The 54909-nt window shown below is 44.6% G+C and carries 63 protein-coding genes, 6 tRNA genes and 3 rRNA genes (1 of these 72 only partly in view); 57 read left to right on the top strand and 15 right to left on the bottom strand.

Features of this window, described 5'->3' with window-relative positions:
- From Xsze_RS03470 to Xsze_RS03295, 36 genes are all read left to right on the top strand, one after another.
- Window positions 1–74: transfer RNA gene (locus Xsze_RS03470), tRNA-Tyr, on the top strand (it extends 11 nt beyond the left edge of the window).
- A 99-nt stretch (window positions 75–173) separates the two neighbouring features.
- Window positions 174–248, top strand: a tRNA-Gly gene (locus tag Xsze_RS03465).
- A 7-nt stretch (window positions 249–255) separates the two neighbouring features.
- Window positions 256–331: transfer RNA gene (locus Xsze_RS03460), tRNA-Thr, on the top strand.
- Between the two features lie 112 nt (window positions 332–443).
- Window positions 444–1628 carry an elongation factor Tu gene (gene tuf, locus Xsze_RS03455; protein WP_099138574.1) on the top strand — a complete coding sequence of 395 codons (1185 nt, stop codon included), beginning with the start codon at window positions 444–446 and terminating at the stop codon, window positions 1626–1628.
- A gap of 256 nt (window positions 1629–1884) precedes the next feature.
- A complete protein-coding gene (gene bfd, locus Xsze_RS03450; RefSeq protein ID WP_071991815.1) occupies window positions 1885–2079 on the top strand; it encodes a bacterioferritin-associated ferredoxin in 195 nt (64 codons plus the stop codon).
- Between the two features lie 76 nt (window positions 2080–2155).
- On the top strand, window positions 2156–2638 hold the full coding sequence (gene bfr, locus Xsze_RS03445; protein ID WP_038240490.1) for a bacterioferritin: 483 nt from the start codon (window positions 2156–2158) through the stop codon (window positions 2636–2638).
- A gap of 331 nt (window positions 2639–2969) precedes the next feature.
- The gene (gene rpsJ / locus Xsze_RS03440) at window positions 2970–3281 is read left to right on the top strand and encodes a 30S ribosomal protein S10 (protein ID WP_001181005.1); all 312 of its coding nucleotides are present in this window, start codon (window positions 2970–2972) and stop codon (window positions 3279–3281) included.
- Between the two features lie 32 nt (window positions 3282–3313).
- Window positions 3314–3946, top strand: coding sequence for a 50S ribosomal protein L3 (gene rplC, locus Xsze_RS03435; RefSeq protein ID WP_038240488.1), 633 nt, complete (start codon window positions 3314–3316; stop codon window positions 3944–3946).
- 16 nt (window positions 3947–3962) lie between these two features.
- Window positions 3963–4568 (top strand): 50S ribosomal protein L4, encoded by a 606-nt coding sequence (gene rplD / locus Xsze_RS03430; protein WP_038240487.1) that lies wholly within the window; start codon window positions 3963–3965, stop codon window positions 4566–4568.
- A complete protein-coding gene (rplW, locus tag Xsze_RS03425; protein WP_010847478.1) occupies window positions 4565–4867 on the top strand; it encodes a 50S ribosomal protein L23 in 303 nt (100 codons plus the stop codon). The genes rplD and rplW overlap by 4 nt, the downstream gene beginning before the upstream one ends.
- 19 nt (window positions 4868–4886) lie before the next feature.
- A complete protein-coding gene (rplB, locus tag Xsze_RS03420) occupies window positions 4887–5711 on the top strand; it encodes a 50S ribosomal protein L2 (protein WP_038240486.1) in 825 nt (274 codons plus the stop codon).
- 14 nt (window positions 5712–5725) lie between these two features.
- Window positions 5726–6004, top strand: coding sequence for a 30S ribosomal protein S19 (rpsS, locus tag Xsze_RS03415; RefSeq protein ID WP_011148791.1), 279 nt, complete (start codon window positions 5726–5728; stop codon window positions 6002–6004).
- A gap of 14 nt (window positions 6005–6018) precedes the next feature.
- Complete coding sequence (gene rplV, locus Xsze_RS03410) at window positions 6019–6351, top strand: 50S ribosomal protein L22 (protein ID WP_038240485.1); 333 nt, start codon at window positions 6019–6021, stop codon at window positions 6349–6351.
- Between the two features lie 17 nt (window positions 6352–6368).
- Entirely contained in the window at window positions 6369–7070 is a 702-nt protein-coding gene (gene rpsC, locus Xsze_RS03405) for a 30S ribosomal protein S3 (protein WP_010847482.1), read from the top strand.
- Window positions 7071–7082: 12 nt separating this feature from the next.
- A complete protein-coding gene (gene rplP / locus Xsze_RS03400) occupies window positions 7083–7493 on the top strand; it encodes a 50S ribosomal protein L16 (RefSeq protein WP_012990491.1) in 411 nt (136 codons plus the stop codon).
- Window positions 7493–7684, top strand: a complete 192-nt coding sequence (gene rpmC / locus Xsze_RS03395) for a 50S ribosomal protein L29 (RefSeq protein ID WP_010847484.1) — start codon at window positions 7493–7495, stop codon at window positions 7682–7684. Before rplP ends, rpmC begins: the two co-directional genes overlap by 1 nt.
- Window positions 7684–7938: a 30S ribosomal protein S17 gene (gene rpsQ / locus Xsze_RS03390; protein WP_038240484.1), complete on the top strand. Its 255-nt coding sequence runs from the start codon at window positions 7684–7686 to the stop codon at window positions 7936–7938. Before rpmC ends, rpsQ begins: the two co-directional genes overlap by 1 nt.
- Window positions 7939–8114: 176 nt before the next feature.
- Complete coding sequence (gene rplN, locus Xsze_RS03385; RefSeq protein WP_010847486.1) at window positions 8115–8486, top strand: 50S ribosomal protein L14; 372 nt, start codon at window positions 8115–8117, stop codon at window positions 8484–8486.
- Between the two features lie 10 nt (window positions 8487–8496).
- Window positions 8497–8811, top strand: coding sequence for a 50S ribosomal protein L24 (rplX, locus tag Xsze_RS03380; protein ID WP_038240483.1), 315 nt, complete (start codon window positions 8497–8499; stop codon window positions 8809–8811).
- Window positions 8812–8824: 13 nt separating this feature from the next.
- Entirely contained in the window at window positions 8825–9364 is a 540-nt protein-coding gene (rplE, locus tag Xsze_RS03375; RefSeq protein ID WP_038240482.1) for a 50S ribosomal protein L5, read from the top strand.
- Between the two features lie 12 nt (window positions 9365–9376).
- Entirely contained in the window at window positions 9377–9682 is a 306-nt protein-coding gene (gene rpsN / locus Xsze_RS03370; protein ID WP_038240481.1) for a 30S ribosomal protein S14, read from the top strand.
- A gap of 33 nt (window positions 9683–9715) precedes the next feature.
- Window positions 9716–10108 carry a 30S ribosomal protein S8 gene (gene rpsH, locus Xsze_RS03365; protein WP_038240479.1) on the top strand — a complete coding sequence of 131 codons (393 nt, stop codon included), beginning with the start codon at window positions 9716–9718 and terminating at the stop codon, window positions 10106–10108.
- Window positions 10109–10122: 14 nt separating this feature from the next.
- Entirely contained in the window at window positions 10123–10656 is a 534-nt protein-coding gene (gene rplF, locus Xsze_RS03360) for a 50S ribosomal protein L6 (protein WP_038240477.1), read from the top strand.
- Between the two features lie 9 nt (window positions 10657–10665).
- On the top strand, window positions 10666–11019 hold the full coding sequence (gene rplR, locus Xsze_RS03355) for a 50S ribosomal protein L18 (RefSeq protein ID WP_038240476.1): 354 nt from the start codon (window positions 10666–10668) through the stop codon (window positions 11017–11019).
- Between the two features lie 14 nt (window positions 11020–11033).
- A complete protein-coding gene (gene rpsE / locus Xsze_RS03350; protein WP_038240475.1) occupies window positions 11034–11534 on the top strand; it encodes a 30S ribosomal protein S5 in 501 nt (166 codons plus the stop codon).
- Between the two features lie 5 nt (window positions 11535–11539).
- A complete protein-coding gene (gene rpmD, locus Xsze_RS03345; protein ID WP_008913894.1) occupies window positions 11540–11719 on the top strand; it encodes a 50S ribosomal protein L30 in 180 nt (59 codons plus the stop codon).
- Window positions 11720–11722: 3 nt separating this feature from the next.
- Window positions 11723–12157 carry a 50S ribosomal protein L15 gene (gene rplO / locus Xsze_RS03340; protein ID WP_038240474.1) on the top strand — a complete coding sequence of 145 codons (435 nt, stop codon included), beginning with the start codon at window positions 11723–11725 and terminating at the stop codon, window positions 12155–12157.
- Window positions 12158–12164: 7 nt separating this feature from the next.
- Window positions 12165–13496: a preprotein translocase subunit SecY gene (gene secY / locus Xsze_RS03335; protein ID WP_038240473.1), complete on the top strand. Its 1332-nt coding sequence runs from the start codon at window positions 12165–12167 to the stop codon at window positions 13494–13496.
- 32 nt (window positions 13497–13528) lie between these two features.
- Window positions 13529–13645: a 50S ribosomal protein L36 gene (gene rpmJ / locus Xsze_RS03330; RefSeq protein WP_012768118.1), complete on the top strand. Its 117-nt coding sequence runs from the start codon at window positions 13529–13531 to the stop codon at window positions 13643–13645.
- A 147-nt stretch (window positions 13646–13792) separates the two neighbouring features.
- On the top strand, window positions 13793–14149 hold the full coding sequence (gene rpsM, locus Xsze_RS03325; RefSeq protein ID WP_038240472.1) for a 30S ribosomal protein S13: 357 nt from the start codon (window positions 13793–13795) through the stop codon (window positions 14147–14149).
- A gap of 16 nt (window positions 14150–14165) precedes the next feature.
- Entirely contained in the window at window positions 14166–14555 is a 390-nt protein-coding gene (gene rpsK / locus Xsze_RS03320) for a 30S ribosomal protein S11 (protein ID WP_002919257.1), read from the top strand.
- A gap of 35 nt (window positions 14556–14590) precedes the next feature.
- A complete protein-coding gene (gene rpsD, locus Xsze_RS03315) occupies window positions 14591–15211 on the top strand; it encodes a 30S ribosomal protein S4 (protein ID WP_038240467.1) in 621 nt (206 codons plus the stop codon).
- A 25-nt stretch (window positions 15212–15236) separates the two neighbouring features.
- Window positions 15237–16226, top strand: coding sequence for a DNA-directed RNA polymerase subunit alpha (locus Xsze_RS03310; RefSeq protein ID WP_038240465.1), 990 nt, complete (start codon window positions 15237–15239; stop codon window positions 16224–16226).
- A gap of 40 nt (window positions 16227–16266) precedes the next feature.
- Window positions 16267–16659 carry a 50S ribosomal protein L17 gene (rplQ, locus tag Xsze_RS03305; RefSeq protein ID WP_010847501.1) on the top strand — a complete coding sequence of 131 codons (393 nt, stop codon included), beginning with the start codon at window positions 16267–16269 and terminating at the stop codon, window positions 16657–16659.
- Window positions 16660–16832: 173 nt separating this feature from the next.
- On the top strand, window positions 16833–17246 hold the full coding sequence (zntR, locus tag Xsze_RS03300) for a Zn(2+)-responsive transcriptional regulator (RefSeq protein ID WP_038240463.1): 414 nt from the start codon (window positions 16833–16835) through the stop codon (window positions 17244–17246).
- A 102-nt stretch (window positions 17247–17348) separates the two neighbouring features.
- Entirely contained in the window at window positions 17349–17552 is a 204-nt protein-coding gene (locus Xsze_RS03295; protein WP_038240461.1) for an alternative ribosome-rescue factor A, read from the top strand.
- 66 nt (window positions 17553–17618) lie between these two features.
- Here the strand turns inward: Xsze_RS03295 and trkA are convergent, their stop codons facing one another.
- The 4 genes from trkA to def all read right to left on the bottom strand — a co-directional run bounded on the left by trkA (window position 17619) and on the right by def (window position 21949).
- Complete coding sequence (gene trkA, locus Xsze_RS03290) at window positions 17619–18995, bottom strand: Trk system potassium transporter TrkA (RefSeq protein WP_038240459.1); 1377 nt, start codon at window positions 18993–18995, stop codon at window positions 17619–17621.
- A 95-nt stretch (window positions 18996–19090) separates the two neighbouring features.
- Entirely contained in the window at window positions 19091–20383 is a 1293-nt protein-coding gene (gene rsmB / locus Xsze_RS03285) for a 16S rRNA (cytosine(967)-C(5))-methyltransferase RsmB (RefSeq protein WP_038240457.1), read from the bottom strand.
- Window positions 20384–20463: 80 nt separating this feature from the next.
- Window positions 20464–21411 carry a methionyl-tRNA formyltransferase gene (fmt, locus tag Xsze_RS03280; RefSeq protein WP_038240455.1) on the bottom strand — a complete coding sequence of 316 codons (948 nt, stop codon included), beginning with the start codon at window positions 21409–21411 and terminating at the stop codon, window positions 20464–20466.
- A gap of 25 nt (window positions 21412–21436) precedes the next feature.
- Window positions 21437–21949: a peptide deformylase gene (gene def, locus Xsze_RS03275; protein ID WP_038240453.1), complete on the bottom strand. Its 513-nt coding sequence runs from the start codon at window positions 21947–21949 to the stop codon at window positions 21437–21439.
- Between the two features lie 131 nt (window positions 21950–22080).
- Here def and dprA point away from each other — a divergent pair, with 131 nt between their 5' ends.
- From dprA to Xsze_RS03250, 5 genes are read left to right on the top strand one after another with little or no spacing between them, the layout of a single operon-like run.
- Window positions 22081–23169 (top strand): DNA-protecting protein DprA, encoded by a 1089-nt coding sequence (gene dprA, locus Xsze_RS03270; RefSeq protein WP_038240450.1) that lies wholly within the window; start codon window positions 22081–22083, stop codon window positions 23167–23169.
- Window positions 23170–23225: 56 nt separating this feature from the next.
- Window positions 23226–23786 carry a DNA topoisomerase family protein gene (locus tag Xsze_RS03265; RefSeq protein ID WP_038240448.1) on the top strand — a complete coding sequence of 187 codons (561 nt, stop codon included), beginning with the start codon at window positions 23226–23228 and terminating at the stop codon, window positions 23784–23786.
- A complete protein-coding gene (gene tsaC, locus Xsze_RS03260; RefSeq protein ID WP_038240446.1) occupies window positions 23779–24348 on the top strand; it encodes an L-threonylcarbamoyladenylate synthase type 1 TsaC in 570 nt (189 codons plus the stop codon). The genes Xsze_RS03265 and tsaC overlap by 8 nt, the downstream gene beginning before the upstream one ends.
- Window positions 24349–24354: 6 nt before the next feature.
- A complete protein-coding gene (gene aroE / locus Xsze_RS03255) occupies window positions 24355–25173 on the top strand; it encodes a shikimate dehydrogenase (RefSeq protein WP_038240444.1) in 819 nt (272 codons plus the stop codon).
- On the top strand, window positions 25170–25442 hold the full coding sequence (locus Xsze_RS03250) for a DUF1488 family protein (protein WP_038240443.1): 273 nt from the start codon (window positions 25170–25172) through the stop codon (window positions 25440–25442). The genes aroE and Xsze_RS03250 overlap by 4 nt, the downstream gene beginning before the upstream one ends.
- Here Xsze_RS03250 and Xsze_RS03245 read toward each other — a convergent pair.
- Window positions 25406–25963: a gamma carbonic anhydrase family protein gene (locus Xsze_RS03245; RefSeq protein ID WP_038240441.1), complete on the bottom strand. Its 558-nt coding sequence runs from the start codon at window positions 25961–25963 to the stop codon at window positions 25406–25408. The genes Xsze_RS03250 and Xsze_RS03245 overlap by 37 nt on opposite strands.
- Before the next feature lie 479 nt (window positions 25964–26442).
- On the opposite strand from Xsze_RS03245, the gene Xsze_RS03240 reads away from it, so the two are divergent.
- From Xsze_RS03240 to Xsze_RS03215, 6 genes are all read left to right on the top strand, one after another.
- A 16S ribosomal RNA gene (locus Xsze_RS03240) occupies window positions 26443–27985 on the top strand.
- An 84-nt stretch (window positions 27986–28069) separates the two neighbouring features.
- Window positions 28070–28145, top strand: a tRNA-Glu gene (locus tag Xsze_RS03235).
- A 195-nt stretch (window positions 28146–28340) separates the two neighbouring features.
- A 23S ribosomal RNA gene (locus Xsze_RS03230) occupies window positions 28341–31250 on the top strand.
- 89 nt (window positions 31251–31339) lie between these two features.
- A 5S ribosomal RNA gene (gene rrf / locus Xsze_RS03225) occupies window positions 31340–31455 on the top strand.
- The 16S, 23S and 5S rRNA genes sit together here with 3 tRNA genes alongside, the layout of an rRNA operon.
- A 56-nt stretch (window positions 31456–31511) precedes the next feature.
- Window positions 31512–31588, top strand: a tRNA-Asp gene (locus tag Xsze_RS03220).
- An 8-nt stretch (window positions 31589–31596) separates the two neighbouring features.
- Window positions 31597–31672: transfer RNA gene (locus Xsze_RS03215), tRNA-Trp, on the top strand.
- 220 nt (window positions 31673–31892) lie between these two features.
- On the opposite strand, the gene hdfR is transcribed toward Xsze_RS03215, so the two are convergent.
- Window positions 31893–32732 (bottom strand): HTH-type transcriptional regulator HdfR, encoded by an 840-nt coding sequence (hdfR, locus tag Xsze_RS03210; RefSeq protein WP_038242114.1) that lies wholly within the window; start codon window positions 32730–32732, stop codon window positions 31893–31895.
- A gap of 116 nt (window positions 32733–32848) precedes the next feature.
- Here hdfR and Xsze_RS03205 point away from each other — a divergent pair, with 116 nt between their 5' ends.
- The gene (locus Xsze_RS03205; RefSeq protein ID WP_038242111.1) at window positions 32849–33187 is read left to right on the top strand and encodes a MaoP family protein; all 339 of its coding nucleotides are present in this window, start codon (window positions 32849–32851) and stop codon (window positions 33185–33187) included.
- Between the two features lie 58 nt (window positions 33188–33245).
- Here the strand turns inward: Xsze_RS03205 and Xsze_RS03200 are convergent, their stop codons facing one another.
- A complete protein-coding gene (locus tag Xsze_RS03200; protein WP_038242108.1) occupies window positions 33246–34772 on the bottom strand; it encodes a YifB family Mg chelatase-like AAA ATPase in 1527 nt (508 codons plus the stop codon).
- 597 nt (window positions 34773–35369) lie between these two features.
- Between Xsze_RS03200 and Xsze_RS03195 the strand changes: the two genes are divergently transcribed.
- From Xsze_RS03195 to ilvA, 6 genes are all read left to right on the top strand, one after another.
- Complete coding sequence (locus tag Xsze_RS03195; RefSeq protein WP_099139063.1) at window positions 35370–35462, top strand: IlvGEDA operon leader peptide; 93 nt, start codon at window positions 35370–35372, stop codon at window positions 35460–35462.
- 149 nt (window positions 35463–35611) lie between these two features.
- Window positions 35612–37258 (top strand): acetolactate synthase 2 catalytic subunit, encoded by a 1647-nt coding sequence (gene ilvG, locus Xsze_RS03190; protein WP_099139104.1) that lies wholly within the window; start codon window positions 35612–35614, stop codon window positions 37256–37258.
- The gene (ilvM, locus tag Xsze_RS03185) at window positions 37255–37509 is read left to right on the top strand and encodes an acetolactate synthase 2 small subunit (RefSeq protein WP_038242204.1); all 255 of its coding nucleotides are present in this window, start codon (window positions 37255–37257) and stop codon (window positions 37507–37509) included. Before ilvG ends, ilvM begins: the two co-directional genes overlap by 4 nt.
- Window positions 37510–37533: 24 nt before the next feature.
- Window positions 37534–38463, top strand: coding sequence for a branched-chain amino acid transaminase (locus Xsze_RS03180; protein WP_038242206.1), 930 nt, complete (start codon window positions 37534–37536; stop codon window positions 38461–38463).
- A gap of 87 nt (window positions 38464–38550) precedes the next feature.
- Window positions 38551–40401: a dihydroxy-acid dehydratase gene (gene ilvD / locus Xsze_RS03175; RefSeq protein ID WP_038242208.1), complete on the top strand. Its 1851-nt coding sequence runs from the start codon at window positions 38551–38553 to the stop codon at window positions 40399–40401.
- Between the two features lie 2 nt (window positions 40402–40403).
- Entirely contained in the window at window positions 40404–41951 is a 1548-nt protein-coding gene (gene ilvA / locus Xsze_RS03170; RefSeq protein WP_038242210.1) for a threonine ammonia-lyase, biosynthetic, read from the top strand.
- Window positions 41952–42074: 123 nt separating this feature from the next.
- Here the strand turns inward: ilvA and Xsze_RS03165 are convergent, their stop codons facing one another.
- The 6 genes from Xsze_RS03165 to Xsze_RS03140 are packed head-to-tail and all read right to left on the bottom strand — an operon-like array spanning window position 42075 to window position 47822.
- Entirely contained in the window at window positions 42075–43166 is a 1092-nt protein-coding gene (locus Xsze_RS03165) for a flavin-containing monooxygenase (protein ID WP_244431886.1), read from the bottom strand.
- Window positions 43163–43408, bottom strand: a complete 246-nt coding sequence (locus Xsze_RS03160) for an acyl carrier protein (RefSeq protein ID WP_038242213.1) — start codon at window positions 43406–43408, stop codon at window positions 43163–43165. The genes Xsze_RS03165 and Xsze_RS03160 overlap by 4 nt, the downstream gene beginning before the upstream one ends.
- Before the next feature lie 3 nt (window positions 43409–43411).
- Window positions 43412–45103 carry a fatty acyl-AMP ligase gene (locus tag Xsze_RS03155; protein WP_051462643.1) on the bottom strand — a complete coding sequence of 564 codons (1692 nt, stop codon included), beginning with the start codon at window positions 45101–45103 and terminating at the stop codon, window positions 43412–43414.
- Window positions 45100–46278, bottom strand: coding sequence for a cysteine desulfurase family protein (locus Xsze_RS03150; protein ID WP_038242214.1), 1179 nt, complete (start codon window positions 46276–46278; stop codon window positions 45100–45102). The genes Xsze_RS03155 and Xsze_RS03150 overlap by 4 nt, the downstream gene beginning before the upstream one ends.
- On the bottom strand, window positions 46275–46631 hold the full coding sequence (locus tag Xsze_RS03145) for an iron-sulfur cluster assembly scaffold protein (protein ID WP_038242215.1): 357 nt from the start codon (window positions 46629–46631) through the stop codon (window positions 46275–46277). Before Xsze_RS03145 ends, Xsze_RS03150 begins: the two co-directional genes overlap by 4 nt.
- 9 nt (window positions 46632–46640) lie before the next feature.
- The gene (locus Xsze_RS03140; RefSeq protein ID WP_038242218.1) at window positions 46641–47822 is read right to left on the bottom strand and encodes a LuxE/PaaK family acyltransferase; all 1182 of its coding nucleotides are present in this window, start codon (window positions 47820–47822) and stop codon (window positions 46641–46643) included.
- A 579-nt stretch (window positions 47823–48401) separates the two neighbouring features.
- Between Xsze_RS03140 and emrA the strand changes: the two genes are divergently transcribed.
- The gene (gene emrA / locus Xsze_RS03135) at window positions 48402–49583 is read left to right on the top strand and encodes a multidrug efflux MFS transporter periplasmic adaptor subunit EmrA (RefSeq protein WP_038242220.1); all 1182 of its coding nucleotides are present in this window, start codon (window positions 48402–48404) and stop codon (window positions 49581–49583) included.
- A gap of 11 nt (window positions 49584–49594) precedes the next feature.
- Window positions 49595–51103, top strand: coding sequence for a DHA2 family efflux MFS transporter permease subunit (locus tag Xsze_RS03130; protein WP_244431887.1), 1509 nt, complete (start codon window positions 49595–49597; stop codon window positions 51101–51103).
- A 21-nt stretch (window positions 51104–51124) separates the two neighbouring features.
- On the opposite strand, the gene Xsze_RS03125 is transcribed toward Xsze_RS03130, so the two are convergent.
- Window positions 51125–51805, bottom strand: coding sequence for a helix-turn-helix transcriptional regulator (locus Xsze_RS03125; protein WP_169924453.1), 681 nt, complete (start codon window positions 51803–51805; stop codon window positions 51125–51127).
- A 441-nt stretch (window positions 51806–52246) separates the two neighbouring features.
- A complete protein-coding gene (gene ilvY, locus Xsze_RS03120; protein ID WP_038242225.1) occupies window positions 52247–53128 on the bottom strand; it encodes an HTH-type transcriptional activator IlvY in 882 nt (293 codons plus the stop codon).
- Window positions 53129–53284: 156 nt separating this feature from the next.
- On the opposite strand from ilvY, the gene ilvC reads away from it, so the two are divergent.
- Complete coding sequence (ilvC, locus tag Xsze_RS03115) at window positions 53285–54763, top strand: ketol-acid reductoisomerase (RefSeq protein ID WP_038242227.1); 1479 nt, start codon at window positions 53285–53287, stop codon at window positions 54761–54763.
- Window positions 54764–54909: the final 146 nt, after the last annotated feature.

The raw sequence follows: 54909 nt of genomic DNA, 5'->3' as shown, positions 1-54909 counted from the left end.
CGAGCGGCCAAAGGGAGCAGACTGTAAATCTGCCGTCACAGACTTCGAAGGTTCGAATCCTTCCCCCACCACCATTAACCAGTTTTAATCTTGAGTGTTCTGCTCGAGTCATACTCCAGAAGAACCACTTGAGTTACATGTATAGCTGATTAAAGTCAGGTAGCCGAGTTCATGCGGGCATCGTATAATGGCTATTACCTCAGCCTTCCAAGCTGATGATGCGGGTTCGATTCCCGCTGCCCGCTCCAAGTATGTGCTGATATAGCTCAGTTGGTAGAGCACACCCTTGGTAAGGGTGAGGTCGGCAGTTCGAATCTGCCTATCAGCACCACTTCCCCTGTTCTTGCCTCCTGAATTTCTTCATGTAACTATCTAAATCTAACAAGCAATTGCTTGGTTGATGTGGTTAAGCCACCGATTCCGTGTTTTAGAGGGACAACCTAATGTCTAAAGAAAAGTTTGAACGTTCAAAACCGCACGTTAACGTTGGTACTATCGGCCACGTTGACCACGGTAAAACTACCCTGACTGCTGCAATCACCACCGTTCTGGCAAAAACCTACGGCGGTAGCGCTCGTGCATTCGATCAGATCGATAACGCACCAGAAGAAAAAGCGCGTGGTATCACCATCTCTACTTCTCACGTAGAATACGATACCCCAACTCGCCACTACGCACACGTAGATTGCCCAGGCCACGCCGACTATGTTAAAAACATGATCACTGGTGCTGCTCAGATGGACGGTGCGATCCTGGTTGTTGCTGCAACTGATGGCCCAATGCCACAGACTCGTGAGCACATCCTGCTGGGTCGTCAGGTAGGCGTTCCATACATCATCGTGTTCCTGAACAAATGTGACATGGTTGATGATGAAGAGCTGCTGGAACTGGTAGAAATGGAAGTACGTGAGCTGCTGTCTCAGTACGATTTCCCAGGCGACGACACTCCAATCATCCGTGGTTCTGCTCTGAAAGCGCTGGAAGGCGAAGCTGAGTGGGAAGCGAAAATCATCGAACTGGCTGACGCACTGGATTCTTACATCCCAGAACCAGAGCGTGACATTGACAAGCCATTCCTGCTGCCAATCGAAGACGTATTCTCCATCTCCGGCCGTGGTACTGTAGTTACCGGTCGTGTTGAGCGCGGTATCGTTAAAGTTGGTGACGAAGTTGAAATCGTTGGTATCAGAGAAACCACTAAAACCACTTGTACTGGCGTTGAAATGTTCCGCAAACTGCTGGACGAAGGCCGTGCGGGTGAGAACGTTGGTGTTCTGCTGCGTGGTACTAAGCGTGACGAAATCGAACGTGGTCAGGTTCTGGCTAAACCAGGTTCAATCAAACCACACACCCAGTTCGAATCTGAAGTGTATATCCTGAGCAAAGATGAAGGTGGCCGTCATACTCCATTCTTCAAAGGTTACCGTCCACAGTTCTACTTCCGTACAACTGACGTAACCGGTACTATCGAACTGCCAGAAGGCGTTGAGATGGTAATGCCAGGTGACAACATCAACATGATCGTTACTCTGATTGCTCCAATCGCAATGGACGAAGGTCTGCGTTTCGCAATCCGTGAAGGCGGCCGTACTGTTGGTGCTGGTGTTGTTGCTAAAGTTATTGCTTAATCTTTGATTATAAAAAGATTATAAAAAGAGGAGCTTAGGCTCCTCTTTTTTTATACAAGCCACTAATCAAGCCACCAATGAAGGTGGCTTTTGTTTTATCTTAAAACAAAATAAAAACAAAAATTGAAATGAGATTTATTTCTATTTACACTTGGTCGGGTGATGTTTATTTTGTAAGCATAGGCGTTTTAGGTACGGGTATTTTATCTAACCTGAATCGTTACTTAAGAATGTAAATAGTTAAAAGAGTGCTTCCATGTATGTCTGTCTCTGCAATGCAGTAAGTGATAAAACCATACGCAACGCTGTTCACCAGCGACATGTGCGTTCCATTAGGGAATTAAGAAGCTTTGTTCCTGTGGGAAATGATTGTGGAAAATGTATACGGCAGGCACGCGAAATCATCAATGAGGAGATTGCTCTACTGCCTCCAATAAATAATGTTGCGTAAAATAAATACAATTTCCTTGCAATTACTCTGCCAAATTAGTACTACACTGTAGTAACTGGAAGCGGAGGAATTTGTTATGAAAGGTGATAAAAAAATAATTGCACATTTGAACAAACTTCTTGGTAATGAGCTTGTCGCTATTAATCAATACTTTCTACATGCCCGAATGTTCAAAAATTGGGGTTTGTTGCGTTTAAACGAAGCTGAATATCGCGAATCTATTGATGAGATGAAGCATGCTGATAAGTTTATTGAGCGCATTCTCTTCTTAGAGGGTATCCCTAATTTGCAAGACTTAGGTAAACTCAATATCGGAGAAGACGTAGAAGAAATGTTGCAATCTGATTTGGAGTTAGAGCTACGAGGTGTAAAGGATCTCAAAGAAGCCATAGCATATGCTGATTCAGTTCATGACTATGTCAGCAGAGACTTAATGATAGAGGTGCTTTCTGAGGAAGAAAATCATATCGATTGGTTGGAAACTCAACTTGAACTCATAACTCGAATTGGCATACAAAATTATACTCAGTCTCAGTCTCAGCTCAGTGAAGAAGAATAGCTATCATTTAAATTAGACGCCCTATAATTTGCTACATACATTTTGTTACATACATATAGGGCGTTACCTGCTTCCCACTTTCTTTCCTCCCTTGTGCGCAATTTTTTGAATAGATTTCATCCTTAATCTTGCTTTGCAGGTAAATTCACGTATAATGCGCGAGCTTACCTACGTGGTAGGACTGATTTTATCAGTAATGCGCGGTGATTTACCGCCATTAAAATACTCCCGATATGGGGGTTATACATTGAACGATTACACTCCCCCATCAATCGAAATGGGTGTGAGGAGTAATTATTTACGTTTATAAAATAGTTGGAGCTCTGGTCTCATGCAGAACCAAAGAATCCGTATCCGCCTGAAAGCATTTGATCATCGTTTGATCGATCAATCAACTGCGGAAATCGTAGAGACCGCTAAGCGCACTGGTGCGCAGGTTCGCGGTCCGATCCCGCTACCGACTCGTAAAGAGCGTTTTACCGTTCTGATTTCTCCGCACGTTAACAAAGATGCGCGGGATCAGTACGAAATTCGCACTCACAAGCGTCTGGTTGACATCGTTGAGCCAACCGAGAAAACCGTTGATGCTCTGATGCGTCTGGATCTGGCTGCCGGTGTAGACGTGCAGATCAGCCTGGGTTAATCAGGTCATTGAACGATTGAGAGGTTGAAACAATGATTGGTTTAGTCGGTAAAAAAGTGGGTATGACTCGCATCTTCACTGAAGATGGCGTTTCAATCCCTGTAACTGTTATCGAAATCGAAGATAACCGTGTAACTCAAGTTAAAAGCAATGAGACTGACGGTTATCGTGCAATTCAGGTAACGACTGGTAGCAAAAAAGCTAACCGCGTTAATAAATCTGAAGCAGGTCATTTCGCTAAAGCTGGCGTTGAAGCTGGCCGCATCCTGCGTGAATTCCGTCTGTCAGAAAGCGATGCTGAGTTCACTGTAGGTCAAAGCATTAGCGTTGAAATTTTCGCTGACGTTAAGAAAGTTGACGTTACTGGTACATCTAAAGGTAAAGGTTTCGCGGGTACTGTTAAACGCTGGAACTTCCGCACTCAAGATGCTACCCATGGTAACTCCTTGTCCCACCGTGTTCCGGGTTCTATCGGTCAGAACCAGACTCCGGGCAAGGTATTCAAAGGCAAGAAAATGGCAGGCCAACTAGGTAATGAACGTGTAACCGTTCAGAGCTTAGATGTAGTACGTGTTGACGCTGAGCGTAACCTGCTGCTGGTCAAAGGTGCTGTTCCAGGTGCAACGAACAGTAACCTGATCGTAAAACCGGCTGTCAAGGCGTAACGTCGAGGAGATAGGAATGGAATTGGTAATGAAAGACGCGCAAAGCGCGCTGACTGTTTCCGAAACTACCTTCGGGCGTGATTTCAATGAAGCGCTTGTGCATCAAGTAGTTGTTGCGTATGCAGCTGGTGCTCGTCAAGGTACTCGTGCTCAGAAAACTCGTGCTGAAGTTTCTGGTTCAGGTAAAAAACCATGGCGTCAGAAAGGCACTGGCCGTGCGCGTTCTGGTTCAATTAAGAGCCCAATTTGGCGCTCTGGTGGTGTAACTTTCGCAGCGAAACCACAGGACCACAGTCAAAAAGTTAATAAAAAGATGTACCGCGGTGCTCTGAAAAGCATTCTGTCTGAATTGGTACGTCAAGATCGTCTGATCGTTGTCGAGAAGTTCTCTGTTGAAGCACCTAAAACTAAGTTGCTGGTACAGAAATTGAAAGAAATGGCTCTGGAAGACGTGCTGATTATCACTGGCGAAGTTGATGAGAACCTGTTCTTAGCAGCTCGCAACCTGTACAAGGTTGACGTTCGTGATGCAGCAGGTATCGATCCAGTTAGCCTGATCGCCTTCGACAAAGTGGTTATGACTGCTGAAGCTGTGAAGCAAGTTGAGGAGATGCTGGCATGATCCGTGAAGAACGTCTGCTGAAAGTACTGCGCGCGCCGCACGTATCTGAAAAAGCTTCTACTGCGATGGAAAAAACCAATACCATCGTTCTCAAAGTTGCGAAAGACGCGACTAAAGCAGAGATCAAAGCTGCCGTACAGAAACTGTTTGAAGTTGAAGTTGAAGGTGTGAACACTTTGCTGGCTAAAGGTAAAGTAAAACGCCACGGTCAGCGTGTTGGTCGTCGTAGCGACTGGAAAAAAGCTTACGTCACCCTGAAAGAAGGCCAGAATTTGGACTTCGTTGGCGGCGCTGAGTAAGTCGGAGGAGTAAAGAACAATGGCAGTTGTTAAATGTAAACCTACGTCTCCGGGTCGCCGCCACGTTGTTAAAGTGGTTAACCCTGAGCTGCATAAGGGTAAACCTTATGCTCCGTTGTTAGAAAAAAACAACAAAACTGGTGGTCGTAACAACAATGGTCGCATTACCACTCGTCATATTGGTGGTGGCCATAAGCAGCACTATCGTCTGGTTGACTTTAAACGCAATAAAGACGGTATCCCTGCTGTTGTTGAGCGTCTGGAATATGATCCAAACCGTTCAGCAAACATCGCACTGGTTCTGTATAAAGACGGCGAACGCCGTTATATCCTTGCGCCTAAAGGCCTGAAAGCAGGTGATCAAATCCAGTCTGGTGCTGATTCAGCAATCAAAGCTGGTAACACACTGCCAATGCGCAATATCCCGGTTGGTTCTACTGTTCATAACATAGAAATGAAACCAGGAAAAGGTGGCCAGCTGGCTCGTTCAGCAGGTGCTTATGCTCAGATCGTTGCTCGTGATGGTTCTTATGTGACCCTGCGTCTGCGTTCTGGTGAAATGCGTAAAGTGCTGTCTGACTGCCGTGCTACTTTAGGTGAAGTTGGTAACGCTGAGCACATGCTGCGTGTTCTGGGTAAAGCTGGTGCAAGCCGCTGGCGTGGTGTTCGTCCTACCGTTCGTGGTACGGCGATGAACCCAGTAGACCATCCACATGGTGGTGGTGAAGGTCGTAACTTTGGTAAACACCCAGTAACTCCATGGGGCATTCAGACCAAAGGTAAGAAGACCCGTAGCAACAAACGTACTGATCAATATATCGTACGTCGCCGTTCTAAAAAATAATTAGAGGATAAGCCATGCCACGTTCTCTCAAGAAAGGTCCATTTATTGACCTGCACTTGCTGAAGAAGGTAGAGAAAGCGGTGGAAAGCGGAGACAAAAAGCCTATTAAGACTTGGTCCCGTCGTTCAACGATCTTTCCTAACATGATCGGTTTGACCATCGCTGTCCATAATGGTCGTCAGCATGTTCCAGTTTTTGTTTCCGACGAAATGGTTGGTCACAAACTGGGTGAATTCGCGCCGACCCGTACTTATCGCGGCCATGCGGCCGATAAAAAGGCCAAAAAGCGCTAAGGTAGGAGGAAGAGATGGAAACTATCGCTAAACATCGCCACGCTCGTTCTTCTGCTCAGAAGGTTCGCCTTGTGGCTGACCTGATCCGCGGTAAGAAAGTGTCGCAAGCTCTGGAAACTCTGACCTATACCAACAAGAAAGCTGCTGGTTTAGTGAAGAAAGTACTTGAGTCTGCTATTGCTAACGCAGAACACAACGATGGCGCTGACATCGATGATCTGAAAGTCGCGAAGATTTTCGTAGACGAAGGCCCAACAATGAAGCGCATTATGCCTCGTGCAAAAGGCCGTGCAGATCGTATCCTGAAGCGCACCAGCCACATTACTGTGGTTGTGTCCGATCGCTGAGACTCTGGAGACTAGCAATGGGTCAGAAAGTACATCCTAATGGTATTCGTCTGGGGATTGTCAAACCTTGGAACTCTACCTGGTATGCGAATACCAAAGAATTCGCTGACAACCTGGACAGTGACTTTAAAGTTCGCCAGTACTTGAACAAAGAACTGGTTAAAGCATCAATTTCACGTATTGTTATCGAACGTCCTGCGAAAAGCATCCGTGTGACTATTCATACTGCTCGCCCAGGTATCGTAATCGGTAAAAAAGGTGAAGACGTAGAAAAACTGCGTAAAGCTGTAGCGGATATCGCTGGCGTTCCTGCGCAGATTAATATTGCCGAAGTGCGTAAACCTGAACTGGACGCAAAACTGGTTGCTGACAGCATCAGCTCCCAGCTGGAGCGTCGTGTTATGTTCCGCCGTGCTATGAAACGTGCGGTACAGAACGCTATGCGTCTGGGCGCGAAAGGCATCAAAGTGGAAGTCAGTGGCCGTCTGGGCGGTGCTGAAATTGCGCGTACTGAATGGTATCGTGAAGGTCGTGTACCTCTGCACACTCTGCGTGCAGACATCGACTACAATACTTCTGAAGCGCACACCACTTATGGTGTAATCGGCGTTAAGGTATGGATCTTCAAAGGTGAGATCCTGGGTGGTATGGCTGCAGTTGAACAGGCGGAAAAACCGGCTGCGCAACCTAAAAAGCAGCAGCGTAAAGGCCGCAAGTAAGGAGAGTCGCTGATGTTACAACCAAAGCGTACGAAATTCCGCAAGGTGCACAAAGGCCGCAACCGTGGTCTGGCTGCAGGTGCGGATGTTAGCTTCGGCACTTTCGGTCTGAAAGCTGTGGGCCGTGGTCGTCTGACTGCTCGTCAGATTGAAGCGGCACGTCGTGCTATGACCCGTGCAATTAAGCGTCAAGGTAAAATCTGGATCCGTGTGTTCCCAGACAAACCTATCACCGAAAAGCCACTCGAAGTGCGTATGGGTAAAGGTAAAGGTAACGTAGAATACTGGGTTGCCTTGATCCAGCCCGGTAAAGTCCTGTATGAAATGGACGGTGTGCCTGAAGAGCTGGCTCGTGAAGCATTCAAGCTGGCAGCAGCGAAACTGCCTATCAAAACCACCTTTGTAACTAAGACGGTGATGTAATGAAAGCACAAGAGCTGCGCGAAAAAAGCGTTGAAGAGCTGAACACTGAGCTGCTGAATTTGTTGCGTGAACAATTCAATTTGCGTATGCAGGCGGCAAGTGGCCAGCTGCAACAGTCTCATCTGTTGAAACAAGTGCGTCGTAATATTGCACGCGTTAAGACTTTACTGACTGAGAAGGCGGGTGCGTAATGACCGATAAAATCCGTACTCTGCAAGGTCGTGTTATTAGTGACAAAATGGAAAAATCCATTGTTGTTGCTATTGAGCGTAAGGTGAAACACCCACTGTATGGTAAGTTCATCAAACGTACGACCAAACTGCACGTACATGACGAGAACAATGAATGTGGAATTGGTGATGTAGTGGAAATCCGCGAAACCCGCCCACTGTCTAAGACTAAATCTTGGACCTTAGTTCGCGTTGTAGAGAAAGCGGTTCTGTAATAGAACGCTATCTCGTACGAAATAAACGGCCCAAAAAATAACAGGGCCGTTTATTTCTCTGTCCATCGCGAAGATGTGGTGTTATAATGCCGCGCCCTCGTAGTATGGGATATTGAAACGGCTTCTTTAAAAATTAAAGTAGCTCAGTAGTAGTTGACATTTAGCGGAGCACTAAAATGATCCAAGAACAGACTATGCTGAACGTGGCCGACAACTCCGGTGCACGTCGCGTAATGTGTATCAAGGTTCTAGGTGGCTCGCACCGTCGCTACGCACATGTCGGTGACATCATCAAAATCACTATCAAGGAAGCAATTCCTCGCGGTAAAGTGAAAAAAGGTGATGTCCTGAAAGCGGTAGTGGTGCGCACCAAGAAGGGTGTTCGTCGCCCGGACGGTTCTGTCATTCGCTTCGATAGCAACGCTTGTGTATTGTTGAATAACAATAGTGAGCAAGTTATCGGTACGCGTATTTTTGGGCCGGTAACTCGTGAACTTCGTAATGAAAAGTTCATGAAAATTATCTCTCTGGCACCTGAAGTACTCTAAGGAGCAGGCAATGGCAGCGAAAATCCGTCGTGATGACGAAATTATCGTGTTGACCGGTAAAGACAAAGGTAAGCGCGGTAAAGTAAAACAGGTTCTTTCTTCTGGCAAAGTCATTGTTGAAGGCATCAATCTGGTTAAAAAACATCAGAAGCCAGTTCCGGCTCTGAATCAACCAGGTGGCATCGTTGAAAAAGAAGCAGCTATTAATGTTTCTAACGTTGCAATCTTCAACGCAGCAACCAGCAAGGCTGACCGTGTAGGTTTTAGATTCGAAGACGGCAAAAAAGTTCGTTTCTTCAAATCTAACAACGAAACTATCAAGTAATTTGGAGTATACGATGGCGAAACTGCATGATTACTACAAAGACGAGGTAGTCCAGAAACTGATGACTCAGTTTGGTTACCATTCTGTCATGCAAGTCCCTCGGGTCGAGAAGATCACCCTGAACATGGGTGTTGGTGAAGCGATCGCTGACAAAAAACTGCTGGACAATGCAGCAGCTGACTTGACAGCAATCTCTGGTCAGAAACCATTGATCACCAAAGCACGCAAATCAGTTGCAGGCTTCAAAATCCGTCAGGGCTATCCAATCGGCTGTAAAGTAACCCTGCGTGGCAAACGCATGTGGGAGTTCTTTGAGCGCCTGATCTATATTGCTGTACCACGTATCCGTGACTTCCGTGGTTTGTCCGCTAAATCATTCGATGGTCGTGGTAACTACAGCATGGGTGTTCGTGAGCAAATCATCTTCCCTGAAATCGATTACGATAAAGTGGATCGTGTACGTGGTTTAGATATTACTATCACCACTACTGCGAAATCTGATGATGAAGGCCGCGCACTGTTGGCTGCGTTTAACTTCCCGTTCCGCAAGTAAGGCAGGGTATTCATGGCTAAGCAATCAATGAAAGCACGCGATGTAAAACGTGCGAAATTAGCTGAGAAATTCTTCGCAAAACGCGTTGAACTGAAAGCGATCATCTCTGATGTAAACGCATCTGACGAAGACCGTTGGAATGCTGTTCTCAAGCTGCAAACACTGCCACGTGATTCCAGCCCTTGCCGTCAGCGTAACCGCTGCCGTCAAACTGGGCGTCCGCATGGATTTTTGCGGAAGTTTGGGTTGAGCCGTATTAAAGTCCGTGAAGCCGCTATGCGCGGTGAAATCCCGGGCCTTAAAAAGGCTAGCTGGTAATTGTCACCAATTGAATCACGGGAGTAAAGACAGATGAGCATGCAAGATCCGATAGCGGATATGCTGACCCGTATCCGTAACGGTCAGGCCGCGAATAAAGTTGCGGTCACCATGCCTTCCTCCAAGCTGAAAGTGGCAATTGCCAAAGTGCTGAAGGAAGAAGGTTACATTGAAGATTTTAAAATCGAAGGCGACACCAAGCCAGAATTGGAAATTACTCTGAAGTATTTCCAAGGTAAGGCTGTTGTAGAAAGCATTCAGCGTGTAAGCCGTCCAAGTCTGCGCATCTATAAGAAAAAAGATGAGCTGCCACAAGTTATGGCTGGCTTGGGTATTGCTGTTGTTTCTACCTCTAAAGGTGTAATGACTGATCGTGCAGCTCGCCAAGCTGGTCTTGGTGGCGAGATTCTCTGCTACGTAGCTTAATTCGGGAGGAAAGAATGTCTCGTGTTGCAAAAGCACCCGTCGTCATTCCTGCCGGCGTAGAGGTTAAACTCAACGGTCAGGTTATTTCGATTAAGGGTAAAAACGGCGAATTAAGTCGTGAAATCCACAACGCAGTTGAAGTTACACATGCGGATAACCAACTGACTTTCGCACCACGCGAAGGTTTCGTTGATGCTTGGGCACAGGCGGGTACAACTCGTTCTCTGCTGAATGCAATGGTTATCGGTGTTCATGAAGGTTTCACTAAGAAGCTTCAACTGGTAGGTGTTGGTTACCGTGCAGCAGTTAAAGGCAATGCAGTTAGCTTGTCTTTAGGCTTCTCGCATCCGGTTGAGCATCAACTGCCAGCAGGCATAACTGCGGAATGCCCATCACAAACTGAAATCGTACTGAAAGGTGCTGATAAGCAGGTGATTGGTCAGGTTGCGGCAGATCTGCGTGCCTATCGTCGTCCTGAGCCATATAAAGGCAAGGGTGTTCGTTACGCCGATGAAGTCGTGCGTACCAAAGAGGCTAAGAAGAAGTAAGGTAACACTATGGATAAGAAAGCAGCTCGTATCCGTCGTGCGACCCGCGCACGCCGCAAGCTCCAGGAACTGGGTGCAACTCGCCTGGTGGTACACCGTACCCCTCGCCATATTTATGCGCAGGTTATCGCACCAAATGGTTCTGAAACTCTGGTGGCAGCTTCTACAACAGAAAAAGCTATCAGTGAACAACTGAAATTTACTGGAAACAAAGAAGCAGCAGCATTAGTAGGCAAAATTGTTGCTGAACGCGCTCTGGAAAAAGGCATCAAAGATGTATCCTTTGACCGTTCTGGTTTCCAATATCATGGTAGAGTCCAGGCACTGGCAGATGCTGCCCGTGAAGCTGGCCTTCAGTTCTAAGGTAGAGGTGTAAGATGGCTCACATCGAAAAACAAGCTGGCGAACTGCAGGAAAAGCTGATCGCGGTAAACCGCGTATCTAAAACCGTTAAAGGTGGCCGTATTTTCAGCTTTACAGCACTGACTGTAGTTGGTGATGGTAACGGTCGCGTTGGTTTTGGCTACGGCAAAGCACGCGAAGTTCCGGCAGCGATCCAGAAAGCGATGGAAAAAGCACGTCGCAATATGAAAACCGTCGCACTTAAGAGCGGCACCCTGCACCACCCAGTGAAAGGCTCACACACCGGTTCTAGCGTGTTCATGCAGCCTGCTCACGAAGGTACAGGTATCATCGCCGGTGGTGCGATGCGTGCTGTTCTGGAAGTAGCTGGAGTTCGTAACGTACTGGCTAAAACCTATGGTTCCACTAACCCAATCAACGTGGTTCGTGCAACTCTGGATGCTTTGGATAGTATGAAGTCTCCTGAAATGGTCGCGGCTAAGCGTGGCAAATCCGTCGAAGAAATTCTGGGGTAATGACCATGGCTAAGACTATTAAAATTACTCAGGTTCGCAGTTCAATCGGTCGTTTGCCTAAGCATAAGGCAACTCTGACAGGTTTAGGTCTGCGTCGCATTGGTCATACTGTAGAACGTGAAGATACACCAGCTGTTCGCGGTATGGTCAACTTGGTTTCCTATATGGTTAAAGTTGAGGAGTAACAGATGCGCTTAAATACTCTGTCTCCGGCTGAAGGTGCCAAGCACGCACCTAAACGTGTAGGTCGTGGTATCGGTTCTGGCCTGGGTAAAACTGGCGGACGTGGTCACAAAGGTCAGAAGTCTCGTTCTGGCGGTGGCGTTCGTCGCGGTTTCGAAGGCGGTCAGATGCCTTTATATCGTCGTTTACCAAAATTTGGTTTTACTTCACGTAAAGCAATGATCACTGCAGAAATTCGTCTGTCTGATTTTGCACGTGTTGAAGGCGATGTTATCGATCTGAATGCACTGAAAGCAGCTAACGTTATTGGCCCTCAAATTGAATTCGCTAAAGTAATGCTTTCTGGCGAAGTCAATCGCGCAGTAACTGTGCGTGGCTTGCGTGTTACTAAAGGCGCCCGCGCTGCAATTGAAGCTGCTGGCGGTAAAATTGAGGAATAAGTAACAGATGGCTAAACAACCAGGATTAGATTTTCAAAGTGCTAAAGGCGGATTAGGCGAGTTAAAACGCAGACTTTTGTTTGTCATTGGAGCTCTAATTGTTTTCCGTATTGGCTCTTTTATTCCAATCCCTGGTATTGATGCCACTGTGCTTGCCAAATTGCTCGAACAGCAAAGAGGCACCATCATTGAAATGTTTAACATGTTTTCTGGTGGTGCTTTAAGCCGTGCTTCTATCTTTGCACTGGGTATAATGCCGTATATCTCGGCATCAATTATTATCCAGTTGCTAACTGTGGTTCACCCCCGTTTAGCAGAGATTAAGAAGGAAGGGGAAGCTGGTCGTCGTAAGATCAGTCAGTACACCCGTTATGGCACATTAGTGCTGGCGATATTCCAGTCAATTGGTATTGCTACCGGATTGCCGAATATGCCAGGGATGCAAGGGTTGGTGATTAATCCAGGTCTTGCATTCTATTTCACGGCTGTAGTAAGTCTGGTCACGGGAACCATGTTCTTGATGTGGTTGGGTGAGCAGATTACTGAAAGAGGTATCGGTAACGGTATTTCAATCATAATCTTTGCTGGTATCGTTGCGGGCTTACCGCCTGCAATTGGTCACACCATCGAGCAAGCTCGGCAAGGCGATCTGAGCTTCCTCCTGTTGCTGTTGGTTGCAGTATTAGTGTCTGCTGTAACTTTCTTCGTTGTTTTCATGGAGCGTGGTCAACGTCGTATCGTCGTTAACTATGCTAAACGTCAGCAAGGTCGTAAAGTTTTTGCAGCACAAAGTACACATTTACCGTTGAAAGTGAATATGGCTGGGGTTATCCCTGCAATTTTTGCTTCCAGTATTATTTTGTTCCCTGGTACTATAGCCTCTTGGTTTGGTGGCGGGACAGGCTGGAATTGGCTGACAACTATTTCTATGTATTTGCAGCCGGGTCAACCACTTTATGTGTTATTATACGCATCTGCAATCATCTTCTTCTGTTTCTTCTACACGGCTTTGGTATTCAATCCAAGAGAAACAGCAGATAACCTGAAGAAGTCCGGTGCATTCGTACCAGGAATTCGTCCGGGAGAGCAAACGGCTAAGTATATCGATAAAGTAATGACTCGTTTAACCTTAGTTGGTGCGTTATATATTACTTTTATCTGCTTAATCCCGGAGTTCATGCGTGACGCAATGAAAGTTCCATTCTATTTTGGTGGTACTTCCCTACTGATCGTAGTTGTTGTTATCATGGACTTTATGGCTCAAGTGCAAACTCTGATGATGTCAAGTCAGTATGAGTCTGCATTGAAGAAGGCAAACCTGAAAGGATATAACCGCTAACTGGTTTGCTTGAGAAGTTACGGAGAGTAAAAATGAAAGTTCGTGCTTCCGTCAAGAAATTATGCCGCAACTGCAAAATTGTTAAGCGTAACGGTATCGTTCGCGTAATTTGCAGTGCAGAGCCTAAGCACAAACAACGCCAAGGCTAATTAATCGCATATTTTTCTTGCAAAGTTGGGTTGAGCTGGCTAAATTAGCCAGCCAATCTTTTTTATCTGACCGCAACATTATTTGAGTATCCTGAAAACGGGCTTTTCAGAATGGTGTTGCAGTAATAAATATTGTAGGAGTGCATAGTGGCCCGTATAGCAGGCATTAACATTCCTGATCAGAAACATACCGTTATCGCGTTAACCTCGATTTACGGCATCGGTAAAACTCGCTCACAGGCTATCTGTGCAGCAGCGGGTATTGCTGAAAATGTTAAGATCAGTGAGCTGTCTGAAGAGCAAATTGACAAGCTGCGTGACGAAGTTGCCAAATACGTTGTAGAAGGTGACTTGCGTCGTGAAGTGACCCTGAGCATCAAACGTCTGATGGACCTTGGTTGCTATCGTGGTTTGCGTCATCGTCGTGGTCTACCAGTGCGCGGTCAGCGTACCAAGACCAATGCACGTACCCGTAAGGGTCCGCGTAAGCCGATCAAGAAATAATCGGGGTGATTGAATAATGGCAAAAGCACCTATTCGTGCACGTAAGCGTGTAAGAAAACAAGTCTCTGACGGTGTGGCTCATATCCATGCTTCTTTCAACAACACCATCGTTACTATTACTGATCGTCAGGGTAACGCATTGGGTTGGGCAACTGCCGGTGGTTCCGGTTTCCGTGGTTCTCGTAAATCTACTCCGTTTGCGGCTCAGGTTGCAGCAGAACGCTGTGCTGAAGCAGTAAAAGAATACGGAATTAAGAACCTGGAAGTTATGGTAAAAGGACCTGGTCCTGGTCGTGAGTCAACTATCCGCGCATTAAACGCGGCTGGTTTCCGCATCACTAATATTACTGATGTGACTCCGATTCCTCATAACGGTTGTCGTCCACCGAAAAAACGTCGCGTTTAATACGTCTTCGTTTTTAGGATTGTTGGAGAAAGAAAATGGCAAGATATTTGGGTCCTAAGCTCAAGCTGAGCCGTCGCGAGGGTACAGACCTTTTCCTGAAGTCTGGCGTTCGCGCGATTGACACCAAGTGTAAGTTAGAACAAGCACCAGGCCAGCACGGCGCACGTAAACCGCGTCTGTCTGACTATGGTGTGCAGTTACGTGAAAAACAAAAAGTTCGTCGTATTTACGGTGTTCTGGAGCGTCAATTCCGTAACTACTATAAAGAAGCTACTCGTCTGAAAGGCAACACAGGTGAAAACCTGCTGAATTTGCTTGAAAGTCGTTTGGATAACGTCGTTTATCGTATGGGCTTTGGCGCGACTCGTGCTGAATCACGTCAGATGGTAAGCCACAAGGCTATCATGGTAAATGGTCACGTCGTTAACATCGCTTCTTATCAGGTATCCCCGAATGACGTAGTCAGCGTTCGTGAAAAAGCGAAGAAGCAGGCTCGCATTAAAGCAGCCTTAGAGCTGGCTGAGCAGCGTGAGAAACCAACTTGGTTGGAAGTTGATGCTGCGAAGATGGAAGGTGTGTTCAAGCGTATTCCTGAACGTACTGATCTATCCGCTGACATTAACGAACACCTGATCGTCGAGCTTTACTCTAAGTAAAGCTTAGCACCAAAGAGAGGACACAATGCAGGGTTCTGTGACAGAGTTTCTAAAACCGCGCCTGGTAGATATCGAGCAAGTCAGTTCGACGCACGCCAAGGTGACCCTTGAGCCATTAGAGCGTGGCTTTGGCCATACTCTTGGCAACGCACTGCGCCGTATTCTGCTTTCGTCTATGCCGGGTTGTGCGGTGACTGAGGTTGAGATTGATGGTGTACTGCATGAGTACAGCACCAAAGAAGGTGTACAGGAAGATATCCTGGAGATTCTCCTCAATCTGAAAGGGCTGGCGGTGAAAGTTCAGGGTAAAGATGAAGTTATCATTACCTTGAATAAATCTGGCATTGGCCCTGTGACTGCAGCCGACATCATCCATGATGGTGATGTCGAAATCGTCAAGCCGCAGCACGTAATCTGCCATCTGACTGACGAAAGCGCTTCCATTAGTATGCGTATTAAAGTTCAGCGCGGTCGTGGTTATGTGCCGGCTTCTGCCCGAATTCATTCGGAAGAAGATGAGCGCCCTATCGGTCGTTTGTTAGTAGATGCTTGCTATAGCCCAGTAGAGCGTATTGCCTACAATGTTGAAGCAGCTCGTGTAGAACAGCGTACTGACCTGGATAAGCTGGTTATCGAGATGGAGACTAACGGTACAATCGATCCTGAAGAAGCGATTCGCCGTGCAGCTACCATTCTGGCTGAACAACTGGAAGCTTTTGTTGACTTACGTGATGTACGTCAACCAGAAGTTAAAGAAGAGAAGCCAGAGTTTGATCCGATCCTGCTGCGCCCTGTTGACGATCTGGAATTGACTGTCCGCTCTGCTAACTGCCTTAAAGCAGAAGCTATCCACTACATCGGTGATCTGGTACAGCGTACCGAGGTTGAGTTACTTAAGACACCTAACCTGGGTAAAAAATCTCTTACTGAGATTAAAGACGTACTGGCGTCACGTGGGCTTTCTCTGGGCATGCGCCTGGAAAATTGGCCACCAGCAAGTATTGCTGATGAATAACTAGATCACAGGTTAAGGTTTTACTGAGAAGGATAAGGTCATGCGCCATCGTAAGAGTGGTCGTCAATTGAACCGCAACAGCAGCCATCGCCAAGCTATGTTCCGTAATATGGCAGGTTCTTTGGTTCGTCATGAAATCATCAAGACGACTCTGCCTAAAGCGAAAGAACTGCGTCGCGTAGTTGAGCCGCTGATTACTCTTGCCAAGACCGACAGCGTAGCTAATCGTCGTCTGGCATTCGCCCGTACTCGTGACAATGAGATCGTGGCAAAACTGTTTAATGAACTGGGCCCGCGTTTCGCGAGCCGCGCAGGTGGTTACACTCGTATTTTGAAGTGTGGCTTCCGTGCAGGTGACAATGCACCGATGGCATATATCGAGCTTGTTGACCGCGCAGCTGAGTCTCAGACAGAAGCAGCATCTGCAGAATAATCTGTAGGAGCGTAAAAAACCGGGATAATACCCGGTTTTTTATTGCTTACTGATAAATTCCTTTCACTACTATCCCATCTATTCGTCTGAAAACTTGCCTTAATCGGGTGATTTATTAATCTATTCTGGTAGTATAATTGTTATTCATATCCTATTTTATAGGAGTATCTCCTATGTACCGTATTGGTCAATTAGCTAAATTGGCAAAAGTAACTCCCGACACAATTCGTTTTTATGAAAAACAGGGCTTGATGGACCACAAGGGAAGAACAGAAGGGGGTTATAGATTATATATAGAGCAAGATTTACAGAGGCTAAAGTTTATTCGTTATGCAAAACAGTTGGGTTTTACATTAGAAGCAATTATTGAATTATTGTCAATTCGTGTAGATCCTGAACATCATACTTGTCAGGAATCGAAGCAAATTGTTGACTGTAGGCTACAAGAAATAGAAGAAAAATTGTTAGAAATGCAAAAGATGCGTAATTCATTAAAAATGTTGAGTGACGCATGTTGTGGTAGTGCTCATACAAGCACATATTGCTCTATATTAGAAATATTAGAGGAAGGCGCTGCAAATAAATAATTTTTCTTTATTATTTTGTATGCGAAGAGTACAATCGGACTGTTTTTCATCAACTTGTAATTATAATGACTTAATTGTTCTATTAATTATTAAAGGTCCTTTATGACAACATATCACCATAAAAAAGGCATTATCAAAGATAATGCGATAGAAGCTCTGTTACATGATCCCTTGTTTAGACAAAGAGTAGAAAAGAATAAAAAAGGTAAAGGAAGTTACAGTCGCAAAGAAAAAAACGGTAAAAACGGTAAAAACGGTAAAAACGGTAAAAATGGTAATTGGGAGGCCAATAATAGTAATTTTTGAAGTTATTATTATTGGCCTTCTAATTTATTAAGTAAGAATATCTCATCAATCGAACGAGATTTATGTCTAAAGGAAAAAAGGACTTGGCTGGAAAAGTTTTTCTACTTCTGGGACAAACTTTTTATCAGTAATAAACATGATCACATGATCACCTTGCAGAATCACACTGTAATCATTAGCAATTATGACTTCTTCATCACGTACGATAGCGCCAATCGTTGTTCCTGGTGGTAATTTGATATCGCCAATTTTGCGTCCGACAACCTTTGATGTATGTTCGTCACCATGTGCGATAGCTTCGATAGCTTCCGCAACTCCTCTTCTTAGAGAAAATACGCTGACAATATCTGCTTTACGTACATGACCTAGCAATGCTGATACTGTTGCTTGCTGAGGTGAAATTGCGATATCAATAACTCCACCTTGAACTAAATCGACATATGCACTACGTTGAATAAGTACCATTGCTTTTTTGGCGCCCATTCGTTTTGCAAGCATAGCTGACATGATGTTAGCTTCGTCATCATTTGTTAATGCGATAAAAACATCAACTTGCTCTATATGCTCTTCGGCGAGTAGCTCTTGGTCAGATGCATCTCCGTAGAATACGATAGTATCGTGCAATAATTCCGCGAGTTCTGTGGCTCTTTCCTGATTATGCTCAATCAATTTAACACTGTAATCTTTTTCAAGTCGCAGAGCTAAGCCAGCACCAACATTGCCACCTCCGACAATCATGATGCGTTTATAAGGTTTTTCAAGACGCTGTAATTCACTCATTACTGCCCTTATATGTTGTGATGCAGCAACGAAAAAAACTTCGTCTCCAGCTTCAATAATTGTTGAGCCTTGCGGTCTTATGGGTCGGTCTTGACGAAATATTGCAGCCACTTTGCTATCAATATGCGGCATATGTTCTCTGAGTGAAGATAAGGCGTTACCGACTAATGAGCCACCATAATAGGCTTTTACTGCAACAATGCTGACACGGCCTTCCGCAAAATTAACAACTTGTAGCGCACCCGGGTATTGAATTAATTTATATATGTAATCAATGACTAATTGCTCGGGAGAGATTAAATAGTCTATAGGAATATCATCAGGTTGGAATAATTTGTCTGATTCACGAATATATTCAGAGGATCGTATTCTGGCGACCTTGTTTGGTGTATTAAATAGGGAGTAGGCAATCTGACAGGCAATCATGTTGGTTTCATCTGAATTAGTCACAGCAACCAACATATCCGCATCTTCAGCTCCTGCTTCTTTCAATACCCTGGGATGGGAGCCATGACCATTTACAACCCGGAGATCAAATTTGTCCTGCAACTGGCGCAAACGGTCGGTATTGGTATCAACGACAGTAATATCATTGTTTTCATCAACCAAATTCTCGGCTAGCGTACCACCAACTTGGCCTGCACCCAGAATAATTATCTTCATAGTATTTTCTTCTTAATTAGAAGCTGTGTTCCTATTCTTGATATTTTAGCAAACAATATAAGGCTCTCCCGTTTCAATTAAACGAGAGAGAACTGTTACTGTTTGATCAAACGAGCATAAAAGAAGCCGTCTCCGCCAGTCACTTCAGGAACGACTTGAATTCCGGGACTTTCTAAGGTGCCGGTTTCCGACAATATGGCATCTGTATGACGTTTCAAAAATGAGCTAATTTGCTCACTATTTTCTTGAGGTAAAATTGAACAGGTAGCATAAACCAATGTGCCATTTTTCTTTAAATATGGCCATATGGCATCAAGAATTTCTGTTTGCAATGTAACTAATTGATTAATATCTTCATTTCTGCGTAACCATTTTATATCCGGATGGCGACGAATAACACCAGTTGCAGAACAAGGAGCATCGAGAAGAATGCGATCAAATTGTTCACCTGCTGCCCATTCTTGCGGAAGGCGACCATCACCCTTTTTGACGACAGCATGTAAATTAAGGCGTTGTAAATTTTCGTTTACCCGTTTAATTCTTTGTTCGTCAATATCAATAGCGAGGACTTTAGATTTTGGTGCAACCTCAAGTATATGGGTTGTTTTTCCCCCTGGCGCAGCACAGAGATCTAATATGGATTCTCCATTAGATGGAGCTAAAAGTTCAGCACACCTTTGAGCAGAGCGATCTTGAATTGTGACCCACCCTTTTTCAAAGCCTGGCAACGTATTGACGGGGCAAGGAGTTACCAGACGAATGGCATGTGGATGATTAATATCCATTTCTGCTCGTATATCCGCTTCTTCTAATAGAGTGAGGTATTGGTCAGTTGTATGGTGAAGCTGATTCACTCGTAACCACATGGGGGGTTTTTGGTTATTGGCATCTACTATATCCTTCCAAACTTGGGGGTAAGCGTTTTGAATACGTTCTAATAGCCATTTAGGATGTAGATGTGGATTAATATCATGATTATTTGACTGTTCTACTAATTCGTGTTGTTGGCGCTGAAATTGGCGAAGAACACCGTTGATTAATCCTTTTAACTGTGGTTTTTTTAAGTTTATAGCACCATTGACGGTTTCAGCTAATGCAGCGTGTGCAGGTATACGTGTATATGTAAGCTGATATATACCAACCATGATTAAGTAGTGGAAAATACGTTGTTTTCCTTTCAATGGTTTTTCCATTAATTGGCTAATAAACCACTCAAGCTGAGGTAATACTCTCATCACGCCAAAGCAAAGCTCTTGTAGTAAAGCCTTATCCTTGTCGGAAACTTTCTGTTGTAGTTCAGGCAGCACTGTGCTGAGAGATTGACCTTGCTCAAGTACTTGAGTGATCGCTTTTGCAGCGATGCTTCGCAGGTTATATGTATTTTTCATGGTATGGTCTAAAGAGCTAACTATTGTCAGCATAATAAGTAGGAAGAAGCCCGTATGTTAGGCATACGGGCAAATTAATATCAGATGATTTTACTACCTGGTGTAAACCACTCACGTCTGGAGTTTAAGAGGTCGGCAGCTGACATTGCTTTTTTTCCAGGTGGTTGTAGCTGAGTGATATTCAGTATTCCATCGACGGTCGCGACTTGAATACCGGTCTTATCTGCTTTGATAATTGTTCCCGGAGTTTGGGTAGTTTGTTCTGTGATGACTTCTGCTTGCCAAATCTTGATTGGCTGCTCATTTATATTGAAGAAACTTAAAGGCCAAGGATTGAAAGCGCGAACACAACGTTCAAGCTGAGCTGCAGGCAAATTCCAATCGACTTTTGCCTCATCTTTGCTTAGTTTCTCTGCATAAGTTGCAAGATCATTATCTTGTACTTCTGGCTGGCATTTTCCAGAGGTAATTAAATCTAAGGTATCAAGTAACGCTTTAGGGCCGGTTTCAGCAAGTTTTTCGTACAAACTTGCGCTGGTATCTTCACTTGTAATAGGGCAAATAGCTTTGAGCAACATATTGCCAGTATCCAGCCCTGCATCCATTTGCATGATCGTGACCCCGGTTTCTTCATCCCCAGCCCAAACTGAACGCTGGATTGGTGCAGCACCACGCCAGCGGGGTAACAAAGAACCGTGAACATTCAGGCACCCTAGGCGTGGAATATCTAAAACGGCTTGCGGGAGTATCAATCCATATGCAACAACAATCATAATATCTGCTTGTTGTTCCATAACCCATTGCTGATTTTCTTCTGCACGTAAGGTTTTTGGCTGGAAAACAGGAATTCCATATTCTTCAGCCAATACCTTTACGGGGCTTGGTGTCAGTTTTTTACCTCTTCCTGCCGGCTTATCTGGTCGAGTGAGTACTCCAACAACTTGGTGTTGGGAGTTTAGTAAAGCTGCCAAATGGCGAGCTGCGAAATCAGGTGTTCCGGCAAAAATAATACGTAAAGAATCAGACACTGTTATTTCCTGCAATAATAAAAGATTATTTGCTCTTAGCTCTTAATCGGTCAATTTTTTCAACTTTCTGGCGGATGCGTTGGCGTTTCAATGGCGACAGGTAATCGACAAAGAGTTTACCGACCAAGTGATCCATTTCATGCTGGATGCAAATTGCCAGCAGGCCATCAGCTTCCAATTCAAATGGTTGCCCGTGATAATCCAACGCCTTAATTTTGACTTGTTCAAAACGAGGTACAAATCCACGTTGTTCAGGAACAGATAGACAACCTTCTTCTATTCCTGTTTCGCCAGATTCATTGACTAATTCTGGATTAATAAGTACGAGACGCTGTTTACGATCTTCAGAAACATCAATAACGATAATTCTTTGATGAATATCGACTTGTGTTGCAGCTAAGCCAATACCTTCCTCTGCATACATCGTTTCAAACATATCATCAATGATGTGCTGGATCTCTGCATCAACTTTTTCTACTGGCTTTGCAATTGTGCGAAGGCGCTCGTCTGGGTAATGTAATACTTGTAAAACTGGCATATATGTTTAGAACTGCATCCAAAAAGTAAGTGATAATTAATGCCTATTCTAGACATTTCCCGGATGGATTGACAGTATTGAGCATAAATTAATCATGCAAGTACTACTTTCAATCAAGTCAGGATGACGATATGGAAATGATGGAAATATGGCTGAGAATGAGCATGGTTTCTCATCTGTCAGCTGTAAAAGCGGTGCCTATTATTGAATGTTTGTCGCAAGCCAAGCGATTGAATACTAATTCCCTTAAAGCATGTGGCCTGTCATCGACACAGTGTTTGCAATTTACTAAGGTCAACCCTTCCGCGTTAATTTCAGCCCTTAAATGGTTAGAACAGCCTGAGAACCATTTACTGACTTTCTCTCATCCTGCCTATCCTCCTTTATTAAAGCAGATACATTCTCCTCCTCTTGTACTTTTTGTGATGGGTGAAGTGTCGGTCTTATCCCAACAACAAATTTCAATGGTTGGCAGCAGGGCTGCAACTTTTTATGGAGAGAAGTGGGGAAGGCTATTTGCTGGTGAATTGGCTAAAAATAATTTAGTAATAACAAGTGGATTGGCAATTGGTATTGATGGTATTTGTCATCAGGCAGCTCTTGATGCAGGTGGAAAAACTATTGCAGTACTCGGCAGTGGGTTTGAGAATATTTATCCCAGTCGACATCAATCTTTGGCCCAACATATTAAAAAGAACGGGGCATTAATTTCTGAGTTTTTTCCAAACACACCGCCCAGAGCCAAAAATTTTCCAAGGAGAAATCGGATTATTAGTGGTCTGAGTTTAGCTCTCTTGATTGTGGAGGCACATAAGAATAGTGGATCGTTAATTACGGCCCGTTGTGCTCTTGAACAAGGACGGGATATTTTTGCTTTACCCGGGCCACTAGGTTCAGCCTCAAATGAAGGAAATCATTGGTTGATTAAGCAAGGAGCTTATTTAGCAACAAATGTAGCTGATGTCATGGAACATATTACTGCATCATTTCAATGGATTAATATGGAAGAAAAAGGGGAGGAAATGGAGAATGAACAATTTGAGCAAACAGAGTTGCCATTTGCCGATGTGCTGGTTAACGTAGGTGACGAAGTTACACCTATTGATGTTGTTGCCAACCGCTCTTCTCTACCGGTTACAGAAGTTATGACCAAATTATTGGAGCTGGAACTGATGGGAAAGGTTGCTGTTGTTGCTGGTGGGTATGTGCGAATCAATTGATATATCTAATTAGTGTTTTTCCAATGTCATGGTGGTCGGTATTCCGCGAGTAAAATATGTCTAATAAAGTTCCCTTTGCCATAAAAGAAACAGAAAATTGTCCTAAGTGTGGGGCCAGGTTAGTTATCCGCAATGGTGCCCATGGACCATTTTATGCGTGCTCGAGTTATCCAGATTGTCATTATCTTCGTCCTTTGAAAACTCAGGGAGACGAGCATATTGTTAAAGAGCTTGAAGGGCAAATATGTCCGAAATGTGGTTTTACTCTGGTCTTACGACAAGGGCGTTATGGTATGTTCATTAGTTGTGGTCATTATCCTGAATGTGGGCACACAGAATTAATTGATAAACCGGACGATACATCAATTAACTGCCCTCAATGTCAACAAGGGAAATTACTTCAGCGTAAGTCTCGTTTTGGCAAAATATTTCATTCTTGTAGTCGCTATCCTGAGTGTCAGTTTGCACTCAACAATAAACCGATTTCAGGTGAATGTGAGTTTTGTCACTACCCGTTATTAATAGAAAAGCGTACTTCCCAAGGTATAAAATTAGTTTGTGCCAGTAAATTGTGTAGTAAGCAGCAACCCACTGAAATTGAGAAAAATAATGAGTGATGAAATTTCTCCTGCATTTGATGTCATTATCACGGCCTTAAAAGAAGAAAAAGTGATTGCCTATCCAACAGAAGCGGTTTTTGGCTTGGGTTGTGATCCGGATAGCGAGGAGGCTGTACAAGAGTTATTGGCACTGAAAAATAGGTCTTGGGCAAAAGGGTTAATCTTGATTGCTGATAATTACGAACGATTACTTCCTTATATTGACGATTCTCAACTGAGTGATAAGCAAAAAGAAACTATGTTTTCTTTCTGGCCCGGGCCAGTCACATGGGTTATCCCTGCTAAAAAAACGACGCCTATATGGTTAACAGGTAAGTTTGAAACTTTAGCTGTTCGAGTTACGGATCATCCTTTGGTTAAACAACTATGTTCTATTTATGAAAAACCTCTGGTTTCTACCAGCGCAAATCTGAGTGGATTAGAGCCATGTCGGAGTGTGGAAGAAGTTCGTCAACAATTTGGTAAACGTATTCCAGTGTTGGAAGGAGAAGTTGGGGGTCGTAAAAATCCATCAGAAATCAGAGATGCCTTAACAGGTAATCTATATCGGCAAGGATAGAAAGTAATGGATAAATTCGCGGTTTTTGGAAATCCGATTGGGCATAGTAAATCTCCTTATATTCATCGATTATTTGCTGAACAAACCGGTATTGACCATCAATATGGGCGAATATTGTCTCCGGTAGAACATTTTGAAAAAACCTTAGCCCGTTTTTTTGAGCAGGGAGGAATAGGAGCGAATATTACTGTTCCTTTCAAAGAGAGAGCCTACCAATACTCAGATGAGTTAACTGAACGAGCAAAGATCAGTGGTGCAGTTAATACATTAAAACGGATAGAAGGAAATCGGCTGCTTGGTGATAATACAGATGGCATTGGTCTTTTAGCGGACTTGCAGCGGCTCAATTTCATTTCTGGGGCACAGAATATTTTGATTATTGGTGCAGGTGGAGCAGCGAAAGGGGTTTTGTCTCCTTTGTTGTCTTTGAGTTGTTCAATTACTATGACTAACCGTACATTTGAGCGTGCCCAAATAATCGCGGATAAATTTTCTCCATTGGGTGATATCAGAGCTGTTGAAATGGAAAATCTTATTTCCCCTGCTTTTGACATCATCATTAATGCAACAGCCTCCGGTATTAATGGCGAAATTCCTGCGATATCCCCGATGGTTTTCCAAAACAATAGTATCTGCTATGACATGTATTATCAGAAGGGGTTAACACCATTTCTCCGTTTTGCTCAGCAAAATGGTGTCTCTCGTTTGGCTGATGGGTTAGGAATGTTAGTTGGGCAGGCTGCTCATGCTTTTGAATTGTGGCATGGGGTGTTTCCAGAAATAGAACCTGTTTTAACTGCCTTAAGACGAGAGTTACATGCATGAATCAATCAATTCAATTTCCTGATCGTGAAGAATGGGATGAAGTCGGAAACAGAGTGATGTTTCCAGCAATCGTAGATGGTTTGCTGGTGGAATGTATGATGAGTGCTGATGTAATCATTGAGCGTTATGGTGAGGCTCATCACCCACTCGAATTATTCCGTCAACACCGTTGGGATCTGGAAGAAGAGTTTGAAACAGTAATTTTGAGTGGGCAAGATGATCAATTTGGGCGCTACTTTTTGCCTTCAGACTGCTCTGCTAATAAATAGTTATCTTTCCAGCGAACATAGTTATTAGCTGAATAAAGTAGTCCTTCCAATTCTTCAGGTTTGAGTTTTCTAACTTGTTTGGCTGGGCTACCTATATATAAATACCCACTCTCTAATTTTTTTCCGGGAGGAACAAGACTACCGGCACCAATGATGACATCGTCTTCAATAATAGCATTATCAAGTAAAATAGAACCCATGCCGATCAATACTCGATTCCCAACTTTGCATCCATGCAGCATCGCTTTATGACCTACAGTGACATCTTCCCCAATTTTCAATGGAAAACCGTCGGGATTGTCATTGGATTTATGGGTCACATGTAAAACAGAACCATCCTGAATGTTTGTACGTGAACCAATTAAGACATAATTAACATCTCCTCGGATCACGACAAGAGGCCAAATACTGACGTTATCGGCTAATCTGACATCACCAATGACAACAGAAGATGGATCTAAAAAGACTTTTTGACCAACCTGAGGATAAAAATCTAGATACTGACGTAAAACAACAGACATAAAAACCTCAATAATTAAAGGCGGCTAACAATCAATAGAAATATTATTGAGGAAAAGATCACCATGCAATGAAAAGATTTGCCTTAAATTTAGCCAAATTGGATTGTTTTTACAGCTAAAAGAACAAAAAATATTCACTTGGAAATAAAATTCAAAAAAACTATTGCCAGTCTCAGAAAACGTCCTATAATGCGCCACCACTGACCGACGCTGAGCTGAGACATGCCACTGAGGGAAGTGAGAGAAAAGCGAAAATAAACGCTTGACTCTGGAGGCGAAAAGCGTAGGATACGCAGCCTCGCAACCCGGAAGAGCCTTCCCGGTTGCCCCGCTCTTTAACAACTGAATCAGACAATCTGTGTGGGCACTCGCAGGACACTATCAAACGCCGAAAGGCGAAAAGATTAAAGTCTTGAAGAGTGAACAACAGTTAATTCATTACGAACTAACAGTATAATTCTTTGAGCATCAAACGCTTTTAATTGAAGAGTTTGATCATGGCTCAGATTGAACGCTGGCGGCAGGCCTAACACATGCAAGTCGAGCGGCAGCGGGAAGAAGCGTGCTTCTTTGCCGGCGAGCGGCGGACGGGTGAGTAATGTCTGGGGATCTGCCCGATGGAGGGGGATAACCACTGGAAACGGTGGCTAATACCGCATGACCTCTTGGGAGCAAAGTGGGGGACCTTCGGGCCTCACGCCATCGGATGAACCCAGATGGGATTAGCTAGTAGGCGGGGTAACGGCCCACCTAGGCGACGATCCCTAGCTGGTCTGAGAGGATGACCAGCCACACTGGGACTGAGACACGGCCCAGACTCCTACGGGAGGCAGCAGTGGGGAATATTGCACAATGGGCGCAAGCCTGATGCAGCCATGCCGCGTGTATGAAGAAGGCCTTCGGGTTGTAAAGTACTTTCAGCGGGGAGGAAGGCGTGAGTCTGAATACGGCTTACGATTGACGTTACCCGCAGAAGAAGCACCGGCTAACTCCGTGCCAGCAGCCGCGGTAATACGGAGGGTGCAAGCGTTAATCGGAATTACTGGGCGTAAAGCGCACGCAGGCGGTCAATTAAGTTAGATGTGAAATCCCCGGGCTTAACCCGGGAACGGCATCTAAGACTGGTTGGCTAGAGTCTCGTAGAGGGGGGTAGAATTCCACGTGTAGCGGTGAAATGCGTAGAGATGTGGAGGAATACCGGTGGCGAAGGCGGCCCCCTGGACGAAGACTGACGCTCAGGTGCGAAAGCGTGGGGAGCAAACAGGATTAGATACCCTGGTAGTCCACGCTGTAAACGATGTCGATTTGGAGGTTGTGCCCCTGAGGCGTGGCTTCCGGAGCTAACGCGTTAAATCGACCGCCTGGGGAGTACGGTCGCAAGATTAAAACTCAAATGAATTGACGGGGGCCCGCACAAGCGGTGGAGCATGTGGTTTAATTCGATGCAACGCGAAGAACCTTACCTACTCTTGACATCCACGGAATTTGGCAGAGATGCTGAAGTGCCTTCGGGAACCGTGAGACAGGTGCTGCATGGCTGTCGTCAGCTCGTGTTGTGAAATGTTGGGTTAAGTCCCGCAACGAGCGCAACCCTTATCCTTTGTTGCCAGCACGTGATGGTGGGAACTCAAGGGAGACTGCCGGTGATAAACCGGAGGAAGGTGGGGATGACGTCAAGTCATCATGGCCCTTACGAGTAGGGCTACACACGTGCTACAATGGCAGATACAAAGAGAAGCGACCTCGCGAGAGCAAGCGGAACTCATAAAGTCTGTCGTAGTCCGGATTGGAGTCTGCAACTCGACTCCATGAAGTCGGAATCGCTAGTAATCGTAGATCAGAATGCTACGGTGAATACGTTCCCGGGCCTTGTACACACCGCCCGTCACACCATGGGAGTGGGTTGCAAAAGAAGTAGGTAGCTTAACCTTCGGGAGGGCGCTTACCACTTTGTGATTCATGACTGGGGTGAAGTCGTAACAAGGTAACCGTAGGGGAACCTGCGGTTGGATCACCTCCTTACCTAAAGATAGTGGATTTTGTGCAGTGCCCACACAGATTGTCTGATGAAAGAAGAATGAGCAGCGTCTGCGAAGAAGACTTGATGTCCCCTTCGTCTAGAGGCCTAGGACACCGCCCTTTCACGGCGGTAACAGGGGTTCGAATCCCCTAGGGGACGCCACTTTGCTCAGGCCCTGGGTGAAAGACGGTGCCAGTCGATATTGCTAAGCGTGGCTTGCGAGCCGGTTTAGCAATATTTTGCTCTTTAACAATCTGGAACAAGCTGAAAATTTGAAACAATCAGCTTATCGTCAGCGACGGTAAGACTGATGAGTCTCTCAATAGACTCCAACCTGAAGACACCTTCGGGTTGTGAGGTTAAGCGACTAAGCGTACACGGTGGATGCCTAGGCAGTCAGAGGCGATGAAGGACGTGCTAATCTGCGAAAAGCGCCGGTAAGGTGATATGAACCGCTATAGCCGGCGATGTCCGAATGGGGAAACCCAGTGCAATCCGTTGCACTATCGTTTGATGAATTCATAGTCAAGCGAGGCGAACCGGGGGAACTGAAACATCTCAGTACCCCGAGGAAAAGAAATCAACCGAGATTCCCCCAGTAGCGGCGAGCGAACGGGGAGGAGCCCAGAACCAGCAACGGCTTGTGTGTCAGTGGAAACGCCTGGAAAGGCGTGCAGTAAAGGGTGATAGCCCCGTACACGAAGATGCACAGGCCGGGAGTTCGATGAGTAGGGCGGGACACGTGGTATCCTGTCTGAACATGGGGGGACCATCCTCCAAGGCTAAATACTCCTGACTGACCGATAGTGAACCAGTACCGTGAGGGAAAGGCGAAAAGAACCCCGGCGAGGGGAGTGAAAGAGAACCTGAAACCGTGTACGTACAAGCAGTGGGAGCACCCCTTGTGGGTGTGACTGCGTACCTTTTGTATAATGGGTCAGCGACTTATATTCTGTAGCAAGGTTAACCGCATAGGGGAGCCGCAGGGAAACCGAGTCTTAACTGGGCGTTAAGTTGCAGGGTATAGACCCGAAACCCGGTGATCTAGCCATGGGCAGGTTGAAGGTTGGGTAACACTAACTGGAGGACCGAACCGACTAATGTTGAAAAATTAGCGGATGACTTGTGGCTGGGGGTGAAAGGCCAATCAAACCGGGAGATAGCTGGTTCTCCCCGAAAGCTATTTAGGTAGCGCCTCGTGAATTCATCTTCGGGGGTAGAGCACTGTTTCGGCTAGGGGGTCATCCCGACTTACCAACCCGATGCAAACTGCGAATACCGAAGAATGTTATCACGGGAGACACACGGCGGGTGCTAACGTCCGTCGTGAAGAGGGAAACAACCCAGACCGCCAGCTAAGGTCCCCAAGTCATGGTTAAGTGGGAAACGAAGTGGGAAGGCTCAGACAGCCAGGATGTTGGCTTAGAAGCAGCCATCATTTAAAGAAAGCGTAATAGCTCACTGGTCGAGTCGGCCTGCGCGGAAGATGTAACGGGGCTAAACCATGCACCGAAGCTGCGGCAGCGACACGTTTGTGTTGTTGGGTAGGGGAGCGTTCTGTAAGCCGTTGAAGGTGGCCTGTGAGGGCCGCTGGAGGTATCAGAAGTGCGAATGCTGACATAAGTAACGATAAAGCGGGTGAAAAACCCGCTCGCCGGAAGACCAAGGGTTCCTGTCCAACGTTAATCGGGGCAGGGTGAGTCGACCCCTAAGGCGAGGCCGAAAGGCGTAGTCGATGGGAAACAGGTTAATATTCCTGTACTCGGTGTTACTGCGAAGGGGGGACGGAGAAGGCTAGGCCAGCCGGGCGACGGTTTGTCCCGGTTTAAGCGTGTAGGTGGGGCGTCTTGGTAAATCCGGACGGCCAATAACACTGAGGCGTGATGACGAGGCACTACGGTGCTGAAGTGGTTGATGCCCTGCTTCCAGGAAAAGCCTCTAAGCTCCAGGTAACATTGAATCGTACCCCAAACCGACACAGGTGGTCAGGTAGAGAATACTCAGGCGCTTGAGAGAACTCGGGTGAAGGAACTAGGCAAAATGGTGCCGTAACTTCGGGAGAAGGCACGCTGGCGTCAGGTGAAGGGACTTGCTCCCGGAGCCGAGGCCAGTCGCAGATACCAGCTGGCTGCAACTGTTTAATAAAAACACAGCACTGTGCAAACACGAAAGTGGACGTATACGGTGTGACGCCTGCCCGGTGCTGGAAGGTTAATTGATGGGGTTAGCGGCAACGCGACGCTCTTGATCGAAGCCCCAGTAAACGGCGGCCGTAACTATAACGGTCCTAAGGTAGCGAAATTCCTTGTCGGGTAAGTTCCGACCTGCACGAATGGCGTAATGATGGCCAGGCTGTCTCCACCCGAGACTCAGTGAAATTGAACTCGCTGTGAAGATGCAGTGTACCCGCGGCAAGACGGAAAGACCCCGTGAACCTTTACTATAGCTTGACACTGAACCTTGAGCCTTGATGTGTAGGATAGGTGGGAGGCCCGGAAGTGCGGACGCCAGTCTGCATGGAGCCATCCTTGAAATACCACCCTTGAATGTTTGATGTTCTAACGTCGGCCCGTTATCCGGGTCGCGGACAGTGTCTGGTGGGTAGTTTGACTGGGGCGGTCTCCTCCCAAAGCGTAACGGAGGAGCACGAAGGTTAGCTAATCACGGTCGGACATCGTGAGGTTAGTGCAAAGGCATAAGCTAGCTTGACTGCGAGAGTGACGGCTCGAGCAGGTACGAAAGTAGGTCTTAGTGATCCGGTGGTTCTGAATGGAAGGGCCATCGCTCAACGGATAAAAGGTACTCCGGGGATAACAGGCTGATACCGCCCAAGAGTTCATATCGACGGCGGTGTTTGGCACCTCGATGTCGGCTCATCACATCCTGGGGCTGAAGTAGGTCCCAAGGGTACGGCTGTTCGCCGTTTAAAGTGGTACGCGAGCTGGGTTTAGAACGTCGTGAGACAGTTCGGTCCCTATCTGCCGTGGGCGTTGGAAGATTGAAAGGGGCTGCTCCTAGTACGAGAGGACCGGAGTGGACGCACCACTGGTGTTCGGGTTGTCATGCCAATGGCATTGCCCGGTAGCTACGTGCGGAAGAGATAACCGCTGAAAGCATCTAAGCGGGAAACTTGCCTTGAGATGAGTCTTCCCTGACTCCTTGAGAGTCCTAAAGGAACGTTCGAGACGAGGACGTGGATAGGCTGGGTGTGTAAGCGTTGCGAGACGTTGAGCTAACCAGTACTAATGAACCGTGCGGCTTAACCTGACAACACCGAAGGTGTTTTGTGGAGTATAAAGAAGAGACGGGTTTCAGATGAAAGAAAACAGCTTGTTCGGGATTGAAAACAGGATTTGTCTGGCGGCAATAGCGCGGTGGTCCCACCTGACCCCATGCCGAACTCAGCAGTGAAACGCCGTAGCGCCGATGGTAGTGTGGGGTCTCCCCATGTGAGAGTAGGATACTGCCAGACATTCAATTAAAAGCCGGTTGCCGGCCCAAAAGGCAGCCAGGTTAACGAAATTCGGTGGTGCGGTAGTTCAGTTGGTTAGAATACCGGCCTGTCACGCCGGGGGTCGCGGGTTCGAGTCCCGTCCGCACCGCCACCGTATTTAGGGGCGTAGTTCAATTGGTAGAGCACCGGTCTCCAAAACCGGGTGTTGGGAGTTCGAGTCTCTCCGCCCCTGCCAGTTAACAACTAAGTAATAATTGATATAGCTTTCAGATTAATAGCCCAGCTAATTTTAGCTGGGTTTTTTCTTTTTGTATTTTCTATCGAGCACTAACTCCTTACAGAAGTTATTCTTCTGTGTCTTCTATCTTCATTAAATTTCTTTACCCTGATACAAAATACCGTGCACATGCCATCACAAGTTATGGAGTCGGCTATGTGTATTTTGGTTATGTAATTTATGCAGTTATAGGCGCTTTCTCGACAGGAATTTTGAGTAATTGCTGGATAAAGGTTTGCTGATCACTGTTTTGCAACCATACAGCATACAGCGGGCGTTCTATTATCTCATTATTGGCCGATGACGTTACAAGTTGGGGGTACTCATCTTGCCAATGTACTGGAAGGAAGGCGGCTGCATTTACACTATTTAATAATTCTCTGGCGATGTGTGCTGATGTGGTTGTGATAATTGGAGGATGATCGCTTTTTAGCGTTTTTTGCTCTTGTTGATGAAAATCGGCTCCCCATTCCAGTTTGATATAGTTTTCAACGCCATTTTCAAGGTTATGTTGGGTTGTTAATAAAACAAGTTGGATATTACCGAATAGCTGGCTTCTGAACTCATCCATTTTGGGAGGTTCTGTCGTAATCAGAAGATCGAGTTCTCGGGAATGTAATTGTTTGACTAGTGACTGGCGGGTAGAAATGAGGGTTTCTATCCTGGTTTCTTGATGAAGTTGGTAAAATGAATTTAACCAAGTAGTTAGATACCCTTCCCATAAGGATGCGGTAGCACCAATGGAAAGTTTTGTATGCTGAGCAACATAATTAATTTCTTTCTTCGCTAATTGCCACGTATTCATGAGTGACTCAGCATAAGGTACAAGGCGTTCTCCGGCTGCGGTCAGACGGATATTATTGCGATGCCGTGTGAATAAATTGGTGCCCAACTGATTTTCAAGTTGCCGGATCCGAAAGCTAACAGCAGATTGTGTTAGATAGAGCGATTCAGCTGCCCGACCAAAGTGACGAGTCTTACTGACTTCCAAAAAGGTTTTCAGTAATTCAGTGTCCACATGCATCTCCAATAGTTTTTGTCGTTAAGATTTAAATATTTTGTTTTACAGAATGTCAAGCCTCCCTAATACTCCGCGCCATAATTGGTATGACATTAGAGTTAGGAGTGTGTCAGATGGCTGAAAGCTTCATCACGACTAATCGTTTTTTTGATAATAAAAATTACCCACGTGGATTTTCCCGTCATGGTGATTTCACCATCAAAGAGGCCCAATTACTAGAGCGCAGTGGTCATGCGTTCAATGAATTGGATCTTGGTAAACGCGAACCTCAAACAGAAGAAGAAAAGCTGTTTGTTGCTGTTTGCCGTGGTGAAAGAGCCCCTGTGACAGTAGAAGAAAAGGTATGGACGAAGTATTTGGGGAAAATTAGTCGTCCGAAACGTTTTCATACTCTGTCTGGTGGAAAACCACAGGTAGATTCCACTGAGGACTATACCGATACTGATGATTAATACCATCATTGATATTAATGATCTAGACAAGATAGGGGCAAAGTTGCCCCTTTTTTAATTATCCTACCTGTTTCTGCAATTGAATAAGTAACCTATCCATATTTCGATAACTGAGTGCTTCCATAATATCCACTTTTTCTATTCTTTTTTGCTCTTTTAGATCCGCAATCGTACGGGACACTTTAAGGATCCTATTCCAGGCACGTATGGATAGCCCTAGTTTTAACAGCGTATTTTCTAAAAAAATGGCATCTTCCGTTCTGAGTTTACATACATTTTCTGTTTGTTTACTATCGAGCTGGGCATTGATACAACCACACCGTTCTATTTGTATTTTTCTGGCAGTTTGTACCCGTTTTTTTATTTCCTCACTATTTTCACTGTTTTTTGTTGAAGCTTTGCTCAATGTTCCCGGTGGAAGTAGCGGTACTTCAATTGAAAGGTCAAAGCGATCTAAAAAAGGGCCAGATAGTTTAGATAAATAGCGTAGTACCTGTTGTGGGCTGCTGCGATTATTTATTCCTTGGTAATAACCGGTTGGGCTGGGATTCATTGCTGCAATCAATTGCACTTGAGCAGGAAAACAGACTTTTGCTTTTGCACGTGAAATCACTATCTCGCCAGATTCCAGCGGCTCACGCAGTGCATCAAGAACACTTCGGTTGAATTCGGGTAATTCATCCAAAAATAACACTCCATTGTGTGCAAGGGATATTTCTCCCGGTTTAGGTATTGAACCACCACCTACCAGTGCTGCCATTGATGAACTGTGATGAGGAGCCCTAAATGGCCGCGTATGCCATTTTTTGGGGTTTGTTGGATGATCGATCAGGCTATTGATTGCAGCGACTTCCAGAGCCTCCTGATGCGTTAATGGGGGCAGTAATCCACATAAACGGCTGGCAAGCATGGTCTTTCCTGTTCCCGGTGGACCGAGCAGAAGAAGGTTATGGCCGCCAGAAGCAGTCACCTCCAATGCTCTTTTAGCTTGTTCCTGCCCAATAATATCCTGTATGTCTAAAATCGGAGGAGAGCTCCATGGTTCAACGTCTGAAGGGCAAGATAAAATATCCTGATTCCCTTGTAGAAAATGGCAGACTTGAAGTAAGTGATTTGCTATCAATGCTTCATTCTGAGATAAAATTGCCAGTTCGGTTTGGTTTTCTGAGGACAAAATAAGCTGCCTTCCTGCCCGTTTTGCGCTCAGTGCTGCGGGAATTGCTCCTGTTATTCGACGTATTTCCCCTGAAAGGGCCAACTCCCCTAAAAGTTCATAACCAGATAGTCTATCGGTAGCAATTTGCTCTGATGCCGCCAAGATTGCAATAGCAATGGGTAAATCATACCTTCCTCCTTCTTTTGGGAGATCGGCAGGGGCCAGATTGACAGTGATCCTTTTGGGGGGATAAGTAAAGCCACTATTGATCAGGGCACTTCTGACCCGGTCTCTGGCTTCTTTAACGGTCGTTTCGGGCAAGCCAACAAGGGTTAAACCGGGTAAGCCATTACTGATATGTGCTTCTATTGTGACGAGAGGGGAATCAATACCAATGGTTGCCCGTGTATGAATGACGGCAAGTGCCATGATGCTCTCCTTAGCAAGAAAGCACTTATCATGAATCGATAAAAAATAATAAAAAGTCGCCTGTGGTTATTTTGCGAAGAGATTCGTAAAAATAGTTATTATAGTAACGATATTGAGAACCATTTTAGTAATTAGATAATAATAACATTATGTTATTTATGATTAATGTGGCATTTTGGAATTGTTTTAATAAAAAATTAACGCTATTTCGGATGGTGTGATACTTTTATCATTCAATTGTAATAATTAATTTTTGTTCATTATTTTCAAATTGAAAAACTATAAATAATAATAACTTACAAAAGATAATTATCGGTATTTATGATGGTTTTCGTTGTATTCATTAAAGATAGATGATTAACATGTTTTTTGATTTTATGATCTATTAAATATTTTATTAATCAGATGGATAGTGGATTATTTTAGTTGTTAAAGTAAACAATCTCAGCACTTTCATCTAATTTGTTATCTATCTAAATGAAAAGTATCAATAAAATAAATTTGTTATGAAAAAATAAAAATAATTATTGTCAATAATCATAGAAAGTGATAACTATTAAATATACGTCAAACATACGAGTTAAAACGAACCAAATTATGAATACTTTAGTCCTAGTGATTAGCCTAATTATTAGCGTGGTGGTGATTATTCCACCGTGCGGGGCTGCACTTGGACGAAAGAAGGCTTAGAAAAAGAGAGCCAGACTTCAAAAAGACCCCCGCACCGAAAGGCGCGGGGGTTTTTTTTAGGGCAATTTTTTAGTTTAGAGAAGAAAAACAAGCATAACAAAACATCACAACCAGCCGGTGACACGGTAAGCACGACAAGGGGAGACGCAATGAACGGGGCACAATCGGTTATAGAGGCATTACGAGCGCAGGGAATTGAAAAAGTTTTTGGTTATCCTGGTGGAACTATCATGCCAGTTTATGATGCATTGTATGAGGGTGAGATTGAGCACGTATTATGCCGTCATGAACAAGGTGCTGCTATGGCTGCAATTGGTTATGCCAGAGCAAGCGGGAAACCGGGGGTTTGTATTGCGACATCAGGGCCAGGTGCGACAAATCTAGTCACGGGATTGGCTGATGCGTTGTTGGATTCTGTTCCTGTTGTGGCAATTACAGGCCAAGTAAATACTGCGCTTATCGGAACGGATGCTTTTCAGGAAATTGATATGTTAGGCATGTCTCTTTCCTGTACGAAGCACAGTTTTCTGGTTGATTCGTTAGAGAAATTACCGCAAATCATGGCAGAAGCCTTTACTATCGCGATGAGTGACCGTCCTGGCCCTGTCCTTGTTGATTTACCCAAAGATATTCAATTGGCTCAAGGCGATTTTGCGCCATATCTGGTATCTGTAGCCCCGGAGTTCTCTCTGCCTGAACAAGAAATAGAGCAAGCCCGTCAATTGTTGGCATCGTCTCAAAAACCTGTCTTATACGTGGGCGGGGGGGTGGGTATGTCGGGCGCGGTTCCAGAATTACGTCGCTTTGTTGCAGAAACAGGCATGCCGGTTGTGTCTACATTAAAAGGCTTAGGCGCTGCGGATTTTGAACATGAATGCTATTTAGGCATGTTGGGAATGCACGGAACCAAAGCGGCGAATCTCGCGGTTCAGGCTTGTGATTTGCTGGTTGCCGTCGGTGCACGTTTCGATGACCGTGTGACAGGAAAGCTGAGCAATTTTGCCCCTCATGCCAAAGTGATCCATCTGGATGTTGATCCCGCTGAATTCAATAAATTACGCCAGATCCATGTTTCATTGCAAGGGGATGTAAAAACATTGCTGCCCCATTTACAACAATCTTTATCGATTCAGGCTTGGCAGCAAGAAGTACAACAATTAAAAAACGAACACGCCTGGTGTTATGACTACCAGGGGGAAGGTATTTATGCCCCGCTTCTTCTGAAACAGATATCTGATCGTGCTCCATCCAACACAATGATGACAACCGATGTTGGGCAGCATCAGATGTGGACGGCTCAGCATATGTCATTCAGCCAGCCAGAGAATTTCATCACATCCAGCGGATTGGGGACGATGGGATTTGGCATTCCGGCAGCGATTGGTGCTCAGTTGGCACGTCCGCAAGATATGGTGATCTGCATATCGGGTGATGGCTCTTTCATGATGAATGTTCAGGAATTGGGCACAATCAAACGTAAGCAGTTACCCATTAAAATCGTGTTATTGGATAACCAGCGATTGGGAATGGTTCGTCAGTGGCAAGAACTGTTTTTTGACAAACGATATAGCGAAACGACTTTAACGGATAACCCTGACTTTCTGACATTGGCTCAGGCCTTTGGAATACCGGGCCAGCGGATCACAGAACAATCACAAGTCAGCGGTGCGCTGGATGCTTTATTTAACAGCGAGGGCGCGTATTTATTACACGTATCCATTGATGAATTAGAGAATGTCTGGCCATTAGTTCCCCCAGGTTCAAGCAACGAAGTTATGTTGGAGAAGTCATTATGATGCATCATCAACTTGCTATTCAGGCGAAATTTTGTCCTGAAATTTTGGAGCGAATTCTGAGAGTCACCCGTCATCGTGGATTTCAGATATGCGCATTGAATATGGATCATACAACGGATAGTGGTAATGTAAGTATTGAACTCACTGTATCCAGTCAGCGTTCGATTAATTTACTGTTTTCTCAATTGATGAAATTAGTGGATGTTGCTGGTGTCGAGATCAAACACAAAGAATCACAATTAAGTGCATAGTGCACAATTAAAGGAAAATTGATAATGACAAAGCAAGCTGATTACATTTGGTTCAATGGTGAAATGGTACCTTGGGCCGATGCTAAAGTTCACGTTATGTCCCATGCCTTACATTATGGTACCTCAGTATTTGAAGGTATCCGTTGTTATAACTCTCATAAAGGGCCTGTTGTTTTTCGCCACCGTGAACATATGCAGCGCTTGCGTGATTCAGCCAAGATTTATCGTTTTCCTGTGAGTCAGAGTGTTGACGAATTGATGGAAGCATGCCGTGAAACCTTGCGTAAAAATAAACTAGTCAGCGCTTACATTCGCCCGCTGGTATTTATTGGTGATGTTGGCATGGGGGTTAATCCTCCTGCGGGTTATAAAACAGACGTTATTATTGCTGCCTTCCCTTGGGGCACATATCTGGGTGAAGACGCGTTGGATCAGGGGGTTGACGCAATGGTTTCTTCATGGAACCGGGTAGCCGCAAATACGATCCCGACGGCAGCAAAAGCAGGAGGAAACTATCTTTCATCTTTGCTGGTGGGAAGTGAAGCCCGACGTCACGGCTATCAGGAAGGGATTGCACTGGATGTTCATGGTTATATTTCAGAAGGTGCTGGTGAAAACTTATTTGAAGTTAAAGATGGAGTTCTGTTTACGCCGCCATTTACCTCATCAGCGTTGCCGGGGATCACTCGTGATGCCATCATCAAGTTGGCCCGGGATCTGGGGCTGGAAGTGCGTGAGCAAACACTTTCCCGCGAATCACTCTATTTGGCAGATGAAGTTTTTATGACGGGAACGGCTGCGGAAATTACGCCTGTTCGTAGTGTAGATGGCATTCAGGTTGGTATTGGAAAATGTGGTCCTATCACCAAAAAAATTCAAAATGCCTTTTTTGGCTTATTTGATGGTACGACAGAAGATAAATGGGGTTGGCTGGATACTGTAAACCCTCAATAAGAAAATATAACATTCAGCAGGTGGTCGTTCCCTGCCTGTGCTGATTACTGAAGTTTATTAGATAAGACAGACTTGGGAGTAAAAACAATGCCTAAATATCGTTCTGCCACAACAACACATGGCCGCAATATGGCGGGAGCAAGGGCTTTATGGCGAGCTACAGGTATGACTGACGCAGATTTTGGCAAACCTATCATTGCCGTGGTGAACTCATTTACACAGTTTGTGCCCGGACATGTCCATCTGCGTGACCTCGGCAAACTGGTGGCAGAACAGATTGAGGCATCAGGAGGGGTAGCAAAAGAGTTCAATACCATCGCCGTTGATGATGGTATCGCAATGGGCCATGGTGGCATGCTCTATTCATTGCCTTCCCGTGAGTTGATCGCAGATTCTGTGGAATATATGGTTAATGCTCACTGCGCTGATGCGATGGTTTGTATTTCTAACTGTGACAAAATCACACCGGGAATGCTGATGGCATCTTTGCGCCTGAATATTCCGGTTATTTTTGTTTCTGGTGGTCCAATGGAAGCAGGTAAGACGCGCTTATCGGATCAGATAATCAAATTGGATTTGGTTGATGCCATGATTCAGGGCGCCAATCCCAATGTCACTGATGAACAAAGTGACCAAATCGAACGTTCAGCCTGCCCAACTTGCGGTTCCTGCTCTGGCATGTTTACCGCGAACTCAATGAACTGTCTGACTGAAGCGTTGGGGCTTTCGCAGCCGGGCAACGGTTCATTGCTTGCGACACATGCTGATCGCAAGAACCTGTTTATCAACGCGGGAAAACGCATTGTCGAGTTAACTAAACGTTACTACGAAAAAAATGATGACAGTGCTTTACCACGCAATATTGCGACCAAGGCTGCATTTGAAAATGCCATGACATTAGATATCGCGATGGGAGGTTCAACGAATACGGTTCTGCATTTGCTTGCCGCAGCGCAGGAAGGGGACGTTGATTTCACCATGGCAGACATCGATCGCCTTTCCCGTCAGGTTCCTCACCTTTGCAAGGTGGCACCGAGCACTCAAAAATACCATATGGAAGACGTGCATCGAGCTGGTGGCGTGATGGGCATTCTTGGTGAATTGGATCGCGCCGGGCTTTTGCATCGTAACGTGAAGAATGTATTGGGATTGGATTTATCACAAACGCTGGCGCAGTACGACATCATGCAAACAGAAGATGACAGTGTGAAGAGCATGTACGCTGCGGGGCCTGCGGGTATACGCACCACCCAGGCTTTCTCTCAGGATTGTCGCTGGCCAACGTTGGATGATGATCGTAAGGAAGGGTGCATCCGTGAATATACCCATGCTTATAGTCAGGATGGGGGCTTGGCAGTTCTGTTTGGCAACATTGCGGCAGATGGCTGCATTGTAAAAACGGCGGGTGTTGATGAAGGCAGTTTGACTTTCCGAGGGCCGGCTAAAGTCTATGAAAGCCAGGATGATGCCGTCAATGCTATCTTGGGTGGAAAAGTGGTGGCTGGTGATGTGGTTGTCATTCGTTATGAAGGCCCGAAAGGCGGGCCGGGAATGCAGGAAATGCTTTATCCCACAACCTATCTGAAATCAATGGGATTAGGAAAGAGTTGTGCGTTGATCACCGATGGCCGTTTCTCTGGGGGCACATCGGGCCTTTCCATTGGTCATGTTTCTCCTGAAGCGGCGAATGGGGGATTGATTGGATTGATTCAAGATGGCGATATCATCGATATCGATATTCCAGATCGTAAAATTCAATTGGATGTGCCTGAAACAACATTGGCTGAACGTACTCAGGCTGAATTATCTCGCGGCGATAAGGCATGGACACCAAAGTCACGAGAGCGTCAGGTTTCTTTTGCCTTGCGAGCCTATGCCTCGTTGGCAACCAGCGCTGACAAAGGTGCTGTGCGTGATAAAACCAAACTGGGGTGCTGATTGTGGCAGTTTATTCTCTGAATGCTGAGCCCAATGGGGCGGAATATCTTAAAGCCGCATTGAGTGCGCCCGTTTATGACGTTGCTCAAGTGACTCCCTTGCAGGAAATGAAAAAAATTTCTTCTCGTTTAAATAATACGATTTTAGTTAAGCGGGAAGATAGACAGTGGGTACACAGTTTTAAATTGCGTGGTGCATACGCGATGATTGCGGGTTTGACGGAGGAGCAGAAAAGCAGGGGGGTCATTACGGCTTCTGCGGGTAATCACGCACAAGGTGTTGCGTTGTCGGCGCATAAGGTTGGCATCAAAGCAACCGTCGTGATGCCGATTGCTACCGCGGATATCAAAGTTGATGCAGTGCGCAGCTTTGGTGGTGCAGTTCTGTTGCATGGAGCAAATTTTGATGAAGCAAAAGCAAAAGCGATAGAACTGGCAAAAGAGCATGGTTACACTTTCGTTCCGCCCTTTGATCATCCTTCTGTCATTGCAGGCCAGGCGACACTGGCAATGGAATTGCTACAGCAAGACGTCCATCTCGACCGTATCTTTGTTCCTGTTGGTGGTGGTGGATTGATTGCGGGTGTTGCTGTTCTTATTAAGCAACTGGTTCCTGAAATGAAAGTCATTGGCGTGGAAGCCGAAGATTCCGCGTGTTTGAAAGCAGCTTTGGAAGCAGGACGTCCCGTTGATTTGCCCAGAGTGGGCTTATTTGCGGAAGGGGTGGCAGTGAAACGCATTGGCGACGAAACGTTTCGTTTATGCCAGCAATATGTCGATGATGTCATTACGGTAGACAGCGATGCCATTTGTGCCGCGATGAAAGATATCTTTGAAGATGTCAGGGCAATTGCGGAACCGTCTGGCGCTCTGGCACTGGCGGGGCTGAAGAAATACGTCCAACAACACCAGATCCAGGGAGAACGGTTGGCACACATTTTGTCTGGTGCCAATGTGAATTTTCATGGTTTGCGTTACGTTTCAGAACGTTGTGAACTGGGCGAACAGCGTGAAGCGCTGTTGGCAGTGACGGTCCCTGAGCAAAAAGGCAGTTTCCTGAATTTTTGCCAAATATTGGGGTCCCGTGTTGTGACGGAGTTCAGCTATCGCTATTCAGATGCGGCTGATGCCAATAAAGCATGTATTTTTGTGGGCATTAGATTGAGCCATGGAAATGCAGAGCGCCTTGAAATCATTAATGAATTAAAATCGGCCGGATATCAGGTCGCTGATTTTACTGATGACGAAATGGCAAAACTGCATGTTCGCTACATGGTTGGCGGCAGGCCAGCCAAGCCATTGCAGGAGCGGTTGTTCAGCTTTGCTTTTCCCGAATCACCGGGTGCTTTACTGAAATTTCTACAAACATTGGGCACACATTGGAATATCACTTTATTTCATTATCGTAGTCACGGCACAGATTATGGGCGTGTTCTGACGGCTTTTGAACTTGCAGAATCGGAAGTACGTTTTGATCGCCATTTGAATGAACTGGGCTATGAATATCATGATGAAACAGATAATCCTTCGTTTAAGTTGTTTTTGACTTAAACGAGCAGCATCGGAAAAACAACAAACTCCGTTCTTTTAAACGGAGTTTGTTTGCGATCTGAATGCATTTTTAAAAAGATAGTCATGAATAACATTTAAATTGCGTTGTCATCATCACTTGTCTCAGGTTTTATGCTTAACATTTGGGTGTGTTGCCAGATATTGCTCAACCAAGTTGGCAACTCTTTGGGCATCTTTATTCATGCCAAGCAATAATTCAGAACTACGGCTGCTAAGCCATTTCCGGCCAATGAGAAATAAACCGGGATGAGGGGTTTTACCCCCGTTTTTATTGCCGCCCTCGCAAATAAAACCCTGTGAGTTACTGACATTCGGCAATGTTAACCAATCTGTCACTTCCTTATATCCCACACACCAAATGACACCGTCAGTCGTGTATTTTTTTCCCTCCTGGTCAAACAATGTTTTTTGCTTAACTTTCACAAGCCGCTTTGCTATCTGCACATTGAGGGAAGATAAATAACGGTTATTCAGTTCACGGCAGGGCAGTGGGTTACGGCGCTGCATGATTTTACCTATCAGGCTTGACGTGTCCGAATACAATATCCGTATTTTACTCAACCACCAGAACAGATCTTTCCCCATAATTCTATTGGGTAAGAGTGGGCGAGGGGGACCACAGAAGAGCGTCACCTGCATCGAGGATGAAAGTTCTTGAGCGATCTGCCGGCCACTGGCGCCATCACCGATAACGGCAATGCGGGATCCGGCCTTAAATTGTTTCGGATTCCGGTAATTATCCGCTGTCAATTGCTGCACTGAATCAGATAAATGGTGGGCTATTTCTGGCGTAATAGCGATTTGGTTCGCGCCGGTTGCGTTAATTAAACACGGGGAGGAAAACTGCTCCCCTTGTTCTGTTGTGAGTGTAAACAAACCATCCTGATGTTTGACACTGACGATTTTCGTCTCCGTCTGGATATTGAGATTGTGGTGATGCGCATAGCGTTCCAGATAATCGGCGATTTCATCCTTGCTTGGGTAGCCATCCGGCGTACCCGGCAAAGGAAAATCAGGTAGCTGACTCATCATGCGAGAAGTAAATAGCAGCATATTATCGGGACGCCTGCGCCAGGCATCACCGATACGCTGATTCTGCTCCAGAAGCAGTGTGTTGATTTTTTTCTTATTCAGCATGACAGCCAGTGTTAGCCCTGCTTGTCCGGCACCAACAATCAAGCAATCAACATTCATGATGTCTGCTCCGATTGCAATATATATTCAGTCAGAGATTGGATCGTGGGATATTCATAGCCAAGGATTGGGTCCAGCTTTTTCTGCAATACTTTTTCTAACTGAGCAATCAGCGTAACCCGGCTGGATGAATCCAGGCCAAGGCTATCAAAAGAGACATGTACTCCAATAGGAATATCATGACGTTGAAAATAGGGAGTTAAATAGTCAATTAGCCAATTTTTCAATTCTGGGTCAGTCATATTTTACTCCTGAATTTCTCTGTGGGTAGCGGAAACATGGACGCGTTGTAATTCGTCTTTCAAATAGAGTGAACTACATAGTTTTCTTTGTACTTTTCCACTGCTGGTTGTCGGTAATTTGTTAGATTGGATAAAAACGAGATCAGCGATATTAATATCGAATTCTGATGTGAGTTTTTGTATAACATTTTGTTTTAAGGCCGATAGGTTATGCGTATGCTCCACATTTTTTTTCAACTCTATCGCGACGACAATCTGTTGATTCACTTCAAAAGCAATCGCTTTTCCTGAACGAAATGCGGGTGATTGTTCTGCTGCGGTATATTCGATGTCTTGTGGATAGATATTTCTACCTCGGATAATGATCAAATCCTTCAAGCGGCCCGTAATTAATAAATGATTTTGATACAAACACCCGAGATCACCGGTACGGAGGAAAGGCCCTTGACCGCAGGCAGTATAAGCCTTGAAGTTTTCTTCGGTTTCTTCCTCATTATTCCAATATCCCATTGCAATACTTGGGCCTTGTACCCAAATCTCACCGATCTCATCGGCTTGGCACAATGCTTTTGTTTCTGGATTGACAATGACAGCGCGGTGGCCGGGGGCAACTTGGCCACAGGTTTGCAATACAATCCCATCAGGCTTCAGCGTCAGTTTTCCTTTTTCTAAGCTATCGCCGCAAAGAGATAAACTCAGAGGCTCATCTTCACTCGTGGATGAACTGATCACCAGCGTTGCTTCAGCCATGCCATAGCAGGGGATCTGGCTTTTATAATGAAATCCATATTCTTTAACTGCCTGGTAAAATTTCACCAATGTTGTATTTCTGACCGGTTCAGCACCATTTCCTGCCCAACGCCAGCGCGATAAATCGAGATTGAGTCCGGAATAATCGTTTTCTGCACAGAGGTCATAAGCAAAATTGGGAGCACAGCAGAACTCCGCCTTATAATCGTGCATCAACTGCAACCAACGTAATGGTTTTTGAATGAATGACAACGGTGAAATAAAGTTATACTGCCCGCCTAGCACCATAGTCATCATAATATGGCCGACTAAGCCCATATCATGAAACTGTGGTATCCAGCCACCAATCACCAAATTTTCATGCAGTCCGAACGTATCTCTCATTGCCCGCAAATTGTGGATTAAGTTACTGTGGGTAACCATAACCCCTTTTGGTATCCCTGTAGAACCAGAGGTATATTGCAGAAAAGCCAAATGCTCTGGTGATATAGCAGGAAGCCGGACGCTGGTATGCGACGTTTGTTGTTCTGAATAATATATAATCGCTTGGTCGGGAATCGCTTGAGATAAAGTGTGGCTTAATTCAGAAGTCGTGAGGATCACTTCTGCTTTTGAATCAGTGAGTATTTGTTTGAGTCTTTGCAGATGACGGCTGCCCCGAACCACATTTGACGGAACGGCAATGGCGCCTGCTTTAAAGCAGGCTAACAACCCGATAATAAACTCAAGGCCGGGAGGATACATCAGGATCACGGTCTTATTATGCAAGCCTGCGGCTACGAGCGTACAGGCAAGCTGATGAGAATGGTGTTCTAGTTCTTGCCACGTCAGCGTAATTGCTTCCGTTTCATCTGAAGGTAAAAAGCGATAAACCGTATGGTTGGGTTTCTGTAGCACGTAGTGATTAACACAACTCAGTAAGGTTTGCGCCTGATCCAGTATCATATTTGTTCTCCTGACATGGTTAGCAAATGCTGTATTTCTTGTTGTAAGGCGTTAACCAATACATTGATCGCCCACAATTCAGTGAAATGCCCAAAACTGATGCGCAAAGCACTATCGATATAGGAATAGGGAGCGTGCATCGCCAGTAAGACATGAGAACGTTTAGGTGATGTCGAATTATTGCTGCAAGCCGAACCGAGAGAAACAGAAATACCGTGACATAAGTCTAATCTGTTTGCCAGTGCCTCAGCCCTGATACCCGGAAAGCTGATATTCAATGTCCAGGGTGCCTGGAACTCAGGGTTTGTTTCACCATTTAAATGATAATTTATGCCTGATTTATCTAATTGATTAAGAAAGTGACTCCGCATTTTTTGGCAATACTGAAGGCGTTGTGGCAATTCCTGACAGGCTTCTTCCGCAGCCGCAGCTAATCCCGCAATGCCTAATGTATTTTCTGTACCACTGCGTAAGCCGTATTCTTGCCCTCCGCCATGTAGCAAAGGGTAAATTTTGACTTGTTGACTGTAATACAACCCTCCGATCCCCTTGGGAGCATAAAATTTATGTCCTGAAAAAGAGAGGGTTAATGGAATATCATCAAAGCGTGGAAGAGGCCATTTCCCTACCGCCTGTACTGCATCAATGTGAAGATGGATACCTTTTCCTTTCAGGCTGACGGCAAGCTCATCATAGGGTTGAATGACACCGGTTTCATTGTTGATTGCCATTAATGCAATCAGGCAAGTTTGTGGTGTAATGGTGCGATTTAATTTCTCCAGATCGATTCTTCCGTTTTCTTTTGGTTCAATGAGAGTCAGGTTGAGCCCTTTTTTTTGATACCAAAAAAGTGTTTCTAGAATTGAAGAATGTTCAATGGCAGAACAAATAGCATGATAACGGGATAACTGAGTGGCCGGAAATTGGCTAAATACACTATGCAAAGCCAGATTATTACTTTCTGTCCCCCCAGACGTAAAAATAATCCTTTGAGCATCTCCTCCGACTAATTGTGCCATTGAATCTTTTGCGCCCTTAATCAACGTGGTTAAGTGACGACTTAAACTATATTTGCTGGAAGGGTTAGCAAATTGATCCAGCATGCCTAAAATCGCCGCTTTTGATTTATGGCTCAATGGCGTTGTTGCATTGAAATCAAAGTACAACATTGTCATATGTGCGTCCTTAGCTGCTGAAAAAGCGCATGTAACATTTCTAGACAATGTTGTTGGGAAGGCTGGAGCTGGCCTAGCATGCTATCGATTTCTTGTAGGCTCAATTGGGCAAACTCGATTAATGCCTTGTCCTGAATTTGGCGACAAAATTGATTGGCCATTGCCAATGAAGTCGTACATCCCCAGGCTTCAAACCTGGCTTCACTGATACGCCCTTCTTGATTGAGTGATAGATCAATGTTTACTTTGTCTCCACATACCGGGTTTCCTAACTTAAGTTGAATGTCAGGGTTTGTCAGACGCCCTTGGAAATCAGGATGACAGAAGTTATCAGTTATAATTTCATTAAACATGATCAAACCTTATTGCGTAATAGGACAAGAATCCCTTTGCTCATCAGACGCCATTTTGCTTTCCAGGTTAACTGCACAGCAGCCGAATTCTGTCGCAGAAGGTGCCCGCATGACATATTGCATACGTTGAGAATTTCGCCCGGAAGGATCGTTATCTGTACGCAAGTAAATCATATCTTCAGTGAGCAGCATCCCGGGAGTTGAGCGGGCAATGGGATCGAAAATAACAAGTTGCCCAGTTTCACCATCGGCGACTTCTCTGGATAAATTTTCTGGATCACGCACAGAAAAATGAATATAAGGAGGGATATGTTTTTGGTTAAACTCGTCTTCTATCGCCAGAAAATTAGCTTCAACAAGGCCATACATATCGCGTATTTGGCTGGCGGGAATACCTAACCACGTTTTTATCTCCTGATTAAACTCAGTGCGGGAAATCATAGCACCGGTGAAACGCTTCCAGCCTCCGAGGGTAATGATCATGCTTCCGCTGTCGAGTTCCAAAGGCGTGTTTGTTGCTTTTAAGAAGCTAATAAAACGATGGATCAGGAATGGAGGGCCGATTAAATGGCGGGTAAATTTCCCTTGCCATTCTTTTAATTGATTGACGGCTTCTTCTGGTACAAAACGTTCTTGTTTAACCATAAAATTCCGTGTATCCAGCAATCCGGCCAGCCAGTTAAATGCTTTTATCATACCCATTTCAGGGATTTCTTCTGTTGACGGACACAAACAAAGACCTGCACCGCTGGACAGCTTAAGCATATCCCGATAGGAGTTATAAAGGCCGATTGTGGTGTAGTCCATGGTTTGGTCGCATCGACGAGCAACACTCGGAATACCGCTGGTTCCCGTGGAGCGCATTTCATGTTCAATACTGGAAAGGGGCTTACTTAATAGACGATGGCTATTTGAGGATTTAAACATGGCTACCGGAATAACCGGGATTTTAACCAAATCGGCGTAAGTCTGGATATCATCAGGCCTTACTCCTTTTTCTTCACATTGTTCCCGATAATAATTATTATTTTCGAAATGGTATTTGAAAGCATCCCTAATAAAATATGTTTTTAATTCTTTTTGTTCTTCGATTGTCAGGCTGTAGAAAAAGTCATTATTTGTAATTAACCACTTAATCGCATCTCCGTTTGCATTTTTTATTTTTTCGTATAATTCAATTGATTTAAACATGTAACTTGTCCTTCTTTTTTATTATATTTAAATTATTAGTTCTTATGATTATTGTACTTATGTCAAAACTAATGGTTGTTATGCATTTAATGAATAAGCACGAATTTACTCAGGTTTTTTTATTTTTGCTTGAATAAACTGGCTAATGTACAAAAGGGGGAATGTAAAAAGGATGCACATTTTTTCAATGTAAATGTTACATTGTGGAATAATATAGGAAGATATGGTTTTATTTTGATATGTTTGATTAAATTACTGATAAAAAATATTTTGTAATTTTTTTTGAATCATTGCCATAGTTTTATGTTAGCCAGATTATTCAATCAAATCACGTCATTAAGTTATATAGTTATCCTACTTATACTGATTTATATGTTGGAAAAAAGGCCATTTAAAATAGAGTTAAGCCATCGTGATGATAGGGTGAAACTAATTATGATGAAATAATTTAACTATTTTGTAGTGATGAGATTTTCATTATATGGCGATACTGAACTTTTTATGGGGAAAATATGGAAATTAGGTAATGAGATATAAGTATTTTTATTACTTTGGTTTTATTATTTATTGGAGTGAAACATGGAAACTGATACAGTTGAAACGACACCCGTTCCCCAACAGGGAAAGAATAAAAAACGTAAATTCATACTTTCTATTATCCTACTGGTTATTTTACTTACCGGTGGGGTGTATTTCTTTTATTGGTACACGGAATTACGTTTTTATCAGTCAACAGATAATGCTTATGTTGCTGGTAATCAAATTCAAGTCATGTCACAAGTTCATGGCAGTGTGAAAGACATTTATGCCGATAATACCGATTTTGTACAACAAGGTGATCTTTTATTAATTCTGGATAGTACCGATGCAGAGAATGCTTTCGAAAAAAGTAAAAACTCGTTAGCTCAGGCAGTACGTCAAACACAAGAAACTATCCTCAATAACCCTAAGTATCTCGCGAATGTAGAATTAAAACAGCTTACGTTAGATAAGCTGATAGGTGATCTGGCGCGGCGTGAAAAATTGGGGAAAGCCAGGGTCATTGCCGTTGAAGATTTAGAGCATGCCCGCAAGGCGGTTGAAATTGCCAAGGCAGATTTAAAAGTGGCTAAGCAAGAATATAAAATTAATCAGGCTCTGGTCATGGGAACGCCACTTAAGAAACTCCCTAATATCGAAAAAGAAATTTCCAATTTACGTGAAGCTTGGTTGTCTTTGCAACGAACCAAAATTTATGCGCCAGTCAGTGGGTATGTATCACGCCGTAGTGTTCAGGTTGGTGCCCGCATCACTCAATCGGCTCCGTTAATGGTCATTATTCCTGCTGACCAGATGTGGGTTGAAGCGAATTTTAAAGAAGTACAGTTTACTGATATGCGATTGGGGCAACCCGTTTCTTTGGTCAGTGATTTTTATGGTGATCAGGTTGTCTATCAAGGGCGTATCATGGGTATGGATATGGGAACCGGCAGTGCTTTTTCCATTTTGCCAGCCCAAAACGCCACAGGTAACTGGATTAAAGTGGTGCAGCGTTTGCCTGTGCGCATTGAATTAGATCCACAGCAGCTTGCCCATTATCCGCTGCGCATTGGCTTATCGATGCATGCAACCGTTGATACGAGAAAAACAGCAGGGACAACGCTAGCGGATAAAAGCCAGCAACGGGCCATTTATCAAACTCATGTTTTTTCGTTAGATAACAATGAAATCGACCAAATAATTGAACAAATCATAAAACGCAATACTGGCAATACAGATTAAGGATGACTCAAATGGAACCTTTATCAGTCAATCAGCGTTGGTGGTTAATCCTGTCTCTGGCAATTATCGCATTTCTGCAAATACTGGATTTGACGATTGCTAACGTAGCACTATCAACTATCGCTGGTGACCTTGGATCATCGGTATCACAAGGAACGTGGGTTATCACATCATTTGGTATTGCGAATGCCATTTCGATTCCCTTAACAGGTTGGTTAGCTAAACGTGTTGGGGAAGTTCGTTTGTTTATTGTTTCGACTCTACTGTTTGTTATTTCTTCTTGGTTATGTGGTGTATCGAATAGTCTTGAGATGTTAATTATTGCCAGAGTGATACAAGGTGCTGTTGCAGGGCCGATTATCCCTCTGTCGCAAAGTTTGTTATTGGCCAATTTCCCTAAATCTCAACACAGCATGGCATTGGCTATTTGGTCTATGACTGTGATTATTGCGCCTGTTTGTGGCCCCATTCTCGGTGGATGGATTAGTGATAATTACCACTGGGGATGGATTTTTTTGATTAATGTCCCGATTGGCTTAGCCGCTATTTTCATTACCTATTTGATATTGAAGAAACGAGAAACAAAAATAGAAGTCATTCCGGTCGATAAGGTGGGGCTGATCCTGCTGATCGTGGGTGTGGGTTGTTTACAACTCATGCTGGACAGAGGAAAAGAATTAGATTGGTTTAATTCCGATGAAATTATCGTATTAGCTGTCATTGCAACGATAGGTATTATTTTGCTTGTTATTTGGGAAATGACTGAAAAAAATCCCATTGTTGATTTATCTTTGTTTAAATCACGTAATTTTACGGTTGGCACGATTTGCATCAGCCTGGCATTTTTGCTTCATATTGGTGTACTTGTTTTACAACCTCAACTATTACAAATGGTTTTTGGCTATACTGCGGCCTTGGCCGGGTTGGCATTGGCGCCCCTCGGCATTCTTCCGATTATTTTAGCCCCGGTTATCGGTCGGTTTGGGGCTAAAATAGATATGCGTTACTTAGTCACCCTCAGCTTTATTGTTTTCTCTTTCTGCTTTTTTTGGCGGGCGTACACGTTTGAATCTGGAATGGATTTCTCCAGTGCAGTATGGCCTCAGTTTGTTCAAGGGATAGCGATTGCATGTTTTATCATGCCACTCAATGTGATTATTTTATCGGATATCCCTCAGGAGAAAGTAGCTTCAGCGGGAAGCCTATTTAACTTCTTTCGAACATTGGCGATATCGGTAGGGACATCATTAACCAATACACTATGGTTTCAACGTGAATCTGTTCATCATTCTCAGCTTACGGAGTTCATCACTCCGGATAATTCCTTAGTTAATTTAGCCTATGAGGAAACCAAAAAGTTAGGGTTGTCTGACTTACAAACGACCGCTTTTTTAGCCAAAAAAATCACCGATCAAAGTCTGATTCTGGCCGCAAATGAAATTTTTTGGCTCTTTGGCTTTATTTTCTTAACATTAATTCTGATACTTTGGCTGGCTAGATCAAACTTGGCACCAAGGTAGCTTGAATCTGTCTGTTACCTTTCAGGTTACCGCCGGGATATTATTCAGCATCAGTTTATTGAGGCATTCAACGGTCTTGCAGTCGATATGCGAATCGTTTTGGGTGAGGCGCTTAATATCTGAAGGGCGTATCCCATAAGACATTTTGCAGGTTCGGCTAAAGTGCGCAGTATCAGAAAAACCACAATTATTAGCGACTAAGGTTAAAGAATCATTTAAATGTATCTCTTCAATGGCATCACTTAAACGCAACCAGAGCAAATAAGCACGGAAATTAATACCAACTTGATCACGGAAAAGGTGTAAGAACCGGCTTTCAGAGAGGTAAATTTTATCGGCCACTTGGCGGGATGAAACCCGTTTTACTGAAAGTGAATCAATAAACGAAATCGCTTTTATGATCCGTTTATCGAACTGGCAGTGACATGACAGGTATGAACCAATTAAAGAATAAATAATGGCAGTATCGGGGTTTTTCCTACAAAGAAAGGATTCAATTAAATAGTTTATAATTGATATTATATTATCACGCTCCAAAAAAATAACGGGCAAACTCTCTGTGAGATGGTTAAATAAATGATAATTTTCATCAGTAGGTTCTATAAGTAGTGTAATACTGCAAGTATTCGATGAATTTAACTTATGCATTATATTGGGGCCAATAATACAACCATAGGTTAAATGCGTTCCATCTTCAGTCATTATCGACAACAAATCATCGCCATGCAGGGATAAGCTGAGTTGAATACAAGGGTGTTGGTGAAACTCAGTGGTTACATAAGAAAGGAAATTCAGTTTACAGGTTGTGTGCTTGTATTGCCGGATAAACTGAGAAGTCGTTAATGTACTTGATGTCATGGCCTCATCCCTTATCAGAAAAGCAGTGAGTAAATGCAGTTTACCTTGTAACGTGTAATACGTTAATTTTGACTCCATAACTAAATAAAAAAATCATCATAGTCGATCATTTGAAGAGAAGTCAGTCCAATTTTACGATCTTTTTATTTTGTTATTTTTTAATAGTCCTGAAATTAAATAGTATGTATGACAATCAGACATCCTCAATGAATTGGAAAATGCCGCCAATAAAACTGCAACGAGAAAAATGGCAGGACATTTCGGGCACTAAAATAGGGGATTGTTCTACAACAGTTCCCAAAACGCTTTAATCAAAGGTTCATTCAAACGTTTACTGAGTGCACAGACACCTAATTCAAACGGTTCGACTAAAGAAATATTTTCCAGCAGCGAAATACGATTCCGTACAGGTTCAGGGCTATTCTCGACGACAACGGCGGGGATTAACGCAATCCCACAGCCTAATGCAACCATGGAAACAATCGCTTCATGGCCGGAAACCGTTGCATAAATCACCGGATGCAAGATTTTATGCCGGCGGAACCAAAACTCAATGCGCTTACGGGAAGGGCCATGCTCGGGCAGGATAAAAGGAATGCGACTCCAGTCAGGCTGGTCTTCTGTCGCGAGAGCTCTTACTGCACAAGGCAGGGCAGGAGCAATCAATACCAGCGGTACTTCACCTATTTTGGTAAAACTGATGTTATCCGGTAATTTTTCCGGCTTGCCTGCTATCCCCAAATCAGCGGCATCGGACTGAATTTTATCAACGGCATCGGCAGCATCGCCTGTTGTCAGTTTGATTTCTACCAAAGGATGCTCTGCCCTGAATTTATCCAAGACTTGTGGAAGATGGCTATAGGCAGCAGTCACCGAACAAAACAGGCGCAATTCCCCCGTCAGTGATGGATTTTGGTGATTTAGCGAATGTTGTAGCTGTTTATATTGTAAGAGTGTTTGCTGGGCAAATTGTTTTAATTGTTCGCCCGCAGCGGTGAGTTTCACCGTTCGGTTATCCCGTAAGAACAAGGTATGCCCCAATAATTCTTCAAGACGCTGGATCTGGCGGGAAAGTGTGGAGGGGCTGACATGCATGGCTGTCGCTGTGCGCCCAAAATGACAACTTTCCGCAAGATGTAAAAATAATTTTAAATCACGTAGATCCATCGCGTTCAGCCTTTTTTCTGATGACTTTTTGCTGGGGCAGGTGGCATTGCATAAATTGCAATATAGTCTTGTTAATATATCAATTTAAGCAATGGCCTTCATGTCATATATTGGCACTATGCAAACAACATCACACCTAATTATATCGGAGTCACCATGGCTAATTATTTTGATACGTTGAACTTACGCCAGAAATTGGCGCAGTTAGGTAAGTGCCGTTTTATGGCACGAGAAGAATTTACTGACGAGGCAGGGTATTTAAAAGGCAAGAAAGTCGTGATCGTAGGGTGTGGTGCGCAAGGTCTAAACCAAGGTCTTAATATGCGAGATTCTGGTTTAGATATTTCTTATGCCCTGCGTAAAGAAGCGATTGAAGAAAAACGCGCATCGTGGCGTAAGGCAACGGAAAATGGTTTCAAAGTCGGCACCTATGAAGAATTAATTCCACAAGCCGATCTTGTTATCAACCTTACGCCGGACAAACAGCATTCATCAGTTGTTCGTGCTGTTCAGCCTTTAATGAAAGAAGGTGCTGCACTGGGTTATTCCCATGGTTTCAACATCGTTGAAGTGGGTGAGCAGATCCGTGAAGATATTACGGTTGTCATGGTTGCCCCTAAATGTCCGGGAACGGAAGTCCGTGAAGAATATAAACGTGGATTCGGTGTTCCGACATTGGTTGCTGTGCATCCAGAAAATGATGCCAAAGGCGAGGGAATGGCGATTGCGAAAGCGTGGGCGGCGGCAACAGGAGGGCATCGTGCCGGTGTTCTGGAATCGTCTTTCGTAGCAGAAGTCAAATCAGATTTGATGGGCGAACAAACCATTCTGTGTGGCATGTTACAAACCGGTTCTTTACTGTGTTATGACCAATTGATTGCTGACGGTGCGGAACCGGGCCATGCCGGAAAATTAATTCAGTTTGGCTGGGAAACAATTACGGAAGCGCTGAAACAAGGTGGCATTACCCTGATGATGGATCGCCTCCCTAATGCAGCGAAACTGAGGGCTTATGCGCTTTCCGAACAACTGAAGACGATTCTGACTCCACTGTTCCAAAAACATATGGATGACATCATTTCTGGTGAATTTTCTTCCACAATGATGGCTGACTGGGCAAATGACGACAAAAATCTGCTGACCTGGCGTGAAGAAACAGGAAAAACTCCATTCGAAAATTACCCTGATTACAGTGGCAACATCAGTGAGCAAGAATATTTTGATCACGGTGTGCTGATGATTGCAATGGTTAAGGCTGGGGTAGAACTGGCATTTGAAACGATGGTAGACGCTGGCATTATTGAAGAGTCTGCATATTACGAATCCTTGCATGAACTGCCATTGATAGCGAATACGATTGCCCGTAAGCGCCTGTATGAAATGAACGTGGTGATTTCTGATACTGCGGAATATGGCAATTACCTGTTCTCTCATGTTGCAGTGCCGTTGCTGAAAGAAAAATTTATGCCGGCCCTGCAAGCAGGGGATTTAGGTAAAACGGTTGCAGACAATGGCATCGATAATGCGCAATTACGCGATGTGAATGAAGCGATCCGTAACCATCCAATTGAAATTGTCGGCCGTACATTGCGTGGTTATATGACAGATATGAAACGCATTGCTGTTGGCGGATAATCTGATCTCTACCCTGTCCGATGAAATAAACCCGGGCAGGGTATTTTAATCTCTGAATATTCAGTTTACCAATGCTGCCATTGGCATGTTTTAAATGGCTCTTTGGGCTATTGCAATTGAATGACATGTACTCCTTAATCCTTCCA

Origin of the sequence: Xenorhabdus szentirmaii DSM 16338 (assembly GCF_002632585.1) — a bacterium.
In the GTDB taxonomy this organism is placed as follows: domain Bacteria; phylum Pseudomonadota; class Gammaproteobacteria; order Enterobacterales; family Enterobacteriaceae; genus Xenorhabdus; species Xenorhabdus szentirmaii.
The sequence above is the reverse complement of the archived record's forward strand: the minus strand, read 5'-3'. Positions and strand labels throughout refer to the sequence as shown.

Excerpts from the sequence above, each read along its gene's own strand:
- def (WP_038240453.1), bottom strand. The coding sequence starts at position 21,949 with ATGCCAGTTTTACAAGTATTACATTACCCAGACGAGCGCCTTCGCACA.
- tuf (WP_099138574.1), top strand. The coding sequence starts at position 444 with ATGTCTAAAGAAAAGTTTGAACGTTCAAAACCGCACGTTAACGTTGGT.
- secY (WP_038240473.1), top strand. The coding sequence starts at position 12,165 with ATGGCTAAACAACCAGGATTAGATTTTCAAAGTGCTAAAGGCGGATTA.
- rpsS (WP_011148791.1), top strand. The coding sequence starts at position 5,726 with ATGCCACGTTCTCTCAAGAAAGGTCCATTTATTGACCTGCACTTGCTG.
- Xsze_RS03140 (WP_038242218.1), bottom strand. The coding sequence starts at position 47,822 with ATGTTTAAATCAATTGAATTATACGAAAAAATAAAAAATGCAAACGGA.
- rplR (WP_038240476.1), top strand. The coding sequence starts at position 10,666 with ATGGATAAGAAAGCAGCTCGTATCCGTCGTGCGACCCGCGCACGCCGC.
- rplO (WP_038240474.1), top strand. The coding sequence starts at position 11,723 with ATGCGCTTAAATACTCTGTCTCCGGCTGAAGGTGCCAAGCACGCACCT.
- Xsze_RS03165 (WP_244431886.1), bottom strand. The coding sequence starts at position 43,166 with ATGAATGTTGATTGCTTGATTGTTGGTGCCGGACAAGCAGGGCTAACA.
- rplB (WP_038240486.1), top strand. The coding sequence starts at position 4,887 with ATGGCAGTTGTTAAATGTAAACCTACGTCTCCGGGTCGCCGCCACGTT.
- Xsze_RS03205 (WP_038242111.1), top strand. The coding sequence starts at position 32,849 with ATGGCTGAAAGCTTCATCACGACTAATCGTTTTTTTGATAATAAAAAT.
- rplW (WP_010847478.1), top strand. The coding sequence starts at position 4,565 with ATGATCCGTGAAGAACGTCTGCTGAAAGTACTGCGCGCGCCGCACGTA.
- rpsC (WP_010847482.1), top strand. The coding sequence starts at position 6,369 with ATGGGTCAGAAAGTACATCCTAATGGTATTCGTCTGGGGATTGTCAAA.
- Xsze_RS03150 (WP_038242214.1), bottom strand. The coding sequence starts at position 46,278 with ATGACAATGTTGTACTTTGATTTCAATGCAACAACGCCATTGAGCCAT.
- Xsze_RS03245 (WP_038240441.1), bottom strand. The coding sequence starts at position 25,963 with ATGTCTGTTGTTTTACGTCAGTATCTAGATTTTTATCCTCAGGTTGGT.
- Xsze_RS03195 (WP_099139063.1), top strand. The coding sequence starts at position 35,370 with ATGAATACTTTAGTCCTAGTGATTAGCCTAATTATTAGCGTGGTGGTG.
- Xsze_RS03125 (WP_169924453.1), bottom strand. The coding sequence starts at position 51,805 with ATGACTGAAGATGGAACGCATTTAACCTATGGTTGTATTATTGGCCCC.
- rplQ (WP_010847501.1), top strand. The coding sequence starts at position 16,267 with ATGCGCCATCGTAAGAGTGGTCGTCAATTGAACCGCAACAGCAGCCAT.
- emrA (WP_038242220.1), top strand. The coding sequence starts at position 48,402 with ATGGAAACTGATACAGTTGAAACGACACCCGTTCCCCAACAGGGAAAG.
- rpsH (WP_038240479.1), top strand. The coding sequence starts at position 9,716 with ATGAGCATGCAAGATCCGATAGCGGATATGCTGACCCGTATCCGTAAC.
- rpsE (WP_038240475.1), top strand. The coding sequence starts at position 11,034 with ATGGCTCACATCGAAAAACAAGCTGGCGAACTGCAGGAAAAGCTGATC.
- Xsze_RS03250 (WP_038240443.1), top strand. The coding sequence starts at position 25,170 with ATGAATCAATCAATTCAATTTCCTGATCGTGAAGAATGGGATGAAGTC.
- rplF (WP_038240477.1), top strand. The coding sequence starts at position 10,123 with ATGTCTCGTGTTGCAAAAGCACCCGTCGTCATTCCTGCCGGCGTAGAG.
- rplV (WP_038240485.1), top strand. The coding sequence starts at position 6,019 with ATGGAAACTATCGCTAAACATCGCCACGCTCGTTCTTCTGCTCAGAAG.
- rpmD (WP_008913894.1), top strand. The coding sequence starts at position 11,540 with ATGGCTAAGACTATTAAAATTACTCAGGTTCGCAGTTCAATCGGTCGT.
- rpsD (WP_038240467.1), top strand. The coding sequence starts at position 14,591 with ATGGCAAGATATTTGGGTCCTAAGCTCAAGCTGAGCCGTCGCGAGGGT.
- Xsze_RS03180 (WP_038242206.1), top strand. The coding sequence starts at position 37,534 with ATGACAAAGCAAGCTGATTACATTTGGTTCAATGGTGAAATGGTACCT.
- trkA (WP_038240459.1), bottom strand. The coding sequence starts at position 18,995 with ATGAAGATAATTATTCTGGGTGCAGGCCAAGTTGGTGGTACGCTAGCC.
- rplX (WP_038240483.1), top strand. The coding sequence starts at position 8,497 with ATGGCAGCGAAAATCCGTCGTGATGACGAAATTATCGTGTTGACCGGT.
- rpsK (WP_002919257.1), top strand. The coding sequence starts at position 14,166 with ATGGCAAAAGCACCTATTCGTGCACGTAAGCGTGTAAGAAAACAAGTC.
- Xsze_RS03200 (WP_038242108.1), bottom strand. The coding sequence starts at position 34,772 with ATGGCACTTGCCGTCATTCATACACGGGCAACCATTGGTATTGATTCC.
- Xsze_RS03130 (WP_244431887.1), top strand. The coding sequence starts at position 49,595 with ATGGAACCTTTATCAGTCAATCAGCGTTGGTGGTTAATCCTGTCTCTG.
- rpsQ (WP_038240484.1), top strand. The coding sequence starts at position 7,684 with ATGACCGATAAAATCCGTACTCTGCAAGGTCGTGTTATTAGTGACAAA.
- Xsze_RS03145 (WP_038242215.1), bottom strand. The coding sequence starts at position 46,631 with ATGTTTAATGAAATTATAACTGATAACTTCTGTCATCCTGATTTCCAA.
- dprA (WP_038240450.1), top strand. The coding sequence starts at position 22,081 with ATGGAAATGATGGAAATATGGCTGAGAATGAGCATGGTTTCTCATCTG.
- aroE (WP_038240444.1), top strand. The coding sequence starts at position 24,355 with ATGGATAAATTCGCGGTTTTTGGAAATCCGATTGGGCATAGTAAATCT.
- rplN (WP_010847486.1), top strand. The coding sequence starts at position 8,115 with ATGATCCAAGAACAGACTATGCTGAACGTGGCCGACAACTCCGGTGCA.
- bfd (WP_071991815.1), top strand. The coding sequence starts at position 1,885 with ATGTATGTCTGTCTCTGCAATGCAGTAAGTGATAAAACCATACGCAAC.
- ilvM (WP_038242204.1), top strand. The coding sequence starts at position 37,255 with ATGATGCATCATCAACTTGCTATTCAGGCGAAATTTTGTCCTGAAATT.
- rsmB (WP_038240457.1), bottom strand. The coding sequence starts at position 20,383 with ATGAAAAATACATATAACCTGCGAAGCATCGCTGCAAAAGCGATCACT.
- ilvD (WP_038242208.1), top strand. The coding sequence starts at position 38,551 with ATGCCTAAATATCGTTCTGCCACAACAACACATGGCCGCAATATGGCG.
- bfr (WP_038240490.1), top strand. The coding sequence starts at position 2,156 with ATGAAAGGTGATAAAAAAATAATTGCACATTTGAACAAACTTCTTGGT.
- rpsN (WP_038240481.1), top strand. The coding sequence starts at position 9,377 with ATGGCTAAGCAATCAATGAAAGCACGCGATGTAAAACGTGCGAAATTA.
- Xsze_RS03265 (WP_038240448.1), top strand. The coding sequence starts at position 23,226 with ATGTCTAATAAAGTTCCCTTTGCCATAAAAGAAACAGAAAATTGTCCT.
- ilvY (WP_038242225.1), bottom strand. The coding sequence starts at position 53,128 with ATGGATCTACGTGATTTAAAATTATTTTTACATCTTGCGGAAAGTTGT.
- rplP (WP_012990491.1), top strand. The coding sequence starts at position 7,083 with ATGTTACAACCAAAGCGTACGAAATTCCGCAAGGTGCACAAAGGCCGC.
- rpmC (WP_010847484.1), top strand. The coding sequence starts at position 7,493 with ATGAAAGCACAAGAGCTGCGCGAAAAAAGCGTTGAAGAGCTGAACACT.
- ilvG (WP_099139104.1), top strand. The coding sequence starts at position 35,612 with ATGAACGGGGCACAATCGGTTATAGAGGCATTACGAGCGCAGGGAATT.
- Xsze_RS03310 (WP_038240465.1), top strand. The coding sequence starts at position 15,237 with ATGCAGGGTTCTGTGACAGAGTTTCTAAAACCGCGCCTGGTAGATATC.
- rplD (WP_038240487.1), top strand. The coding sequence starts at position 3,963 with ATGGAATTGGTAATGAAAGACGCGCAAAGCGCGCTGACTGTTTCCGAA.
- rpsJ (WP_001181005.1), top strand. The coding sequence starts at position 2,970 with ATGCAGAACCAAAGAATCCGTATCCGCCTGAAAGCATTTGATCATCGT.
- Xsze_RS03160 (WP_038242213.1), bottom strand. The coding sequence starts at position 43,408 with ATGACTGACCCAGAATTGAAAAATTGGCTAATTGACTATTTAACTCCC.
- tsaC (WP_038240446.1), top strand. The coding sequence starts at position 23,779 with ATGAGTGATGAAATTTCTCCTGCATTTGATGTCATTATCACGGCCTTA.
- Xsze_RS03295 (WP_038240461.1), top strand. The coding sequence starts at position 17,349 with ATGACAACATATCACCATAAAAAAGGCATTATCAAAGATAATGCGATA.
- rplC (WP_038240488.1), top strand. The coding sequence starts at position 3,314 with ATGATTGGTTTAGTCGGTAAAAAAGTGGGTATGACTCGCATCTTCACT.
- rplE (WP_038240482.1), top strand. The coding sequence starts at position 8,825 with ATGGCGAAACTGCATGATTACTACAAAGACGAGGTAGTCCAGAAACTG.
- zntR (WP_038240463.1), top strand. The coding sequence starts at position 16,833 with ATGTACCGTATTGGTCAATTAGCTAAATTGGCAAAAGTAACTCCCGAC.
- rpmJ (WP_012768118.1), top strand. The coding sequence starts at position 13,529 with ATGAAAGTTCGTGCTTCCGTCAAGAAATTATGCCGCAACTGCAAAATT.
- Xsze_RS03155 (WP_051462643.1), bottom strand. The coding sequence starts at position 45,103 with ATGATACTGGATCAGGCGCAAACCTTACTGAGTTGTGTTAATCACTAC.
- ilvC (WP_038242227.1), top strand. The coding sequence starts at position 53,285 with ATGGCTAATTATTTTGATACGTTGAACTTACGCCAGAAATTGGCGCAG.